Source organism: Calidithermus terrae, from assembly GCF_003574345.1.
Classification (GTDB): Bacteria; Deinococcota; Deinococci; order Deinococcales; family Thermaceae; genus Calidithermus; species Calidithermus chliarophilus.
Map to the genome: position 1 here is coordinate 1 of NZ_QXDL01000004.1, position 48,225 is coordinate 48,225.

The window sequence follows — 48,225 nt, forward strand, 5'->3', positions numbered from 1 at the left end:
GGAGGGGGGCCTCAAGCTCTTCGGGCTGGCCTGGAGCCGCGCGGCCAGCTCCAGGCGGCTCCAGGCCAGCCCGAAGAGCTTGAGGCCCCCCTCCACCCCCGCCTCGACCCGGGGCGCGGCCAGGGTGTCGGGGACTCGCACGCTGGCGACCTGGCCCCACAGCCGCAGGCGGTCGTCCGCGCCGCCCGGCGTGCGGGCTTCGTCCCATCCCGAGGGGGGTCGTCCGCTCGGTGTACCGGCGTCAGCCGGTCCCGAAGGGGATCGTCCGCCGGGTGTACCGGCGCCGCCCAGCCCCCAGCCCAGCGCGTAGGCGTACTCCCCGGACCCGGTCCACAGCCCGAAGAACTCTAAGCCGCCGCGGGCGAGCTCCAGGCCGGCGGCGGTGTAGCCCCCCGGCTGGGCGGAGCCCCAGGAGTACAGCGCCAGCGCCATCCAATCCCCGTCCCGCTCGGTCGACAGCCGCAGCTGGCCCAGCGCCCGCTCGGCGGCGCTCTCGGGCCCCTCCTGGCCCAGCGCGAAGCCGTAGCCCTGGCGCCAGGCCAGCGCGAACTGCAGCGAGAAGCGGGGAGCGGCCTGCTCCGCCAGCGCCGCCAGCCGGGCCTCGGCCAGCGCCCCCTGGGCCTGGCGCTCCTTGCGCTCGGCCTCCAGGCGGGCCTCCAGCGCCGCCAGGCGCTCGTGCTGCTCCTTGAGGCGGGCCTCGAGTTCCAGCACCTGCAGCCCGCGGTCCTCCGGCGCCGACGCCCTTTCGGCCTCGAGGCCCCCTCTCAGCCCGGCCAGCTCGGCCTTGAGGTCCTCGACCTCCCGGCGCAGCGCCGCGAAGCGCTCGGCCTCCAGCGCCCGCGCGTCCTGGGCGGCCTGCTCCAGCCCGGCCAGCCGCCCCTCCAGCGCCGCCAGGCGCTCGAGGGCCAGGTTGGACTGCAGCAGCGCCTGGCTGGCGGTGAGGCCGGCCCCCTCGGCCAGCGCGCGCAGCTCCTCCAGCGCCGCGGGGTCGAGGGCCTGGCGCGCCTCCAGCGCCGCCAGCCGCTCCAGCAGGGCCTGGGCCTCCTCGCGGCTGTAGGCGTTCCCCAGCCGCAGCCCCAGCCCCGCGAGCTCGGCCTGCAGCTCCTGCACCGCCATGAGCAGCGCCTCGAGGTCCTCGCGGGTGAGGGCGCTGGCCTCGAGCTGCTGCAGCAGCCGGTAGATCAGCAGCGCCGCCTCGTAGCGCGTGAGGGTGTGCTCGCCCGCGAAGCGCCCCCGGTCGTCGCCGAGCAGCAGGCCCCGCTCGCTCAGGCGGCGCACGGCCTCGGCGGCCCAGTGGCCGGCCGGCACGTCGCTGAAGGGCAGGGGGGCGTGGGGGGCCTGGGAGCTTTGTGCCAGCGCCAGCGCGGCCATCGGGCCCAGCGCCAGCGTGCGGATCCACCTCGCGGCTCTTCTCATGCGCGCCATTATCTCCTATTCAAGAAAGGCATATCATCAGAGCATGAGAAAGCGAGCGTCCTCCGCCGAGCCCCCCGCTGCCCTGCGCCACGCCCGGGTGGAGCGCGAGCTCTACTGCGGCGAGGGCTTCCGCGTGCTGGAGGTGGACCTGGCTGCGCGGGGAGTTCCGGGCCTTCAAACACCCGCGCCACGGCCGCGCCTACCGCGCGCGCCGCCTTGAGGTCGCCCCCCCGCCCAAGCCCCCCTCCCCCGCGCGGGCCCGCTGGGCCCTGCAGGAGGGGATCGAGGGCGCTGGCGGGGGAGCTGGGCCCGCGGGCGGCCCGGCTGGCCGGGGAGTGGCCCCGCCTGCAGCGCGAGCACGCGCTCATCGCCCTGGGCCGCCCCCGCGGGGAACGGGTGATCCGGCCCTACCTCGAGGCGGTGGCGGCGTGAGGGACCTGACGGCCTCGGTAAGGGCCCGGCTCCTCGACCTGGCGAGGCGGCAGGGGGAAGACTTCGGGCGGGTAGCGGTGCGGTTCGCGCTCGAGCGCCTGCTCTACCGGCTGGGCCAATCCCGCCACGTGAAGGACTTCTACGACCTGTGGGCGATCGCCCGGGGCCACCGGCTCGAGGCCGCGACTCGGTGTATCGGCCTCCCGCCGCCGGAGGCGGCGGCGTCCCGAAGGGGATCGTCCCCGCCTTCACCGGCGACGCCGGGAAGCGCCAGGCCTGGCGGGCCTTCTTAAGCCGCATCACCCAGGAGGAGCTGGGGCTCGAGGAGGCCGTCGAGACGGTCTGGGCCTTCCTGGGGCCGGTGGTCCGGGGCGAAGCCGGGGGAAGCTGGGATCCCCAGGGCCAGAGATGGGAGAAGTAGGAGAAATAGAATGCACGCCGTGACCACCGATCTGCTGTACACGCTCTCGCAGCAGGGCCTATGGGCGGGCGACTCACGCGCCCGCCTCGAGGAGGCCATCCTGCTGGCGCTCGCCGCGCGCGACTACGAGAGCGCCCGCACCCTGCTGCTGGCCCTCGAGCTGCTCAAGCCCCGCCGCCGCTTCGGGGTGGCGGTGGCCCTGGAGGCCGTGGGGATGGGCCTGCCCTTCCGGGAGGCGCTGGAGGTGGCGCTGCGGGAGGCCAGGCGCTACCTCGGCGGCCGCAGCCACCGCCGCTTCGCCTCCCGCCGCTTCCGCAAGCCCCTGGAGGCCTACCTGCAGGGCCTGGAGGGCCGCGTCGCCGCCGAGCAGCTGGCCAAGAGCCGCAAGGCCCTGAGCAAGATGACCACCGCCGAGATCCACATGGCCGAGCGGGTGCTGCTGCGCGCCCAGCGGCGCTGGAAGAGCCCCGAGACCGTCTACCAGGCCTTCGACGCCTTCCTGGTCGCCGTGCAGCTGGCCCACCGCCCCGCCAGGGCCTAGGGCCGGTCCCGGAGCGCTTCGTACGGGGTCGGGGCGACCGGGCAGTGTGGCCGCCCCGCCGAGAGTGAGGTATACTATCTATTGATAGGAGGTGTCGAGATGCCGATCGTCGGACTGTCAGAACGCAACAGGCTGGCCCGCACGGGCCAATTCAAGATCGGGGAGCGCACCGAGCGGGGCTTCCCCCGGGCGCTGGACCACTTCCGCATCGTGGGCGGCGCGGAGGCGGTGGAGGCGGTGTACGGCCCCAAGCCCAAGGCGGTCACGGTGTACCTGCCCCTCGACCTCGGCCCCGAGGTCTGGGACCCCTACTACAAGCGCTACGGCGCTTCGGGCCTGCAGTGCAAGGGCGACGGGCTGGTGGGCCGCGAGGTCGGGCCCGACGGCAGCCTCAAGGAGCGCGACTGCGCCCAGCGGGGCTGCCCCTTCGCCCAGCCCACCCTCAAGAACGGCAAGGAGCAGCCCCCGCTGTGCAAGCCGGTGGGGATCCTGGCCTTCCAGGTGGTGGGGGTGCCGGGGGCAGGGGTCTACCAGATCGCGGTCAAGGGCCTTTCGGCCCTCGCGCGGGTGGACTCCTACCTGCGGGCGCTGGAGGCGGCGGCGGGCGGCAGCCTGAAGGGGGTGCCCTTCGTGCTCAAGGTCGAGCAGGCCAAGGGCAAGGACGGCTTCCCCACCAGCCGCATCCTGGTGGCTGACGCCCCCGAGACCGCCGCGGTGCTGCAGGGCGCCCCCCGCTACCCCCGCACCGCCCCCGTCGAGCGGGTGCGCGGCTACGCGGTGCTCAGCGAGCGGGGGGAACTCATCGCCACCCCCGAGGTGCGCGTGGGGGAGGACCTGCAGGCGCGCGCGGCGCTGGCCGAGCGGCTGCACGCGGCGCTCGAGGAGGGGCTCATCCCCGCTGAGCACGTCCAGCGCTACCGCGAGATGGTGGCGGCGGTGGGCAACATGAGCGAGGCGGAGGCCGCCGAGAAGCTGGAGCGGCTGGAGGCCTGGCTGCAGAACCAGGGAAAGGCGGCATAGACCGTGCCGCACGGGGGGGCTTAGCCCCCCCTCTTCTTGCGATCCCATATCCCATGCGCGAGACCGAAGACCTCTTCCCCGCCCCCCTCCCCCTGCAGGAGCCGTACTTCCTCGAGGCCCTGCTGCGCCTGGGCGCCCACGCCCCCGCCCAGGCGCTGGCGAGGTACCGCGAGCGCGGCGAGTTGCACCGCCTGACCCTGGCCGTGCTGGAAGGGGCGCTGGCCGAGGGCGCGCGGCGGGGCCGGGCGGTGTCGGTCAACCTCTCCCCCGCCCAGCTCGGCCACCCCAGGCTGCGGGCCGACCTGCGGGCGCTGCTGCGGGCGGCCGGGGCCGGCGAGGGGGCGCTGGTGGTCGAGGTCACCGAGGAGGCCCTGGCGCCCGGCGGGCGGCCCCTCGAGAGGACGTTGGCCGGGCTGCGCGAGCTGGGCGTGCGGGTCTACCTCGACGACTTCGGCAGCGGCCACTCCAGCCTCGAGCGCCTGGCCTGGCTGCCCCTCGACGGGGTCAAGCTGCCCCGGGGCTTCCTGAGGCCGCCCGCGGCGGCGCAGCACCGGGTGGCGGCGGTGCTGCGGGGCCTGGTGCGGATGATGGAGGAGCTGGGCCTGCCGCTGGTGGCCGAGGGGATCGAGCGCCCCGAGCAGGCCGCCTTCGTGCGCGAGCTGGGCGTGCGGCTGGGCCAGGGCTTCCTCTTCGGCGCGAGCCCTGAGGCTCCGGGCACGGCGCCATGAGGTCGTCCAACACGCCGGGGGCGGGTAGACTCCCGCCCCCGGCGCTACGCCGTGCTGTGCCTCAGCGGGGATCCACCCTCAGCCTGGGGGAGCGCCGGCGTGGCGCCGGGGGTCGGGGTCGAGGCGAACGAAGCTCATAGCCACGCCACCCACCCCCTCTCCTGCGTGCACAGCGCCGGGACGAGCACCTCGACCCGCCCCGGCCCCTGGAGCAAGAAGCCGCCGGGCCCCTCGTCGCACTCGTAGCGCAGCACCGCGCCGGGCCGGAGGAAGTGGCTGAGGAAGCGGGCGAAGGCCCCGGGGTTAAGGTTGCGCCCCAGGGCGTCCTCGAGGAAGCTCACCCCGGTGTACGGCGGTACGCCGTCCCGAGAGGGGATCGTCCGCGCCCCGTCCTTCCCTACCCCCAGCACCCCCAGCGGCTCGTCCGGCAAGAACGCGGTATCGCCCGCCTCGGGGGCCGCCAGCAGCAGCAGGTCCTCCCCTAGCGTGCCCTCGCGGGCGGCCTCGATCAGCAGGTCGAGCGTGCCGCGGCGCTCGGGGATCGCCTGCGCGTGGATGAGGTGGTACTGGTAGTCCATTCCCATCGGTTACCTCCTATCGGTGTAAATCCTACCATCGCCGAGCGGGCGGGGGTTGCTCCGCCCGCTCCCTCGGGCTGTGGCTGGCGCGGCGCTAGAGGCTGCTAGGAAGCCCTTGAGGGCGTCGGCCAGGCGCTCGTAATCCCGTGTAAGGCGGCGAAAGCGGGCCGTCCAGGCGAAGCTGCGCTCGACCACCCGGCGTTTAGGCAGCAGGACGAAGCCTTTCTTAGCCTCCTGGGGCTTGACCACGCACAGCCCGATGCCTTCCCCGGCGGCGGCCTACTCGGCTTGCGGGCCGGTGTAGCCCTGATCCACAAAGGCGACTTCAACGTGTTCGCCCGTGACCTCTTGGACGGCTTTGGACAACTCGGCGACTTGCGCTCTTTCCTGCTCGTCGGCGGGGGTGACCACCAGCGCCAGTAGATGCCCCAGCGTATCTACGGCCATGTGCACCTTGCTCCCTTTGCGTTTCTTAGCCCCATCATGCCCAGCCCTTTCCCCGCTCTCGGGACCCAACTGCAACATACGACCGTCGTAGACCGCCGCACTCGGCTGCCCGTTCCTGCCCCCCATCACCCGTAGCATCTGCCGCAGGTCGTACTTCCGCTGGTGCTGGGCCGCGTCCAGGGGCTGCGAGGACGCCAGGGGGAAGACCCGCTGGCGGGTGATCTGGTGTGGCGGTACGCCAGGAACCCAGGGGCCCGAGCCCCCGCAGGTCGGCCGCTCCAAGGAGTTCAGAGTTCAGCCGCGACCGGGCGTACGGGCTGGTCGGCAAAGCCTGCGACGCCCTCCGGCCTAGCCCTGCAGCTCCCTCCGGAGGCTCGCCAGGCCCTGCGGCACCTCCCCGACCTCCTGCTGGTAGAGCCGACAGATCCCCCCGATGAGCCTCGCCGCCTGGCCACGGCCGCCCACCGCATGGCAGCTGCGTACCCGCATCTCGTTGACGAGCTCGTCGAAGGGGTCCAGCTGGGCGAGGCGATTGGCGACCTCGAGGCACTCGGCGTCGCGGCCGGCGCGGTGCAGCTCCGCGATGAGCTGACGGCCGAAGGCGGACACGGCGAGCTCGCACTCCGCGCGCAGACCCTGCGCCCACTCCGACTCGGCGGCGGGGAGGAAGGGGCCGCCGTACCGCGCCAGGGCGTGGGCGAACCGGCGCGCGTCCTTGGTCGCGATCGCCCGCCTGAGCTCGGCGTAGTCCCAACTGAGCACGGCACCGCGCCACTCAACCCAGTACCTCCCCGCGTCGTGCGGGATACGCAGCCCCGGGACGGCCTTCTCGAGGTCGTAGCGCACCTGGTGGAAGTAGTTGCGCGCCCGGGCGTGCGGCGTGTCCGGGAAGAGCGAGGCGAGGATCTCACCCAGGCGAGCCCCGGGCCGGTCCAGGAGGAAGCAGAGCACCTCGAGCGCGTGCCGGTACTTGGGCCGGGCCGGGGCGCCGTTCACCCGCAGCTCGGCGTGGCCGAGGGTCCGCAGCTCGACCTGGGTGGGCGCCTCTAGCCCCGCCCCGGCGGCGTCGGCACACAGGCTCTTCAGGTAGGGGTCATCCGCTCGGCTGCCGACGAGGAGGGCGGCTCTCGGGAGCAGGCGCAGCTCGAGCACCAAGGGGGAGCCCGAACCGAGCGAGTGGCGCACGTCCGTGGCCTTGGCCAGCGCCTCGAGGGCCCGGGCCTCTTCGCCAGCCCGCAGGTGCGCCTCGGCCAAGTGGAGCCAGGCCCACCCCGCCTCGCGCTGGAGGCCCAGCGCTTCGAAGGCCTGTAGCGCCCGCTGCAGGTCTTCAGGGCCGTCCGGGGCGTCCATCTGCACTTTCAGCGCGCCGCTCCTGAGGAGGTAGGAAGCCCGCATCTTGGCGTTGGCGGCGAGGGGCTGCGCCCGGGCGAGGCTGGCCTGGGCCCCGGCGTAGTCCCGCAAGCCCAACTGGGCTGTGCAGGCCCCGAGCAAGGCGTAGAACTCGGTCTCGGCTTCCTCGGCCTGCCGGGCCAGCCGCGCTGCTTCATGGAAGGCAAACAGCGCGGGGCCCCACCGGCCCTGCGCCCGGTGGCACACCCCGGCGACGTACTCGAGGACCGGAGCGCTCCCAGGCCGCGCCTCCAACTCCGGGCGTGCCAGGCGCAGCTCCTGCTCCGCCTGCTCGAACCGCCCGAGGTAGCTGAGGTGGAGGGCCCAGGTCAGGCGGATGTGCCCAGCCCGGCCCGGGTGCGCGCGCCGCAGGGCCTCGCCGAGGTAGTGCGCGGCCCGGGCATCCAGGCCGAGGGCCCCGCAGACCAGGCCGAGAAGGTGACCTATGGACGCCAGGAGCGCGCCGGTGTCGGAGGAGCGGTGGGCCACTCCCCAGGCCAGCTCCAGGGCCTCCGCGGCCTGGCCCAGTTCGCCATCGGCGAAGTGTACCGCCCCCCGTTCGCGCAGCCACAGGGCCCGGTCGAAGGCGTCGAGCTCGGCCTGCGGCACCTGCTCCAGCACCGCGGCCGCCAGCTTGGGCTGCCCGAGGAAGCGGTACACCGTGGCCAACTCGATGCCGGCTGCGCAACACCCCCGGGCCTGGGCCCGCAGCAGGAGTTCCTTGGCCTCCTGCAGCCTCCGCAGGTTGCATAAGCAGGCCCCCGCCATCCGGTCGTCCTGCGGGCTGGGTTGCGCCAGTCCCTGGTAATGCTCCAGACCGTCCGGGTACCGCTCGGTTAACACCAGCTCGTGCAAACTTATCGATCGCTGTCCTGGCGGGAACATAATACGATTATCCCCAAATCTCAAAACATTCACAATACGTACAGTTTCTATTTTTCACTTCGACGATCTCCCCTGCGACGAACCCGATGAACGCGGAGGCTTGCGATGAGTCTTTCCAGTCGGATTGTGGCTCTTCTGGCGGCTGTGGCCATCGGCCTGGGCATGGCCTGGGCCGACCCTAGCACGGTGGGCGGCGGCGGTCTGCGCGGCCCGTGGGGGGCGGTTACCCCGCCTGGTGTGGAGTCTGGGTGGGGCACCTACAGCCCCGCTTGAGGCTGGAGAGGAGGTGATCGTGATGGAGAAACCGGCCAAGACCTATGAGGCGCCCAAGCTGGTGCCGAAGTACGAGCCTCCGGTTCTGCTCGACCTCGAGCAGTTCGTGACGGTGGCGGGGTCGTGCAGCACCGGCGGCGGTAGCTGCTCGGGCTCGGGCTACACCCCCGGCGGCGGTTAATTGCCCCAGTGTTTAGCCCAGGTTGGCCCAGTGGGCCAACCTGGGGTTCTGGCTAGGTTGCTCGATGCTGAACGTGCGTAGTCCCGAGATCCAACAAGACGAGGGCGTGACGGTGGAGCTCTTTGCCAGCTTCCTGTCGGGCTTCGGCCGCAAGGTTTACCGGGTGGCCGAAGGGAAGGTGTTCCAGATACCCGCAGGGAGAGCCCACGCTCACGGAAACATCGACCTGCTCTACCCGGTCTCGGGCGAGATCTGGGTCGCGTACACGGACGCGAAGGGGCAGGTTTGCAAACAGCGCTTGGAGCCGGGAAAGGCTTACACGATTCCCCCCAACGTGCCGCACCAGGTCGAGATCCGCGGAGGGATCCTCGAGACGCTCTTCCCGACGACGGTTTATACCAAGACTATCCCCATGAGGTACCTCGAGGGGGGATTCTTCTGAACCGCAGGTCAAAGCAGGTGGCATGTATGGAACACACGCTCGACTTACTCAGGCAGCGGCCAACGCTCATCGAACACGCTGTGATCAACGAGGATGAGTCAGGGGCGATTACGGTGCTCAACCCGGTCACGGGCAAGGTCTTCGTCATCAACGACGTGGGCCGCCGGGTGCTCGAGCTGTCCGACGGGAACCGTTCGCTCGAACAGATCATCGTGGCGGTCTGTGAAGAGTTCGCCCAGGCCGACCCGGACCTGGTACGCCGCGACGTGCAGGACTTCGTCGCGGGCTGTCTGGCAGCCCAGCTGCTGCAGGCCTAGGCGGAGGTGCCCGTGGAGACCGTAGTCGCCGAGCGGGTGCAGCAGGGGTCGGACCGCTTCCGCCCGCTGGTGTACTGGTACTTGAGCAACCGCTGCAACCTCACCTGCAAGCACTGCTGGGTCAGCTCCTCGCCCCATGCCGACACCTCCGCCGACCTCACTACGGAGGAGATCCTGGCCACCGTGGCCCAGCTGAAGGAAATCGACGCCAGCCTGGTGATCCTCACCGGCGGCGAGCCCCTGCTCCGCAAGGATGCGCTCACCATCATCGGGCACATCCTCGAGCACGGCCTCGCGTTGAGCGTGGAGACCAACGCCATGCTCATCCGGGACGAACACGTGCGCCTCTTTCGCGACGCGCTGGATCGGGGGGTCTTTGTCTGGATCAGCGTCAGCCTGGACGGTGGGACCCGGGAGGCCCACGAGTGGATACGCGGCCGGGGCAGCTTCGACCCGACGGTCAAGGCCCTGTACCGCCTGCGCGCGGCGAATATCCCCTTCGGGGTGCAGTGCGTGGTCAACCGCCAGAACTTCCGGAGCATCCCCGATCTCTTCCGGCTGGCCAACAACCTGGACTTCCACCCCCAGGACAACATCCTGGCCTTCCCCATCGTCAACCCTGTCGGCCGGGGGAGCGAGTCGAAGGACGACCTCGCGCTCACACCGGTCGAGTACGAGCAGGTGTTCCAGCTCATCCTCGGCGGAATGCGCGACTACAAGGGCGGGGTGCTCATCAAGGTCCCCCCGGCGGCCATCCCTTCGCGCTATCTGCAGTACCTCATGCGCGACAATCGCGTCAAATTCCTGGTCTCGTGCAGCTTCCCGTTACTGGGCATCCTCCCCGACGGCACCCTCTCGGTCTGCGCACTCACCGGCGCGGACGGGGGGCTAGTGCTTGGGCACCTGCGCCAGGACTCCATCGCCGAAGTAGTGAAGAACAGCATCGAGCCGCTGCGTAAGGACTACGAGAACGCCACCCTTACCGGGGTTTGCGCTGACTGCGTCTTCCGGCACAGCTGCAAGGGGAGCTGCCGGGCCTACGCCTACTCCGAGTTCGGGAGTTTCATCGGCCCGCACCCGCTGTGCGCCGCGCTGGAGAAGGCGGGGATGTTCCCCGATGTCTACCGCAACTCGTACCACCAGCGCCTCCGCAGCCGGGCGGGCGCGGCCTGAGAGGGTTATGCGGCTCGACCCCGACCGTTACGGTGCCGTACGACAGTGGCTCGCCTTTGTCGACCCTCAGCACCCGGTGGTCCGTCGGCTGGTGGAGGAAGCGGGGGCCGGGACCGAGCCTGAGCCCGTCCGTGATCCGTCCCGCACCCTCGACCTGCTCCTGAGACGGCTACGGGCCATCCGCTGGGTGGGCACCCAGGGCTGGGAGCCCTTCGAAAAGGCCTGGGGCATGGGGGAGGGTAACTGCATCACCCTGTCTGCCCTTTTGGTGTCGGCCCTGCTGGCCTGCGGGCTGCGGCAGAGCTGCGTCTTGGTCAGCGGAGGGGGACTCCTGGGCCAGGCGCTGGTGGCGGTGAGCTCGGCCAAGGGCCTGCTGACCGCCCACGCCTGGGCGGTGGCGGTGCTGCCGGGCAGTCCCGCCCTGATCATCGACCCTGTACGGATGGTACCGGAGGAGCTCGGCGGCCCTGCGGCCTTCAGCGCCCGGCTGAAGCTGGCCGCGCCGGTGGACCAGATCTGGACGATGGTCTTCGGAGCGCGCGAATTCCACCTGTTCGCCCATCCGGCGGCCTGCCAAGCTCACCTCGCTGGCTTGGCGCAAGGGGGTTAAGCCGTGCGATACGTGGTGTTCGGCACATGTCCCTACCCGGTACTGCAGGTGCTGCCGAAGCTGTCAGTCGGCTGCGATCGCGGAGCGCTCTACCTCCGGGGCGAGGCGGGGGTGCTCGAGCAGGCCCAGGAGTGGGGGTTGGTAGAGCTGGCCCAAGCAGGGGGGGTGGCCCGGCCCACCGCCCGCCTGGGCCTGGTGGACCCCGGGGCCTCCCGGGACATCGCCGACCGAGTGCAGTCGGTCCTCACAGGCTACCTCGAGGTGCTTGGCGAGGCGGCGGCGGATCTGGAGACAGGCTACCGACGCACCCCCGCCTGCACGGAGCAGGGCTGGGCGTGGGACCGGGTCCAGCACCTCGTGGTCGGCGGGTGGCTGATGGACCTCGGCTTCGCTCGCGCCGCCGCGGCGGCCAGCCACCCCCGGGCCGGGGCGGAATGGCGTGTGGTGGGCTATGCAGGGCTCCCGTTACCCGCCACGCAGTGCGGGGTGCGCCTCCGGTGGGGTACAGCCGCCGTACTGGGTGAGTTCTGGGCCGAGGACCGGCTCAGGGTTCCCGGGCTGCCCCTCAACCTCGAGCCCCACGAGCTTGACGTGCTGGCCGCGGTCGCGCGGGCGGGAGAGGCGCCGGCCGGGGAGATCCCGCCGGGTGTGGCCGGGAAGCTGCGCTACCTGGGTCTGCTCAGGGCTCCCGGCGCCAGGCGGCTGAAGCCCGCGTTGCCGGTCTTCGACCCGCCGGAGTGTGAATCCCTGGAAGCCAGGGTGCTGGGCTGGGCCCAGGCGCTCTACCGGGCATGCCGTGATGCGCTGCCGCCCGATCCGGGCGCGGAGGGTGAGGTGCTGCGGCTGGCCTTCTTCCGGGGGCTGCTCACTGCGGCCTATGCGGCGGCTCAAGGGGTGGGCATCCTCCCCATAGGCAGGGGGGGCGTCCCGAAGGGTTGGGGGCTATGGCTATGGCTCGAGCCCAGCCCGCAACGGTTGCTCGGCCATGCCGGGGAGGCCGTATGAAGGGAGCAATCGTCACCGGGGGCAGCGGCAGCATCGGAGCCGCCGTCGTGCGGGCGCTGGCGAGCGCGGCATACCGGGTGCACGTCCTCGACAAGCAGCCCCTCCCGGCCGCCCTCGAGTCGCTCGCGGGGATCACCGCGGTCGACCTGCGCGACCCCGCGGCCTGCCAGGCAGCGGTGGAGTCAGCGTGCCGGGAGCTTGGGTCCCTGGAGACACTGGTGTACTGCGCGGGGGTGCTGGGGCCTACCTGCCCGCTCGAGGCCGCCCCCCTGGAGGAGCTCTATGAGGTCGTCGCCGTCAACCTTGCGGGGGCCGTGGCCTGCGTACACGCAGCAGTGCCGCACCTGAAGGCGAGCGGCGGGGGTTCCGTCGTCTTCGTTGCCTCGATCTCGGCCGAGGTGGGGTCGAGTGCTGCCCCAGTCTACGGCGCGGCCAAGGCAGGCCTAGTCGGCTTAGCCAAGGGTTTGGCCCGACAGCTCGGGCGCCACCGGATCCGGGTCAACTGTGTCAGCCCGGGTTCGGTGGCCAGCACCCGGCTGCTCACCAATGCCCGGGGTTACCCCCTGACCCGGGCTGAGAGCTTGGCCATCTCTGCCCGCCTGCCGCTCGCGCGGTTGACCTCTGCGGAGGAGGTAGCTCAGGGCGTGCTGTACCTGTGTGGCCCGGGCGGGTGTTCGATCACCGGCACGAACCTGGTCATCGACGCGGGAGAGTCCCTCTGCACGGACTGAGGAGGCTATGTCATGGTTGCGACGTCTGTCGGTTTGGTGTGCCCCGCCTGCCGGGGCGATCTCGACGCGGAGGAACTGAGCCTGCGCTGCGCGTGCTGCGGGGAGCGGTTCCCGTACTTACCGGGGGTGGAGATCCCCGACCTGACCTTCCCCAAGCAACTCGCCGGGGAGACGGTCCGTCACCGCCAGCACTTCGACGAATTATCAGGACAGTACGACGAAGCCATCGCCCGGCTGCTCGAGGGCAGCGAGCCGGTGTTCCGGCGGACCCTAGTACAGCAGCTCCGGCTCAAGCCCTACAACCGCGTGCTGGAGGTGGGCGTGGGGACAGGGAGCAACCTGCCACACCTCCTGGGCGCGGCGGAGGGGATCTCGGTAGAGGGGGTCGACCTCTCGCCGGGGATGGTCACGCTATGCGCGCAGCACCCGCTGGCCCGAGGACACGCTGTCAGGCTGGCGGTGGCCAACGCCGAGCACCTGCCCTACCCCGACGGGGCCTTCGACGCGGTCGTGCACTTCGGCTTCGTCAACGAGTTCGGCGACCCAGGGCGGGGCATCGCCGAGATGGCGCGGGTGGTCAAGCCCGGGGGCCGGGTGGTCATCAGCGACGACAGCATTCCCCGCCACCTGCGGGGCCTGCCCTGGGCTCGGGCCCTGATCACGGCCAACCCCTCCTTCGGCTGCGACCCGCCACTCACGCGGCTCCCGGCCGGCGTCACTGGCCTCGAGGTGCAGTGGTTCGCCAGCGTGTTCTATATCATTAGCTTCACCAAGGCCCCAGCCGGTCCTGGAGCAGGAGGGTAGCTGTGAACCTCTACGTCATCCGCGAGCTCACCAAACGCTACGAGGCGCGGGGGGTGCTGGCCAACGACGCGATCTCCCTCGACATCCGCCAGGGGGAGATCCTGGGGGTCTTCGGGCCCAACGGCGCCGGGAAGACCACCTTCGTGCGCCAGATCACCGCGCTGCTACGGCCCAGTTCGGGGCGCATCGAATTGCTGGGGCAGGACGTGGTGCGCCACCCGGCGGTGGTGCCGCGGTACGTAGGCTTTTTCGGCCAGCGGGCCCCCATCCTGCGCAACTACACGGTGGCCGAGGTGTTGGTCTATGCGGGGGTCCTCCGCGGGCTGCCCGCCGCGCGGGCCAGGCGCCAGGCCCACGCGCTGATCGACCGCTTCGAGCTCGGCGCCATCGCCGGCCGGAGGCTCGCGCAGCTCAGCGGGGGGCAGGCCCGCCTCCCGACCCTGTTGGCGACGTTCATGGGCGACCCGCGGGGGGTGGTGCTCGACGAACCGACCAATGAGCTGGACCCGGCCAACCGCAGCCGCCTGTGGCAGTTCCTCGACGAGCTGCGGGCCCAGCACGGGGTGACCGTGGTCCTCACCAGCCACAACCTGGCCGAGGCCGAGCGCTACGTCGAGCGGGCCGCGTTCATCGACCGCGGGCGGCTGGTCGCGCTGGGCACCCCCGGGGAACTCAAGCGGGCGGTGGCTAACCTGGTCCGCCTGGAGATCCGCATCAGGGAGCCCTTCCTCGCCTCCGTTGAGCCCCGGCTACGCGGGCTGCCCGGCAGCCGCAGCCCCAAGCCGGGGTTCTGGGAACTCACCGCCACCCCCGAGGAGGCCGACCGGCTGCTGGGCCGGGTCGTCGCCCTGGTCGGCCTGGAGGCCCTCGACGACTTCCGCCTGGTCACCCCCAGCATGGACGACGTTTACCTCCGGCTCACCTCCGGTGCCGCCGGCCCAGGAGTGCCCCATGCAGGCTGATCCTTCCCCCACCTTCCGCCTCGAGGCCCCTGCCCACGCCAGCGGGCCCCTCAAAGCCCTGCGCGACTTCGCCTGGCTGTTGCGGGCGGAGCTGTTCGTGCTGCGCGAGACCTGGTTCTGGTACTTCGTCCAGTCCTCCTTCGTCTCGGTCTCCTACTTCGTGTTCCTGTGGCTCCTGGTCGGGCGGCAGGCCCAGGCCGACGTGAGCTACCTGGTGGTGGGAAGCCTGGTGATGGGGCTGAGCTTCGGGGGGATGCTGTCGCTGGGCCAGCACCTGGGCTTCCTCAAGGAGGTGAGCGCCTTCGACTACTACGCGGCGCTGCCGATCTCCAAGGCCGCCTTCGTGGCCGCCGTGACCACCCGCGGCACGCTGCTGGCCCTGCCCGCGGCGGCGGTGACCGCGCTGCTGGCGGCCGCGTTCTTCGGCGTGAGCCTGCCGCCGGTGGCGGTGCCGATCCTGCTGCTCTCGGCCTACGCGATGTCCGGCTTCGGGGCGGTGATCGGCTTCTGGAGCCCCTCGGCCCAAGTCGCCAGCCTGCTGACCCAGATCCTCCAGACCGTCATCGTCTTCTTCGCCCCGGTCTACTACCCCCCCGCGGCCCTGCCCGACCCCCTCCGGGTGGTCGCCCACCTCTGGCCCACCACCCACGCGGCCACCGCCCTGCACGCCGCCATCTCGGGCCACACGGGCCCCGCGCTGTACGCACCGGTCTTGGTCCTGGCAGCGTTCTGCGCGGTGTCGCTGGTGCTGATCCCGCTGCGGCTGGACTGGCGCGCGCGACGTTGAGGCGGCGGGGAAGGGGCCAACCCCTGGCCCTCGGGTGCTGCCCCGCCCGCCGGGCGTGTTCGCGCCTTTCTCGGTCGGGGGGCCTTACCGGCGGACTGGGAGGATCCTCACCAGCTCAGCCCCACCGGGCCGGGCGGTGCCCCGCCGTCGCCTACCCGGCCGGGCCGGGTACCCTCGGTCCCGTGCCCTCCTCGACGTAGGTGAAGCCCGCGCCGAAGGCCTCACGCAGCTCCCGCTCCTGGTGGGCCAGCCCGGCGCGGTGGGGAGCGCCAGCGTCTCCCACGAGGTTTGGGTCGAAGCCTCACCCTGTTGACCCTTATGCACGATATTTACGCCGGTCGTAGCAACGACCAGGCTATGGCGCAGCTGCTGGCGCAGGAACAGGAGCAGGGCGAGGTCCTACGCGAGATCTCCGAAGAGCTGCGCCACGTCCACGAGGCCGGAAAAGCGCTGGTGGCTCGCTTGGACGCCCCCTGCCAGGGGGTCTGCGCCAAGGCCGTGCGCGAGGCCCCGCTGCGCGCGGAAGCATCGCCCACGGGTGCGGTGGTTGCGCGGCTCTATCCCGGGGACTTGGTGGAGGTGCTGCACGAGGAGGGCCGCTGGGTGCGGGTACGCTACTTCCATGCCCGAACGGCCTACCCCAAGGAGGGCTGGGTCAACAAGGATCACCTGCGCCGGGCGTGCTGACGGCATGCGGAGAGGGGGAGGAGCGGGCCGGAAATTCCCCGCACAAGGGTTGGTTGGAGGAAGCCTTAATCGATACTCGGGAGCAGGTATGAAGAACCACTATCCGGGAGTAGGTATGGGGATAAGCCGTCACGCGAGCCCGGCGGCGGCTGGAGTCGGGGCATAGCTGCAAGCGACGATCGACACCATGGAGCCTAGTATGGAGCCTAGTGAGTTCGCGGAATTCTACGACGACCTGCGCCGGATGCTGGCAGGGTTCGGGCTGGGGTGGATCGCCGACCAGGTGGAGGCCGCTCTCGCCCTGGAAACCGATAACCCTGAGCAAAGCCCGGAAGACCGGGCAGCTCGCCGCCTCGAGGCCCTCCTCGACGGCGTGGAGCGGGTGTTCGCCGAGGCCTACTCGGTGAGCGCCGCGGCGTTCGAGGGGCTCTCCTCCCTCGCAGGGTCCGAGATCGTCTCTGTGGCCTTCGTGGAAGGCTCGGGGGAGGGGCCGGACGCTGAGCGCGAGGTATACCGGGTAGACCATAGGATGGTCGACGGGCAGGGAGGACCGCTGGCCGAACTCCGGGAGGCGCTCGAGGAGCTGCGGGCTGAAATCTGGAGGGGCCGTGGCTAAGCCCAGCCTCAAGCGCCTGGAGGGCGCGATCACCCGCAATCTGGCCGCCCTCGGGCATACCGTCTCCGGCTTCTCCAGCGCCTCCGGCGGTGTCCTGCGCGACAACGACATGTACGAGGTCTACGTGTTCACGCTGCTGCTCAAGGCGGCTGAGGAGCAGGGGCTGTCCGTCGGTCTGGTAAACCTACACCCGAGAGGGGGCTCAGGGCTCGAGGCCCGCTTCCGGGCCTCACCCGGAGACCTCCATGCAGGTCCGGGCTGTACTTTCGGGGTCGTCACGCCGCTGCCGCCTCTCTGGAAACCTCTGGCAAGAGGGGCACCCCTTGACCTGTCGACCTACGTCAGGATGATCCCCCATTTTTTATGGCCTCCATGGCATTGGCTCGCCGAGGTGCACACCGGGGTCAAGGTGATGGGGCACTCGGGGGTCGCGCACGAGGCCGACCTGCTGGTGTTGCCTATGTGGGAGGCCCAGGCCGCTCGCATCCGTAAGCGGGCGCCCAGGTACTGGCGCGTCCACCTGGTCGGCGAGTGCAAGTTCTATGCCGACAAACTAGGGCTGCCCTTGGGAAGGGCCTTCGTCGGCCTGGCCTCCGAGATCCGGCGTGGCGACCTCGTCCTGCTCACCAACTCCGCACGCACCGACAGCATCGGCGCCCTCGTCGCCACAAGGCCGCGACTCGCGTATATCGATTCCCTCACGCCGACCAAGCCTGCGGAGAAGATGTTCAAGCAGATCGCGGGGAAGGTATGGGCAAGGCTCTGATCCGGCTTCCTCTCGAGGAGGCTCGGCCAGGTCCCAGGTGGGCCAGGCGTGCTGGCTCGGGAAGCGAGACAAAGCTGATGGGGGAATTGGCCTGGCTGCAACGAGGCCTTGCCGTGCCCTCCCAGACCACGAGAGTAGTGCCTCGAGGGGCAAAAAGGGACAAAGCAGCTCGCTTACTCGTACCCCTCACGAAAGGGGCACTACGCCGCCCCCTCTCCTAGGCCCCAGGCTGCAAGCTCTTGCGACCAGGTGCATAGGTGTACGGTGTACGAGACAAGTCTACTTGCTACCGGGGCTGCAAAGACGCCAGGGAGAAGACCCGCCGGCAGATGATCTGGCTGTACGCCCAAGGACCCAAGCCCCCACGGGTCAGCTGCTTCGCAGGGTTGAGCCGCAACTGGGTGTACAAGCTAGTCCCCCTTTTCGGCGTCGCGCAGCAGGCCGGGGAGGCCCTCCCTAGCGCCGGGCAAGGCGGCGGCCGGTCAAGCCTGCGCTCTACAGTCACAGAAGCTGTAAGGCAGGAGCCGTGAAACGAGGCTATCGCCGTCCGTAGCCTTGAGCATTTCGATTACCGATCGTATCGAAAGGGTAACAGCTCGAGCCCCCTCAGTCTTCCTCCATCGCCCAGCAAGCGACTCCGGGTTGCCACCTATGATCAGCCCCACCACTTGACCGGCGTCGTCCACGACCGGGGAACCCGAAGCCCCGCCCCCCACGTCTGCCTCATGGAAAATGAACGTAGGTATGTTCTCCAAGTGGGTAAGTCTTGGATTAGCCCCGGCCAGTTGGTGAATACCGGCATGGATTAAATGCTTAAGCGGCAGTATGGCAGGAAAGCGACGATCCCCGCGTGTCCATCCGCTAACCCTCCCCACAGATACCCGCGGGGAGAAATCGGCATCCGGCATGAGGATGCTGCTTGGTATGCTCCGCACGTATCGCTCGTTCTCGCGGCAGATTCGCTCCCGGAGCCGGTTGAGTTCACCAAGGATTCCGATCATCTGATCTACTGCTCCTATCCCCATGATCTCGAGTTCATCAAGGACGGATCCGCTGGCGAGCTCAAGGCGTGCCGCTGGCAATGCAAGGTTGCTGGTCAAGATCAGCCTTTTCACCTCGTCGATGGTCCGCCCACGGACCAACGCTTGCACGAAGCCGTGCGAGTGGCCCAACTCTCTAATAGTCTCCTCAAGGGAATAGTGCAGATCTGCAACCTCCTGGTCCAGGTTCCTGACTTGCGAGGTGGCAAGCCATTCGAGCGCTTTTTCACGCGATGTGGCTGCGGTAAGCTGTCTCCATACAAGTTCACCCCCTGCGCGCCTGAGCGCCACAGCTGTAAGCAGGTACTTCAACAAATAGCTATACCCGTGGTTGGCATACAACTCGCCAGGGAGCAGGCGCCGCTCCTGAGCAAGGATATCTGCGATTGGCTCATCGAGGAAGTCCGGACAGCCGTCGGGAAGCGGCACAAATTTGTGCGCTTGTAGTACGGACAGCTCACCCCGCAATCGATCATATTTTCTGCCGAAACGTTTCTGTTGTTCGAGAAAGCTCAATCGACGGTATATCTTCGTTTGACGCAAAGGAACCCGCCAACAAATTTCCTGCTGCAGATCTAAAGGATGAATATTTCTTTTGGTATACTCGGTGAACCCCGCAGTTACGAGGGTTTCGCCCTCTCTTACATCCCTCAATGAAATCCTTAAACTCCTATCACTTGGAGGCGTCACAGGCTTGTTCCCGTCGAAGATAGAAAGTATTGCGAAGTCGAACAGATAATGCTGCCTAGGTGCAGAGCCCACTTTCGCCAGATGGATTCCAGGGATATAGATCAGTCGTACATCGAACCACCTAGTGTAAGTCAGATTGTCGCAGATCGACAGGTCAGTTGCGCCGGCAGCTTTCTCAACGAAAACCAGGGTTTCGGCAGATAAGTTTGGTACGGGTATCGCGTCATTCCAGCTTTTGGCAGAGAAACCGGTCTCAAAACGATCGTGCGGTAACCCAGCTGTCTCACGGAGTAATTTCCAAACCACGTGATGGTTCGTCAATATAAGACCACTTTCTGCAAGAAAAAACCCGGTGCCCGCGGGTAGTCTGACAAGTGAACGCCACAAATTCTCGACAACTTTGTTCGGGATTGTCGGATCTCGAAGGGACTGCGTAATGGTTCTCATATGGCACACAGCCAATTAGTCGGCGCATCCTGGTGCAGATGCGCCGACGCCTTTCTTACACTTTACGTCGCCAAAAACGCGTGGGTCTAGCCATCCCACCCTGGCTTAGTCGCCGTCGCCTGGGGTAAAGCAGCACTCACCCAGGTAGAAGGATGAAGACCCTGGGAAGAGGCCACCCAGCAAATCTTCCATCTCAAAGTCCACGAACTCCACTTGACCAGCAGGGTTCGCGGGCATGGCGGCCAGCTCCTCTTGACTTAGCTTCGCCCGTACCTTGGGGTTGTGTAAAGCCTCCAACATTTGCTGAGTCACAATAGCTCCTCCTTTAGTGGTGCGTCCGTATCGTAGCTATGCAATGCCAGTTTGTCAAGATGGTTCCAGGTTTCATCTAAAACCGAGAGAGTTCTGTGGAACGGAAAACCTAAAATGGTGAGAAAGCAAGTCTGGTAGATTAAGGATCGTTCACTCGCGCAGCAGGATTAAAACTATATCAGGGGAGACGGGGGAATAGGCACTCTGCTAGTATTATCTCCAGCCCAGCCATCGATTCAGAACTTGTTCCGATCGTGAGAGGGCGGGCGCTTATGGTGTTGGCTACCTAGGCCAGGGAGTGAGGACACTTTGAAAAAGCTCGGGTTGTTCCGATACGCGATCGGTCTCACTTATAGGGCCGCGCCGGTTCACGTTATTGTCATGGTCGTGCTGATTCTGCTCCAAGGCGTTACCTTGCCCTTGAGCATCTACCTCAGCAAGTTAGCCATCGAGTCGGTAGGCACTGGCGGGTCGATTCTAACCTTAACGGCGTTATGGGCCCTGAGCATCGGGATAAATATCCTGGTCGAGCCGTTGACCTCCCTGTTGGCAGGAGCCATAAACGAAAAACTCACTGCTCACGTCGCCATGATGCTCATGCGCAAGGCCGATGAGTTCCCGGACCTTTCGCCTTTCGAAGACCCCGCGTTCTACAACGAGGTACAGCTATTGGGTCGACAAGCTACTCATCGGCCGCTTAACACCGTGACCACCTCCCTTTATTTCTCGCGAGATCTGGTCTCGGTGTTAGGTGTCCTCTCGCTGCTCGGCACGCTGGCGTGGTGGCTGCCCTTACTCTTACTTAGCTTCACGTACCCCCACGTTCTTAGGAGCATGAAGCTGCAGGAGATGTCCTGGAATACCCTCGTTGGTAGCCAAGCCGACAGCCGGGCTATGGACTACTTCCGCACCCAGATGCTCTCCGAGGCTCCCGCTAAGGAGGTTCGGCTCTTCGGTCTCGGGGCGTTCTTTATGTCTCGCTACCGCAACACGTTCGAAAGGCTCCACAGCCAGATGAACCGTGACCGCCGGCGGCAAGCGATTCAGCCTGTGCTGACTGCCATGCTGAGCCTTCTAGGGAATGTTAGTGCGTTCGTATGGGTAGTTAGGGAAAGCCAGACGGGTCGCCTTGGGGCGGGTGACCTTCTGGTCCTGGTACAGGCACTGTTCCAGCTGCAGCTGCGCCTGAGCGGGCTCACGACCCATGTAAGCCTGCTAAGCGGTCATCTCAAGTTCTTCGAGAGCCTGAAGGGCTTCATGGGCCGAACTCCAACTGTCAGGTCTGGACCGAGGGGTGCTGACTTCGGCCGGATAGAGTTCCGGAACGTGAGCTTCCGCTATCCTGACGGGCGTGAGGCCCTCCAGGATGTGAGCTTTGTAATTGAACCGGGCGCGAAGATCGCTCTTGTCGGCGAGAATGGGGCCGGCAAGAGCACCTTAATCAAGCTGCTGTGCCGCTTCTACGACCCGACGGAAGGGCAGATCCTGATAAATGGGACCGACTTGCGGGAATTGGCCCTTGACCAGTGGAGGGGGTTTATCTCAGCAGTTTTCCAGGATTTTGGTAAGTACTACCTGACGGTACGGGAAAATCTCGCCCTTGGAAACCTCGAGCTTGCTGGCAACGACGAAGAGCTTCTGGAAGCTGCGCGGCGGAGTGGTTTCCTCGATGTTGTCGACCGTCTTCCCCGGGGGCTGGACGCCATGCTCGGCAAGCCGTTTGGGGGTACGGAGCTATCCGGCGGCCAGTGGCAGAAATTGGCCATCACCCGCGCGTATATTAGACCCGCTAAGCTCTTGATCCTGGATGAACCCACCGCAGCCCTTGACCCTCGGGCGGAGTATGAGTTGTACCAGCAGTTCACGCACCTAGCGCAGGATAAAACAGTGGTGCTGGTTACGCACCGCCTAGCCTCGGTCCAGATGGCGGATCAGATCCTTGTGCTCCAGCGCGGTCGCCTAATAGAACAGGGCAGCCACCCCGAACTAATGCGCCAGATGGGCGAGTATGCCAAGCTCTACCGCATGCAGGCGGAGCAGTACAAGCTAGAGGGTGTAATGCAGATCGATTCATGAGACCGGCGCGGTGGGGGAGTAGGAGCAGCATGGCAAGGACTGGGGAGCACAACCCGGCCCAGGGTCTAGGGTTGAGCCAGCTGATGAATAGGCCAGTCCAACATGTTGCCAAGTGGCTTGCTGCACCGCCCGAGCAAGCCCGACGACTCGAGCCTAGTCTCGCCCATCGGCTGGGTGATACTTGGTGCCAGCGAACGAACTAGGGTATCTACTACCAATTAGCTTTCAATTAGCTTTGCCGCTCCCGTGCCGTTTCAGAGACTGTCCGAAAGCCCTTCTGGGCGATATGGTCGCTTACGGGCTCTAGGGAGAGCCGCTGCCCGACCGGTCCCTCGAGCGAGGAATGGGCGGTGCGAGGGCCGCCGATGCCGCGACCGTCGCCCTCTCACGGTCATCCCCCGCCGCCGGGTGGTGGGGCGTGCGCTCGCCCAGCTCGGCATCAACGTCGCCCATGTTGGGACCCTACTAATGCCTCACTCCGACCCACCCTTCAAACTCAACATAGCCCATAGCAGCTTCTAGAGAGGCGGGTCTAGCAGGAGTAAGCTGGGGACTTCTTCCGGATATGCCAAACGCAACGCGCTGTAACCGATACCCGCCAGTCCATTCATCAGTCCCAGCGTCTCCGCCGGAAACGGCAATCCACACCGGAGTCCGGAAATCAGACCTCTATTAACACCCTCAACGTATTGTTGAAGCTCTCGCCGGTAAGAAGCATCGGACCTGCTTGCCTCTAATAGCAACTCCACTACACCGGATGTGCCATGGCACAGGCTGTGATCCCGAACATAGGCAAACTCTGTCGCCTCCTGTACGGCTGCTCTGACTTCGGACTTGAATATGGGGTCAGCTATAGGCATCCGTAAGCGACTGAGGCCTATGCCTATTGATCCGTGGCACCATGCGGACATGAAGGAACGCCCCTTCCCGTCAACAAGCCGGGACTCGTCGGCCGACCCACGCAAGTCGAGCCAGTTGCCGCGTTCGGGGACGAAGAGGTGGCGCTCGTATTCCAGGGCTCGCTGAGCCAAGTGAGTGAAGCGCGGTTCTCCCGCCAGCACACCCAACTGGGACAGTGCCATGGCGATGCCGGATGTGCCGTGGGCAAGCCCTGCTAGCGCTACCGCAGTACCTCGCTCAGGCCATCCGACACCCACCCTTTGGGCGACGGCATGGCGTTCCAGATGCTCGCCACAGCGGACCATCGCCTCGAGAACCCTATCCGAGTACCGTACCCGCAACAGCGTCCTAAGCCCCATGATCGCGCCGGCTGAGCCCGCTACTAGATCGAAGTAGTCATCCTCCTCGAGGCATGCCAAAAGGGGCTGAACCATAGCTTCGGCTTCGTCTAGATAGGATTTATCGCTCCATAGGGTGGCTAAATGTGAGAAAGTGTAGATCAGCCCTCCCCACCCACTGAAACCACCGGTCAGGCGCAGGCGGGAACCATTCTTCCTCCACCATGTTCTTAGCCTGAGTGCTGCAGCTTGGGCAAGTTCTCGATGAACTGGATGGTAGCGAGACAAATACGCGAGGAAAAGTGTGATACCCGCTGCTCCGCTATAGAGGTCACAGGAGCATGGGGCCATGAACCACCCCCGGCTTGGTGCCAGCACGGTAGAAACCCATGTAGCTTCGCCCTGGTAATGATAGGCCAGATCAGCGATTCGAGAAGCCACGCCACTCGCTAACGCTATTGGATCCGCCACTTCCGGCCCGGTTGGCGAATACCCTACTTCCTTCGCACCCAGCTGGGCCATGGATGCCTTGAGCAGATACAGCTGCCTTCTGAGGTCGGTTTCCCCCATTGATTGAATCCTGCCCCGGGTCACATCCATCGCTGAAGCGTGGAAAAAGCCTTCGATTCTTCCGCCTCGGAGTGCCAACACGTCGCGAGAGTTCGGGTAAGTATAGAACAGTGGGATATCGTTGGCAGCGAGGTCATCGTACTCAAGTGGGGCCACCTCCGCCATTTCCGGCCTCAGCTGAACCAGCATCCATAGGTTGTCAAGGAAACAGTCAAGCATTAAAGCATCCCGCAGGTGGTCCGGATGGAAGGTATCGTTTGCGAGCTGTTGGTACGTCGCGGTGGATCTAAGAAGGACCCTTATGGGTACCTGCGCCAAGCCATCTAGCAAGCCGCCCGGTTTTAAGAACTGGGCTCTCTCTTTGCTGATCAATCGGTACGCCTCGGTGAACCCCTCAGTAAGATACCTGAGGTATTTTGCCGGCTCGACTCCCTCCGAAGGCTGATTCTTCCCTTTCAGGATGTGCTGTGGTTTCCGCACAATCTCGACGTCTGGTCCCGAGTTCTGCAGATGGACCGCCGTATAGGGAATCAACTGGTCATGCAAGGTACCGATGGCGGAAAGATCTACACCTCTGAAGTCGGTTTTTGAGAGTACTCGGTTTGGTAGAATCCCTGTACGCAAGACGGTATTTTCAAACGTCACCTCGTCGATGTCCGCAGCTCGTCTCGGTGACATGAGCGTTTCTAGGTCCACCAGCATCGGGAACTCACCGTGGGCGATGACGTTTTCAAAGTGCTGGTCCGTTGTTCCCAAAACGTATAACAACGCCAGCAGGCCGCCATAGCGGCGGTAGAAACGGTGGTGATCAGCCTCAGTAGTGCACGGGATGTGGTCTATCCACTCTACCCAGCCATAGCTTTGGCGGTCGATTAAGCGAAGGGGCCTTAGTGGAACAGAGAAACCTTGGGAATTCATCCATTCAGCAATTCGGTAGAAACCTGCCTCCGCTTGGATTGAGCGAGGCTTATAGATCACCGAACCCCGTTCGAAATGGAGATGCAACACCTGGCGCTGGCCCGCATGCAAGTCACCATGAGCCGAGATGCCCCTCAGTGATCCGAATTCCTGTTGCCCGAGGAGTTCGAGAACATCAGCGCTATCTTGCTCAAAGCGCTCCACAAACTCGGATATAAACGCTAATCGATTTCTGTGATGCTCAAGCAGGGATCGCACTAGCACTGGGTAGGACCGATAGAATTCCCACAACCTGTCTGGCGTGCATAATAAGCGCGTGAATTGTCTCAGAGTATCCTCTGGTGACGTGCTCTGAAAGTCACCCCTTAACCGAGACAGCTTCATTTCCAACAAAAGCGGACGAAGCACCATCTGCTTCAGCCTGCCTTTATAAATTGCCAGAACATCTTCAAGGTATGGCTCGAAATACGTATTTCTCAAGTCAATATGTAGCTTTCTACGTCCCAGCCACACGAAAGGATTGACAGCAATCCTGAGGAGGCTTTCTACTGTACCATCGGTGTCTGGAAGCACCGCATCTAAGCTAAGTGCTTCCAGATCCGATAACCACTCAAGTTGTTTGGACGACTTTCGTTTTGTTGCTCTGTTAATTGCATTAGCCCAGCGAATCTCTAGCAGCCTAGGGTATCGAGCTAAGGGAGAACTGGTTCTCCATTCTTCAATACGTGGATCTGGCATGGCTAGGGGGTCCGGGCTGAAAAGGTGAGAGTGGCTGTACAGCTCAGGGAGCCTTAGCGCCTTACGCCAAGGAAAATCAACCTGGTAAAACATATGCCAAGTATAAATCTTTTCTCAAAAAACGTATCCATACCTTGGGGGTTGGGTCCATGTATTCGGGGCTTGAAACGGCAGTAGGTTCCTCCTCATCTGAGAAGTGCCACGACCCCCAACCACCACGTTTTTACAAGGGTCAAGACTAGCTATAAGACAGTCCCCAGGGTAAGACGGTAGAGGTCTTGGTCGCGGCGGTTGAAGTGGGACTCGACCTCCTTGGGGCGGGGGTAGAAGGCGTGTTTGGGCAGATCCCGGAACCTGACTGGGCGGGTTTTCGCCGTGCCCCGGAAGTCTTCAAGCCGTTGACGTGGGCCTTATCGTCGTTGCCGTCGACGGGTCGGTCCTCCTCGTGCCTGAACCAGAAGCGCTTATCGTAACCCGCGTCCACCAGGCCGTCCAGGCGGCCCTCAGCGCCGGCCGCTACGCGACTACCCTCGTAACCCCTGAAGCTGTCGGAATAGATCACCGGCGCGGGTTCCGCCTGATCCCCCCGCCGCTGGCGGGCCTAGGCCTGGGCTTTGAGATCCTGGCCGGGGGCGACAGCCGGGCGGTGGTGCTCGGCCGCTGCCCCTGCCCGCCCCACGACGGCCTGCGCGAGCAGCTCCAGGAGTTCTTGCTCGTCGAACGCCTGCGGACGCTCTGACCAGGCACAGCCGCACGAAGGCAGGGGGGCTAGAGCCCCCCTGCCGCTCCTTTGCGGGGTCAATCCTCCTCGAGGGCCGCCAGGAGCCGCTCGAGCAGCGCATCCACCTCCCGCTGCTTCTGGGGGCTCAGGGTGACCTTCCGCAGGCGGCGGCTGGCCAGCGCCAGCCGCGTCGCCAGGTCGGCCTTGGGCCCGGGGGCGGGCGGCGAGGTGAGCTGGCGGGCGCGTTCCTTGATCTGCGTCAGCGTGAGGCCCTGCTCCAGCGCCTCCCGCAGCAACCGCGCACGCGCGTCAGGGTCCTTCACCCGAGCGATGGCGGTGGCCTTGGTGTACTCCAGCCTCCCCTGCTCGAGCACCTCCAGAATCTCCGGCGGCAGGGCCAGCAGCGGCAGCCGGTGCGACACGAATGAGCCGAGGGAGATTCGTCCCAGCGAGGAAAAAACCTCAAAAATTATACTCGATTCATTTTCTCCCACAACGTTGTGGGAGACCTTGCCGCGCTCGGCCTCGCGCAGCGTGCCGAGCAACGCCACCACCTCCGACTCCGCCAGCCCCAGCCGCAGGCCGAGCAGCCGCAGCACCCCGCGGGTCTCCTCCACCGGGTTGAGGTCCTCGCGCTGCAGGTTCTCCACCAGGTTGATCTCCGCCGCCTGCTGGTCGCTCAGCTCGCGCACGACCACCGGGACCTCCGCCAGCCCCGCCAACCGCGCCGCGCGCAGCCGCCGCTCCCCGTGCACGAGCTCGAAGCCCCCCTCCACCGGGCGCACCAGCAGGGGCTGGACCATCCCGTGTTGCCGCAGCGACTGGGCCAGCTCCTCCAGCGCGGTGGGGTCGAAGAAGCGGCGGGCCTGGAAGGGCGACAGGCGAATGGCCTCGAGCGGCAGCGAACGGTCGGCGGGGACGGCTGGCTCGAGGGCGGCCTTGCGCTGGGCCAGCTTCATGGCCTCCCGCAGGCTGGAGGCGTTGGGGTTGGGCTTGGCGCTCACGCGAGCACCTCGCGGATTTCCTGGGCGAGCGCTTCGACCTCCCGGGCCGCCGCCCGCCAGTTCCAGCCCCGGTAGAACTGCACCGGGACGCCCAGCTCGGCCGCCCCCACGAAGGCGGTGGAGCTGGTCCACTCGGTGGCGAACACCGGGATCTCCTCCTGGGTCATGGCCTCGCGCACCTTCAGCGGCATGGTGGTGCCGGTGACCACCCGGTTGATCAGCACCGCGTAGAGCAGGCCGGGGTTGCGGCGCATGGCCCGGCGAACGCTCACCGCGGTGGCCTCGACCATGCTCATGAGGTCGATGACCGAGGGCGTCACCGGGATGATGGCCAGGTCGGCGGCGACCAGCGCCGCCTCCATCAGCGGAGATCCCAGCGCGGGCGGCCCGTCGATCACCACCCAGCGGTAGCCGTCGAGCTCCCGCAGGCGCTCGAGTTGCCCCGGGTCGGTGACCGCCCGGAACTCCGCCGGGTAGGGCCTGTTCTCCGGGGCCCGCATGACCCAGCCCACTGCCGAGGCCTGCGGGTCGGCGTCGACCAGCAGCGTCGGGCCGTCCTGGGCGAGCTCCGCCGCCAGGTTGACCGCGGCCGTGGTCTTGCCCACCCCGCCCTTTTGGTTGACGATCGAGATGACGCTCAAGCTATACCCCCTATCATCACGCCTATCATAGGGGGCACACCCCGCGGGGGGACAACCCTCCGGCTACGCCGCGCGCCCCGCGACCCCCTCCCAGGCCTGCAGGGCCCGCTCCAGCGCCTCCAGCGCGTCCGGCTCCCCCAGCGCCCAGCGTGCCGCGTGCTGGAGCACGAAGAACTCCAGCACCATCCCCTCCACCAGCACGCCGGGCAGTTCCCCGTCGCGCGCGGCCTGCACCAGGCGGCGGTAGCGCTCGAAGTCCCGGGGTGGGGCCGGGGCCGCCCCAGCCCCCAGCAGCACCGGCTCGGGCTGCTCGCCACGCAGCATCGCGTCCACCGCCGCCGCCAGGTCCGGGTAGACCGCGAAGCGCCCCTTGCCCCGCACTTCCAGGGCCATCCCGAACACCGGCCGCCCCCGCCGGCGGCGGCTGTCGGGGTCCGGGCGGCCGATCAGGGGCCACAGCACCGGGTTCTCCAGCACGTCGCGCAGCACCCGGCCGTGCACCGTGACGATGCCCTTGATCCCCCGCTTGCCGATGGTCTCCACCACCGCCACATCCTCGGGGAAGCCCACCTCGTCACCTACGATGACCTGCGGGCCGTGGTTGGCCAGGGCCTCGAGGTAGGTGCGCGCCAGCATGGCCGGGAAGGTCTCCCCCGCCGCGTAGTCGGGCATGGGCACCTGCAGCCGCCGCGCCGCCCCCAGCACCGGGTGGGGCACCAGCCCCTCCCCGCCGATCTCGTTGGAGGTGTCGACCACCACCACCTTGGGGCCGAGGTCCGCGGCCAGCTGGCGCACCACGTCGCGCAGGAAGGTGGTCTTGCCCACCCCCGGCGGGCCGATCACCAGCACCCCGTCGGCCCGGCGCACGAAGGGCATCACCGCGTCGGCCACCCCCTCGACCACCCGCGCCAGGCGGATGGTCAGCCCGGCCAGGGTGCGGTAGCGGTCGCGGATGGCGCTGATGCGGTGCAGGGTGCCGCCGATGCCCGCGCGGCCGTCCTCGCGGAACTCCACCCCGTAGCGGCTGGAGAGCTTGGCCTGGATGTTGGCGAGGTCGTCGGGGCCGAAGCGTTGTGAGCCGTAGCGCGGAGGCGGCGCGCCGCACCAGTAGCCGGGAAGCCGTCCCACGTCGAGGGCGATCTCCTCGAGGTCGTCCTTGTAGGCACGGGCCTCGGCCGCGACCCACTCCGGCAGCACCTCGAGGATGCGCTCGAGTTGGTCGATGGGCACCATCAGGGCCGGGCGTCCTCCCGGTGTACGGGCCTCTCACCGGAAGCGTCCCGAACGTCCTCCGGCACGGTGGCCTTGCGGAGCTTGATCAGCTCGCTGGCGATGATCGCCAGCAGGATGGTCGACAGGCCCTGCACCACCCGGTCGCTCACGATCCAGGCCAGGCCGAAGAACATCGCACTGTAGTAGGTCACGGCGAACAGCTTGCCTTGCACGCGGCGTAGAATCTCCATCTTCCCTCCTATATCCGGCAGCGCAGCACCAGCTCCCCGGCGGCCAGGTAGGCCGTCGGGCGGCAGCGCCCCGCCTTCTCCCAGGTGCGGTTGAAGCGGTCGACCTCCACCGCCAGCCTCACGTAGTCCCGGGTCAGCGCGGTGGGCCGGGGGTCGAAGGCGTCCCCTGCCACCAGCGGCCCCTCCACCAGAACCCGCGAGTCCAGCAGCAGCCGGGGCGCGGTGCGCACCGCCTGCACCACCCGCACGAACAGCGGGCGCTCGGGGGCTAAGAAGGCCAGCGCCGCACCGTAGCTCGAGGGCTCGTTGACCTGGGACGCCTCCAGGAGCACGAGCACCTGCACCCCCCGCTGCACCGCGGCGCGGTGCAGGGCCTGGGCGACGGGCGGGCTGTAGAGCCCCGGCGCCACGTACACCACCTGGCGCTGGGCCTGGTCGATGAGCGCGGCCACCTGCTCCACGCTGGCCACCGCCTCCGTGCCCGGCTGCCGGGCCAGCGCCACGCCCAGCAGCAGCGCCAGCAGCGCCTGCGGGCGGCCCCTCACGCGCCTTCCCCCTCCTCCTGGGCCCACCCCCCGGCGGGGGCCTCGGCCGTGGAGCGGTAGCTGACGTACGCCTCCGCCTCCCACAGGGCGAGGTTGTGCCGCCCCCAGGGGCACTTGGCGGGCACCAGGTAGTGCAGGCCGCGGCGGTAGCGCACGAAGCCGTAACGCTGCAGCGCGGCGAGCTGCTCCGCGGGCAGCGGCACCAGGGTCAGCGCCTGGCTGAGGATGAAGCGGCTCACCCGGCCGGGGCGGCCCTCGGCCTGCACCGGGATCTTCTCCTGGGCCACCCGCCGCATCCAGTCCTCGAAGACCCGCTGCGCCTCGGCGGGGGAGAGGTCATGGGGACGATCCCCTTCGGGACGGGCTGACGCCCGTACACCGACCGGACGATCCCCTGTCAGGACAGCCTGCGGCTGTGCACCAAGGGGTAGCCCCCCTTCGGGGGCGGGTAAGCCCGCCGCGCCAGACGCCCCCTCCGCCGGGGCCCCGGAGGGCGCGGCGGCAGCGGCCTGCGGCAGGGGGGCGGGCTCTTCCGCCGCGCCCTCGAGGAAGCGCCGCGCCTCGCGGATCCAGCGCTCGCCGATGCCCCGCTGCAGGTGGGCGTTCCTCCAGGCCAGCATCGCCCGGTGCACCCAGGCGACGGGGTTGCCCTCGGACTCCGGGCGCTCAATGGGGTAGCTGCGCAGCCGGATGGGCGGGAAGCCGCGCACCACGGCGATCAGCTCGCCCAGCTCCATGCGCTGCAGCTCGTCGATGTTGATGAGGGCGGTGGTCTTCTCCTCCGCGCTCACCGAGCGCACGACCTTCTTGCGGAACTCGTCGGGCACCTGGCTCTCGCCCACCCGGTACTGCTCGATGGACACCTCGCCGAGCACCTCCGACCAGTACGCGGCGTCGTTCTGGGTGAAGGAGCCGGGCAGGATGAGGGTGGTGCCGATGTTGTTGTCCACCGTGGCGGCCCAGCCGATCTCGCCGTAGATGTTCATGGCCTGGCTGCGGTTCTGCAGCGCCATGTGCAGGCTGATGTTGCGGCTGCGCAGGGTGGCCAGGTCGTCGTTGAGGTTGGGCAGGAAGCCGAAGAGGGCGAACTCGTCGTAGTAGTAGTTGATGTGGATGGGCAGCGGCTTGCCCAGCCGCTCGGCCAGGGACAGCATGCGGGAGTCGAGGTAGCGCTTGAAGAACCGCAGGATGGCCCGCCCCGACGACCCCCGGATGTACGACTCCGGTAACACCAGGTGGATCATGCCCGGGGTGAGGAGCACCTGGTCCAAGTCCACCTCCCGCTCCCCCGGGGAGAAGGTCTCCACGGCCGAGTCCAGGCGGAAGATCGTGAGGTCCTCGACCAGGCGGTTGATCGCCCCGCTGAAGACCTTCTTGTCGGTCTCGAGGGTGGAGCGGATCTCGTCGGCGGCGGCCCGGCGCCCGGCGAACCACTGGCGCAGCGACTCCATGCCCAGGTTGGCCACGTTGTAGACCTCGCGGAAGTTCCGCAGCTCGCGCGGGCCCAGCGCCAGGCCGTGGACGATGCCCGCCAGCAGCAGGCGGGCGTTGGCGGTGTAGACCTTGGCCCCGGGGTCCTCGCCGGCCTCGAGGTCGGGCGGGTAGATCAGCCGGGCGATGTCGAGGGCCTGGTCGTAGCCTTTCACCTCGGCCAGCACCGGGATCTGGATGCCGTTGCCCCGCTCGAAGGGGTTGATGATCACCACCTGGCGTCCGAAAGCGCGGAAGTAGTCGCGCAGGTCTACGTAAGAGTCGTTGGGGTTGGGGTACTTGGTGTCCAGCACCACCGCGATGTTGCCCTCGGCGGCGTCGAGGGCGATGCGCGGGCGGAAGCTGCCCACCGTCTTGCCGCCGCCGGTGCCGGCGTAGGTGATCGAGTGCACGTCGTTGATGCGCTTGGTGGGGCGCAGGAAGTGGCGCTTCTTGGGGTTGTCGGGGTCGGTCCAGACCCCCAGGTAGCCGGTGAGGGTCAAGGGGGTCATGCCCTTGAGCGCCGCGTCGACGATCTGCTCGGGGCGGCGGCGCTCGACGAGGGGGGCGATGTCGTGCTCGTTGGCCCAGCGCTGGGTGAGGGTCTTGCGCGGCTGGAGTTTACGCCGCTTGAGGATAGGGGAGAGCCCCACCACCAGCGCCACGAACGCCAGGGTGATCTCGGCGTTGCCCAGCGTGCCGCGCTGCAACGCCTGAGCGCAGGTGGGCTGGTTGAGACAGCGCCAGTAAAACGCCCCCGTGCCCTCCGCCTTAAGGTAGGCGCCCCAGCCCGCCAGCTCCAGCCGCGCCCGGTTGGCCTCCATCTGCCGGAAGGTGACCCAGCCCAGCGCGCCCAGGCACGCCAGGGCCCACGCCACCCCCAGCAGCAGCCGCCGGGGGCTCAGCCGCGAGAAGACCACCGCCCCGCTCACGCGCCCCCCCTGCGCTTGAGCCAGCCGTAGACATAGAGCACGTCCCGCACGTACCGGCGGGTCTCGGGGAAGGGGGGAATGCCCCCGTACTTGCGCACCGCGGTGGGCCCGGCGTTGTAGGCCGCCAGGGCCCGCGGCCAGTCGCCGAAGGCCTCCCACAACGAGCGCAGGTAGTGGGCCGCGCCCCACAGGTTCCAGTCGGGGTCGTGCAGCCGGTCCGGCGGGATGCCCAGCCCCCGCGCGGTGGCCGGCATCAGCTGCCCCAGCCCCCGCGCGCCGTCGGGCGAGACGGCCTGCACGCAGTAGCGGCTCTCCACCCACACCAGCGCCCCCAGCAGCTCGGGCTCGAGGGCCTGGGCCCGGGCGTAACGCTCGGTCTTGGCCCACAGCTCCCCGGGGATGCGCCCGCAGGCCTGAGCCTGCGGGGCCAGCAGCGCCAGCCCCGCCCCGAGCCCCAGGCGCAGCAGTGCACAGCGCAACGACCACACCATCAGCGCCGAGTCTACGCTATACCAAAGGCCGATAGGATTTAATCATGAGAGCGGCGGCGGGTGAACCCGCCGCCGGCCTTAAAACCGTGCTGTGCCTCTTGGTGCGCGCCCGCGGCCTACTCCCTACTCGTGCAGGGGGATGGGCACCGCCTTGATGAACTCCGGCACCTCCGGCACCGCGTAGACCGCATGGGCCCCCGCGGGGGCCCCGGGGTCGCCGAAGATCCCGGCCACGACCGGCACCCGCGGGGGCTCGGCGGGCCAGGGGGTGAAGCCGTCGGTGAGGACGACCACCAGGTCCACCTTCGGGCGCAGCTCGAGGGCCGCCTCGATCCCCACGCGCATGTCGGTGCCCCCGCCGCCCAGCAGCACGACCTCGTGGGCGCGGCGGACCTTCTGGGCCTGGGCCGCGGCGGCGTCCACCGCGAGGGCCCACACCTCGGCGCCCGCCTTCCTCAGCAGCGCGTCCACCTCGACCAGGGCGTGGGCCAGCATGCGGTCGCTGACCGAGCCCGAGGTGTCGATGACCACCGCCACCCGCGGCCGCACGTCGTAGCTCCCCGGCATCAGCACCCGCCCGAAGGCCGCCTGGCGGCGGTAGGGCCGCTCGTGGGTCGCCCGGGCGCGCCCTTGCACCCGGCGCAACCCCTCGCGCACCCGGCCCTGCAGGACCCGCCGCCAGGGGACGACGGGGTTCACGACCCCCTCGGCCCAGCGCACCATCCCCGCGGGCAGGGTGCCGCGTGAGCGGTGGTGCTCGAGCACCCGCCGGGCCACCTCCTCGCGCAGCTGCGCGGCCTGCACCTCGCCCACCGCGGGGTGCTCGGCGTGGTCGCGGGGCAGCTCCCAGGGCCGCTCGAGGCCGTCCGCCCCCGAGCCATGGTCCCAGGCGGCCGCGGAGGGCCGGCCCGGTTCCGCCGCGCCAGGGGGAGGGGAGGCGCCGTCGCCCTCGCCCTCAGCGCCCACCCCGCCGTCGAGCCCGTCCCCCTCCCCCTGGAAGGGGTCCTCCTTGCCCTGCTCGAGCAGGGCGCGGTAGTACGCCTCCTCCAGCCCGCCGGGCTCCAGGCCCAGGCGCTCGGGGTAGATAACCCCCTCGGGGAGGGTGAAGCCCAGCTCCTGCGCCCCGTCGTTGATGGCGGCGTCGGTGGCCAGGTTCCACAGCCAGTGGGTCCGGCGGTCCACCTCCATCTCCCGCGCGCGGGCGTGGTGGGCCCGCAGCAGGTGCTCGAGCTCGTGCCACAGCACCCCCACGAGCTCGCGCTCGCTGAGCTTGTCCGCGAAGGAGGGGTTGGCGTACAAACGCCACCCCTCGTCGACCGCCATGGTGGGCACCGCCTCGGTCGAGACCAGCCTCAGGGCCCACAGCCCCGGCGTGAAGTAGGGGGCCTTGCTGCCCAAGCCCAGCCGCGCAACCTTGATCTTCTCCATACTTACCTCCTATCAGGAGAAATTGTACCATTAGATTTTGCGCGCGGCGCGGCCCGTTACGCTTCCGGGCGGCAGCCCCCAGGCGCTGGCGCGCTGGGTCGAGGAGCGCGCCCAGCAGGGCTAGCCGCCATACCCGAGCGCAACAGGCGCCAAATCCGGTGTCGGACTACTTGGGTGATCCAGGTTGCACGCCCGTGACGAGCGGCCGGGGCGCCGTATGAAACCTGAGCAGCCATGGGTTCGAAGCCTATCAGGCCTGCGGAAGACGGCAGGGAAGAGTAGGACAGGTGGGCGGTGTCGGACTACTCGGGTGGACTGGCACCCCACTGGCCTCGGGATCATCCCGGCGCTTGTAGCGCCGGCCCAGGGGCGTTGGGCCGGCGCAGAGGGGTAGCCCATAAGCCCATAGCCCATCCCCCACCCTCCGGGTGGTCCGATACCCCCGGACGCTGGACGAGGCCCCGGCTGAACGCGTAGGAACCCCACTCCGCCGTCCCCCAGCAATGACGCGACGACAAGCTATCGGACTACTCGGGTGGATGAGGCCGACAGGCTATCGGACTACTCGGGCGGGCAGGAGGGTAGAGGCGCCAGGAAAAGCGCATCATCACGCGGTTTTCCTGCTCCGGCCTCCACGCCGGGTGCCGCCCCCGAAGGCTATCGGACTACTCGGGTGGCCTGCGCCCCCAGACTCGGACTACTCGGGTGATCCCGGCCAACGCGGTGTCGGACTACTCGGGCGGACGTTATCGGACTACTCGGGCGGAATTGCCGTGACGGTTACCCACGCCGGAACCTCAGGGCTCGGACATCTTGGGTGAAAGCCTGCCCGGGCTATCGGACTACTCGGGCGGAACCATCGGACTACTTGGGCGGGAATTGCCATGGAACGCTGTGGTGACCAGCCGCCGCCGGGGCGGCTGTTGTTGTCAATCAAATTTCTAATTTCTTAAGAACAGAACCTTTAATAGACAACAATCAGCGCTCGCCGTTAAGATCTGACCATCATGAAGGAAGATCCGCGCCGGGATCTGCCCAGGCACATCGACGAGGGCAACCTCGCGCGCCTGGGCCTCATCAGCATCCAGGAGCGCATCCCGGAAGACTTGGTCGAGTGGAAGGTCGAGCTCAACCTCGGGGGCAACCGCGCACAGCTGCGGTGCGCGGCGGTCCCCACGTACGGGGGAGTGCCGCACGGGCTGGACAACGACGTCAGCCTGGCGCTGCTGACGATCTACCAGGCGGCCGGCAGCCCGGCCGACGGCACCTTCGTCACCACCGCCTACCAGATCCTCAAGACCATCGGGCTCGACACCAGCGGCCGCTACTACCGGGCCCTGCGCGAGAGCCTGATGCGGCTGACCCACACCACCTACACCGCCAGCCAGGCCTGGCACGCGGACGGGCGGTGGCAGAGCCGCACCTTCCGCTACCTCGACAACATCGAGTTCACCCACAAGGACGAGGGCGAGCTCGACAGCAGCTCGGTCATCGAGATCACGCTGGGCAAGGAGATCGTGCGGTCGGTGCGCGCGCGCTACATCAAGCCGCTCGACCTCGAGCTCCTCACCAGCCTCAAGCGCCCGCTGACCCGGGCGCTGTTCCGCCTCCTCGACGGGCAGCGCCTCCCCGCCGACCTCCCCGGCCCGGTGCGGGCCTTCCAGGTGAGGCTCCTCGAGTGGGCCGACGTCTGCAAGATCGTCGACAAAAGGCCGGAGAAGATCCGGCGCACGCTGAAGAACGCCCACGACGAGCTCATCGAGCGGGGCTACCTCGAGTGCGTCGAGTACGTCGGCAGCGGGAAGGCCCAGGTGATCGTCTACCACTTCGGGGACGTCCGGCCCCTGCCCGACCCGGCCGCGGTGGACCTGCTGGTGCGCAGCGGCCTGTCGCTGCCCACCGCCCAGCGCTACGCGCGCGAGTATGGCTACCCCCGCGTCAAGGAGCGGGTCGCGCTCTTCGAGGCCATCCTCGAGGGCGGCTACCGGCCGCGCAACCGCCAGGGCTTCCTGGTCGACGTCCTGAGGGACGAGCAGGGGAAGTACGCCAACCCCGGCGGCTTCGTCGCCGAGAACAAGAAGGCCGCGCGCCGCGCCCGGGGCGCCGGCGAGGCCCGGGCGTCGGCCGAGGCCGAGGGCGACTCTCTGGCCGAGTGGAAGGCGAAGTCGCCGGAGGAGCGGCTGAGCCACCTCAAGAGCCTGCTGGCGGTGGTGCTGCGCAAGGAGTTCAAGCCGCTCGAGTTCTCCTTCCTCTTCGAGCTCCTCGAGGCGGGCGAGGTCGACCGCGACTGGCTCTACGCGGAGGTCCTGGCCAACTCGACGCCCCGCAGGGCCTCCGAGCTGGCCCAGCGGCTGCGGGGGATGCTCGAGGGATAGGGGGGTTGCCACGGCGAGGGCGCGCGGCAGACCTGGTAGACCAGCAGGCCCCGCAGCGTGCCCGGCTGTATGGGGTTGTCCAGGCCCGGCGGCAGCGGCTCGAGGCGGTCCTCCCCGTTGGCGAACCCCGGGTCTTTCACCCGACTCTTCCGACGGTGTTCGCCCAAGTATCCAAACGCAGACGAGCATGCTGCCGCGCCCGGCGGCATGTCTGCGAGTCCAAGTATTCCGATGGTCCCAGCGGGCGCAGGGGCTCAGACCCCGCCGAGCCGCTCGAGCACCAGCGGGTCGTGGTAGCGCTCCAGCCCCAGCGACGCCCGCACCCCCGCCAGGGTGGGCCGGCGCTGGGCGGGGCCAGGCCGCAGCCAGCCGTAGGGCGTGGCCACGAGGTAGTCGCCCGCGCAGCGCAGCAGCGCGGCTGTGCCGTGATCGCGGTCGACCTCCAGCACCTCCCAGTCGCCCGCGGTCATCCCCCCCAGCAACTCGGGCGGAGGGGAGAACTGCGCCAGATAGTCCACCAGGCTGCACCCGGCGAAGGCCTGCCAGCGGCGCTGCGAGAGGCGCCGCCGGGCGCGGTGGAAGGCCTCGAGGCGCTCGGGGGCGGCCTGCAGGATCAGCGGGTGGCGCGGGGTGAAGTACGGCTCCTTGAGGCCCAGGCCGTCCCCCAGCCGGAGCACGAAGGGCTTCTCGCCGCGCACCCGCTTCCAGGCCAGCTCCGCCTCGCCCGAGCCCCCCAGGGGCTGGCGCAGATAGCCGCGCGGGTGCTGGCGGTAGCGGACGAGCACCGCGGCGGCCGCCCCGCAGGGGACGCCCTCCAGGGCGCGCTGCAGCGCGCCCTCGTCACGGCCATGGACCACGGTCACGGCCTCGCCTCAAGCCCCAGCCGCTCCCTGACCAGCCGCACCGGCAGCAGGTCGCTGTAACCGGCACCCTGGGCCTCGACCTCGGCCCGCAGCAGGCAGGGGTCGGCGGCCAGGCCGCGAAGGAACAACGCCCGGCGGATGGCCTCGGGCGTCCAGTCGGGGTGCTGCTCGAGCAGCTCCTCCACCAGGCGGCTCAGGCGGCGCCGGCTGGGCGCCAGGGCGGGGCTCTTCTCGGGGATTGGGATCGCACTGTGCCTCATATAATCTCCTATGATGAATACATATATCACAGAATTGCCGGGCGCGGCAGCCGGGGAGCGGTGCCACCCGGCTCGTACCAGGGCTAGGGAGAATGGGCGCGAAGCTCCGGGTTTTGATGCCAGCCCCAGCCTGTATTCGCCGGGGCCAGCCTTGAGGGCCAAGAGCGATCAGGGAGCTGGGGCGTGATCCGAGGGGTAGGCTGTCACCTGCTCAGCCTGTCGCTTTCACGAGGGGCAAGCCCGATGTGAATGATGTAGCGCTGGTTGCCCGATTTCCTGCGATACCGTTCGAACAGTTCCAACAGCTCGCGCTGGAGCGCTTTAGCGTCAGGAGGGTCTAGTAGCAGGGCATCGCTCCAGGTGTTGAGTACGGCGGGCACCCCATCGCCCAGAATATCCCAGGATCCCTTGCGGTCTTGGGACGGGTTGATAGTGAGCGTTCCGTCGAGCTCGAGCCTAATCTCCACCCCACGCTGGTGTAGAAGCTCCGGAGATGCCTGCTCTAGGGCCACCCAGAGCCTGTGGTTCCATACGCGTTCGGTGTGTTCGAAGTGCGCCATCGGAACCAGTTCTTGCGGCACTATGTACCGTTGTGCTCGGGCTTGATAGTACCTGATTGGCCTTCCCACACGCCGCTCGACCTTGACCACCTCGAGAAGCCCCAAGCGTAGAAACTTATCCGCCCAGTAGTGAAGGTTCGGGATCGGTGTAGAGAGCTCCCCGGCGACCTGCCTCAGGCTGCGTGGCCCCTTCATGAAGGGCGCGAGGTAGACCAACGCCTCGGGCCGGGTCAACAGCTCCGCCGCTTTCCGGTCGTTAACGACCATCTCCGACCTATTCAGAGATTGATCTTCCATTTTAACAAGGCTAACACATAGGATGCCTCCAGCTTCGTACAGCCCCTTGGGATCACTTTTTCAGGAAGCGAGGTGCAGGGTGAGCAGGCACTACGTGCCGACCAAGTACTTGAGCTACTCGACCTCCGAAACGGGCTCCCTCGTTATCTATAACACCCTCAATGGAGCGATCTGTGCGGTGCCGCCGGGGCAGGCCGCCTACGTCAAGGGGGCACTAAAGCGCAGCGCGCGGCACCGGGCTCCGCTAGAGGGCATTCTCCAGGACCTCAGCGAGGGCGGCTTCCTCATCCCCGAGGGCACAGACGAGAACGAGCTGCGCCACCTACAGTACCTGCGGAAGTACGATGATCACAGCTTGAGGCTCATCGTCATGCCCACGGAGGCGTGCAACTTCCGCTGCACCTACTGCTATGAATCGTTCGAGCGCGGCAAGATGCCGCCTGAACTGCGCGAGGGGATTAAGCGGTTCGTGGCGACCCAGAGCAGGCTGGAACAATTTGATCTCAGCTGGTTCGGGGGTGAGCCGCTTCTCGCCGCCGATGTGGTTGTCGAGCTGACCCAACATTTCCACATCTACTGCCAGAGCCACGGGATCCGCTTCAGCTCGAGCCTGACAACCAACGGTTCCCTCCTCACCCCCGACCTCGCCGAGCAACTGCTCCCCTATGGCTTGTCGTTTCTCCAGATCACCCTAGACGGGGTTGAAGAAGAGCATGACAAGCGACGCGTGCCGATTGACGGCGCGCCCTCGTTTAGGCGGATCATGGATAACCTCCGCTACCTCAAGTCCACGAGCTACCCCTTCGTGGTATCCCTGCGGCACAACTTTGATCCCGAAGGGCTACGGCGTTTGGAGGAATTCCTCCAGCTCCTCGCACAAGAGTTTGGTGGAGACCCTCGCTTCACCACCAGCTTCTACGCCATTGGCACCTGGGGCGGGGCGAATGACGACCGCCTCGAGGTGTGTGAGCAGGACTCGGCCTACCAAGCTGTCATGCGCGCCCGCCGGTTGGCGACCGAGGCGGGTCTGCGCAACACCTTTGTCCTGGAGAGCCTTCAGCCCAACGGAGTCGTGTGCTACGCGGCGAACCCGCGGTCGTTCGTGATCGGCTCGGACGGTCAAGTGTACAAGTGCACCGTGGAGCTAGACTACCATGACCGGAACATCGTCGGGCGGCTTCACCCGGATGGCTCGATGGACCTGGACTGGCGCAAGGTTGCCCTGTGGTGCGAAACCAACGGGCTGGAGGAGGGCAAGAAGTGCTCGACCTGCTTCTTCAGCCCGAGCTGCTACGGGGCGGCCTGTCCAAAGGACTGGATGGACAGTGGCGATTGCCACTGCCCGACCGAGAAGGTGACCATCCGGGAGACTCTCCAACTCATCCAGCTCGAGGCGACGATGCCCGAAGCCGATGGGGTCTCCGCTGGTCTGCAGTGTACGAGAGGCTGACCGCGCGGAATCATGTGCGGCTTCGGCTGATCGGGAGGAGGGAGGTGATGTGCGGAGGCTCATAGAAACATCACGGTGATCGAAATAAACCTCAGCGTCATCCGATCGGTCTCGGGTATCAAGCGTTCGAATGGAGGTAGACCATGCAGGCCAAACAGATCAGGTGGATCGTAAAACCCGTGCAGGCCTCTCGACCCGGCACCCGTCCCAACACCAACGTCAACTGCCTCTGCTAGGCAGCTCCGGTCCCGCCTAGCCGCTGCGGCTAGGCGGGACCGGAATGAACGACTATGTCCTCCTCACTCTGTGACAACCTGCTCGTTGGCGTATCGGGGGGCATACAGTGCGTCAACCTCCACAACTACCTATTCCACTTCCGAACGGTCCTGGCGAGGCAGGTTAAGGTGATCATGACGCCGTCCGCGGCCAAGATGGTGAGCCCGGCCGTGCTGGAACTTTATCTTGATGACAGGGTTTTCGTGGACTTCTGGGACCGGTCTACCGAGGTGAAGACCCCCCACATCCAGCTGACCCGGTGGGCCGACTTGTTTGTGGTAATTCCTGCCTGTGCAGACATCATCAGCAAGGCCGCGAATGGGATCGCCGACAATCTCCTGGCCGCGGCCATCGTCAGCTACCCTGGACCTGTGATTTTCGCGCCCTCAATGAACCCCTCGATGTGGCGCAGTCCCGCCGTACAGCGCAACCTAAGGACGCTGACAACGGACGGGCACTACGTCATCCCACCTGCCCCAGGGGTCGCCGTCGGTTCGGGCGAGTGGGAAACAGGCATGGCGGCACCAACACCGGAAGAGGTCGTGCGGCACCTGAGACACGTGCGGATGAGGCGCCTCAAGGAGGAGTACTGGGACGAAGCCACCCGCGAAAAGCCCAAGACCCCCTTCCAGAGGAAGCTTGAGCGGCTGCAACTCATGACCGAGGCGGCGGCCGAACCCCCGCTTGTGAATCCGACCCCGACCCCACCGTGACCGGAGAAGCCGATCCGTAGGAGCCTCCTGCTCACCGGACTGCAAGGTACGAACGTGCAAGCTACCCCACCGTATTCCAGCATCTTCCGCAACCCTGCGTTCCTGGCGTTCTGGGCGGCGCAGACTGTCTCTTCGGCAGGGGACGCTGTTCGCCGCATGACCCTGCTGCTGTGGGTCTTCGCCGAGAGCGGCCAGTCTGGCCTGGCTATCGCTGCGATTACCGTTGCAGAGACGGTACCCTACCTGTTGCTCAGCCCCCTGGCCGGGGTGTTCGTGGACCGCTTTAACCGGCGGGCCATCCTGGTCGGGGCCGACCTGGCCCGCGCTCTGCTCAGCCTGGCGCTGGTCTACGCGGTGGTCAGCCACAGCCTGTGGTTGGTCTACCCGGTCATACTACTAGCCACACTGTTCTCAGCTGTCGCGGAGGTGGCCGCCGGCACCGTGCTGCCCCGCGTCGTCGAAGACCGCCAGCTCGAGCAGGGCAACGGGTTGCTCGTCATCGGCCAGCAGGCCGCCCTCATCGCGGGCCCGGCCCTGGGCGCCGTGCTCTACACGACTGTGGGCCCAGGAGTGGCTTTCGTGGCGGACGCTGCCACCTTCTTGTTATCGGCGCTGCTCATCGGGCTAGCGCTGCCCCCCCACCGCCTTCAGCCCACAGAATCAGGGACTCCATCCCGGGGGCGGAGTTCATTGTGGGGCGATATCCGTGCGGGCCTCCGCTATCTTCTCGGTGCGCGCCTGATTCTGGCTAACTTCGCCATCACCTCCACAACCGCTCTGGCCGCGGGGATCAATGGCACCGTGATGATCTTCTTCATCACGAGAACCCTTGGCCACAACGCGCCTGACTTAGCTTGGCTCGCCGCCACCAACGGCGTCGCCCAGATGCTGGTGGGCGGCTACGTCGTCTGGCTGGCCCACCGGGCCCGGCTCGAGCGCCTGCTGGCCGCCAGTCTCGGCCTGATGGCCCTCGGGGCGACCCTGGTGGCCGCCGCGTGGAGCCTGCCCGTGCTGGTGCTGGGGGTGATCCTCACCTCCCTGGGCAACGCCCCCTTCAACATCGCCCGCGACACCCTGGACCAGCGCTACGTCCCCCCGTCCTACCTCGGGCGCGTGCGCAGCGCGGTAGACATGTCCACGACGGCCCTGTTCCTCGCGGCCTCGAGCCTGTCGGGCTATCTGGTCCCGCTGCTCGAGCCCCGCGCCCTGCTGTCGGCGTCCGCCACCATCTCGGTGATCGTGGCGCTGGCGGGCTGGCTCGTCCTGGTGCCCCTGCTGAAGAGAGCCAGCCCGCCTTCGGAAGGAAGCGTAGCGGCTCAGGGGCAGGAAGATCATGTCAGACAGCCATAACCCTAAGCCTGACGAATTCGCTTGGTTGGAAGACCTGTGCGATCCGCGGACAAGGCGCTTCCTCGAGGACGAGAACACCCGCGTCGAGAGGTTTCTCGCGGGGCACGTCGGGCTCTACCGTGCTGTCATAAGCGAGCTCATGGCCCTGAGGAGTGTGTTTACGGAGTCACCGGCCATGCCGGTTGGCAACTACCTCTATTACGACCGCACGGATTCGCCTGACGGATGGCCCGTTTTCTGCCGCCGCCGGGTGGGGACTTTGGAAGAGGAGGTGCTCGTAGACGTGGGAGAGTTGGCCTCCGAGCGTGGGAGCCTACATGCCATGGTCGGCTCGGTCAAGCCCAACGATGACCATAGCAAGATCGCACTGTCCATTGACCTTACTGGGCACGAGCGGTATACAGTGCTGGTTAGGGATCTCGAGAATGGCAGATTCTTGGAGGAAATACCCGACGTATACGCTGATTTCGAGTGGTCGCCGGACGGAAAGGGCCTCTATCTTCTGGGGCTGAGCGAGTCAGGGCGGCCCGAGCGCTTGCTGTTCCGGCCACTCGGGCCGCAGGGAGTAGGCCACCAGACCCTGCTGGTTGAACCAAACGAGCATTATGCGCTCACGCTCGCGCGTTCGCGCAGCCGGGCCTATCTTTTCGTGACCTCGGTCGGTGCCGAGGACACCGAGGTCCATTACCTCGAGCTGGACCGTCCGAATCGCCCGGTACAGCTGTTTTATCAGCGCAGAGAGAGGCTACGCTACTGGCTGGAGCACTGCCGGGATCGCTTCGCGGTGTTGACGAACCTCGACCGGACAGATCTCCGTGTGATGTTTGCTCCCTGCGAACCAACCCCGCCAGAGGGATGGATCGAGGCGCTTAGTCCAGCCGAGGGGGTCGTTTCAGGGATGGACGCCTTCGCCAGCCACCTGGTCATCTACGGCCACGAGAACGGGTGCGGGCGGATTTGGGTCCATGACCTGGCACAGGGAGAGACTTGGCCAATCCCAGCCCCTGAAGCCGGGGTGCCGGAAGGTCTCGGGGTGTTTTCTCCAGCCGAAAACGGTGACTACCACGCTCGCTGGTTCCGGTTCGAGTTCAGCTCCCTGGTCACACCGGAGGGACTTTGGGAGGTCGACCTGGAAACGCGATCGGTGCGGCTGGTCCATCGCCACAGCATCCCGGGCTACGACTCCGGGAACTACTGCGCGGAGCGAGTCTGGGCCGAGACCGACGACGGGAGCGCTATCCCGATCTCTCTGGTCTACCGCCACGGTTGCGCCGCGGGAACCGTACGCCCGTTGTATCTCTACGTCTACGGGGCATACGGCGCGGTCACCAGCCCTAGCTTCAGCCCCTTCCGCCTGCCTCTGCTGGACCGGGGTGTGGCCTTCGCTATTGGGCATATCCGCGGCGGGGGCGAGCGGGGCCAGGCCTGGCACGACGGGGGGAGGCGGCTGAACAAGCGCAATGCGGCCCTCGACGTGATTGCCTGCGCCCAACACCTTATCCGCGAGGGCTATGCCTGTCCCGATTCCTTGGTGCTCGCGGGTGTCAGCGCGGGTGGGGCGGCGGTGGGCGCCGCGCTCAACGCGCGGCCCGACCTGTTCCGGGCGGTGGTGGCTAGGGTGCCGTTCGTGGATGTTGTGGGCGGGATGCTCGACGAAACCAGCGCTCTCTCGGCCCTGGAGACCGCCGAATGGGGCGACCCAGACGCCCCAGACGAGCTCGCCTACATGTTCTCGTACTCGCCTTATCAGAACCTCAAGCCCGGCCGTTACCCCGCCATCCTGGCGGTGGGGGCCATGAACGACACGAGAGTGCCGTACTGGATGCCCGCGAAGTGGGTGGCCCGCATCCGAAGCTATCGCACCGGCCGCAACCGGCTCCTCCTGAAGACCCACCTGGATACGGGCCATCTGGGGGCGGGGAACCTGATCGACGAACTCGAGGACGCCGCCCTGGAGTGGGCCTTTGTGTTGGCCTGTGTCGGTCGAGACACCCACGGAGATATAGCCGAAAAGGCCACAACGCAGGCTTGTCCGTAGGGGCTCGGCGGGATCTGCGCCCGTTTCCCTCGACTGCTAGCCGCTGCCTTCCACCGGACGGGTGTGTGTTCCCCTGAGGCCCCTGCATGCACACGAAGGCGCGGGGCCCGCTCCGGCCCCGCGCCGCCCCTCCGCAAGACGATTTAGCCCTGGTGCCCGGGCACCTCTGCCGCAGGACGTACCCCCTCCGCGACGGCCCGGGCCAGGCCTGGGGGGCTTATGACGCGCCTCGGGACGGCAAGGCTCGAATGCGATGGGGCGGGGCCTACCCGAGGAGTAGCCGCCGCCGCCTGCCCGGTCTCGCCCCCGCGCGCCCTGTACCCCTGGCCGGGCCTCGGAGCGCGAGGTTTGCCGAAGGGGCGCATTGGTTGCCCCGGCGGGCGGTGTGAGGTCCGTTTCCCCCCCGGCTCCCGGCAGCGAGCTGGGGACCCGGACACGGGCCGTTCCCGTTTGCGCTCTCGCGCGACCATCCAGGCGGATCACGGCCCCATCCTAGCCGAGGCTGCCCGAGCAGTCAATATATATTTCCTCAATAGGACTTTGCGGGCACCACCCCGGCCAGCGGGCGGCGGGCCCCGATGTAGCGGCCCGCGTAGCGGCTCAGGGGCTCGACCACCACGCCCCCGCGGGCCTGGCTGGCGTGGGCCATCAGGCCGTCCCACAGCACCAGGCCCACGTGGTCCACCGGCCGACCCGGCGCGCGGAAGAACACCAGATCCCCCGGCAGCAGGTAGGCGGTGGTGACGGGCGGGAGGCGGGTGTACTGCTTGAGGGCGGTGCGCGGCAGCCGCCAGCCCAGGTGGGCGTAGACGCGCTGGACGAAGGCCGAGCAGTCGAGCCCCACGCGCGGGTCGGTGCCGCCCCAGCGGTAGGGCGTGCCGTAGTAGGCCTGCACCAGGCGGTAGAGCTGCTGGGGGTCCACCGGTAGACGATCCCCTGTCGGGAGGGCCTGCGGCCCTGCACCAGCCGGACGATCCCCTTCGGGACCGGCTGACGCCGGTACACCAAGGTGTACGGGCGCAGCCCGCCCCGGCTGGGCGGCCGCGAACGGGACAGCCGCCAGCAGCAGCACAGCGGCGGCCCGGGCCACGGCCGGGCTCACCGGCGCTCCCAGCCCTGGCCGTTGGCCCGCACCAGCCCGCGGGCCTCGAGCGCGCCCACGATGCCGCTGAGCTCGACGAGGCCGACCCCCAGCGCGCGCATGAGCTCGCCGCGGCTGCTCTGGCCCTCTTCGATGAGCTGGAGCGCCCGCCGGGCCTGTGGGGGCAGGCCCTCCAGCAGCGCCACCCCGTGCTCGATGGACTCGGCCACCTCGATGCGGGTGCGGGTAATCCGGCTGGTCTGCTGGAGGAAGCTCGCCGCGGCCAGGTCCCCCTCCCTCGCGGGCTCTCCCCGGCGCTCGGGGCCGTCGTGTGCCGGCACGGCGTGGCGCACGGGCTCGCGCCCGTCCCCGACAGGAGTGGCCCTGACCGCCGGCGGGGCCGCCTCGCGGGGGGGTTCTGCGGCGGGGCGGCCCCCGGCCGCCCCCTGCAGCCGCAGCAGCTCGCCGATGACCTTGCCCACCACCAGCGTCGAGACGGGCACGAACAGGCTTTGCAGGAAGACCTCCCAGCCGGCCATGCCGGGCACCCGGGCCATCGCCAGCAGGTTCCCCCCCCACACCAGCGCCAGCGCGGCCAACGCCCCGCCCACCGCCCAGCGTGCGCGCGGCACCAGGTTGGAGATCAGCGACAACAGAAACGCGGTCAGCTCGAGGCTTACCGCCAGCCCCAGCGCAAACCACCCGGGCAAGCCCCCCGAGGTCAGGGCGTACCACTGCGCCAGGTGGCCCGCGCTCACCACCAGCGCGGCCACGTAGGCCAGGAGCAAGGGGTAGACCATCCGTCCGGCGTAGCGCTCCATAGGAATCTCCTATTGATATTTTAGATACCATCAAGTCACCAAAATGAGTCCTCAATGAGAAGCACAAGCAAGAGGGTCTTTGCCGTCCAGCACAGCAAAGACCCTCTATGGGCGGCGCCGCCCGGGGGTGGCTCAGGGCTGCTCGAGGAGGGCCTCGATGTCCTTGAGCTCCTGCTCGAGCTGCCGCAGGCGCTCCCGCACCTCCTGGCGGCGGTCCTGCTCGAGGCGCGCCGTGCGGCGGTAGAGCCGCCGGATAGTGCGCTCGGCCTCCGACGCCTCGCGCCGCGGCGCCCCCAGCCGCGCCAGCTCCCGCTGCAGCGCCTCGCGCAGCTCCCGCAGGCTGAGCGCCTGCAGGCTCTGCGCCAGCGCCCACAACGCCTCCTCGCCCAGGGCCGGGTGCTCGGGGAACAGCCGCCGGGCGCGCTTGACCCAGCCGTTGAAGCTGCGGGCGCCCTCCCAGCTCAGCCGTCCCTCGCGCAGCGCGCGCTGCACCACCGGCAGCATCGCCCGGTAGCGGATGAGCCGGTCGCGCAGCTGCGCGGCGGGCAGGCCGAAGGCCTTGAGGTCGGCGTCGAGGGACTCCATCACCTCGCGGTAGCGCAGGCGCAGCCACTCCGGCTGTTCCTCCAGCGGCGCGGCGCCGGGGTCGAGCACGTAGCGCAGCAGGTCCATCCACTGCTCGAGGGAGAGCGCGGGGTCGTAGAGCTCGCGGTGGTACTCCCAGGTGGTCCGCACCACCGTCCAGAACAGCTCGAAGGGGTCGAGGGGCTGCTGCTGGTTGGCCGCCATCACCAGCTCCGCCTCGGCCGCCCCCCGGAAGGGCGTGCGGCTGAGCAGGCAGGGCACCTGCAGGCCCAGCTCGCGGGCCACCCGCAGGCGGCGGTGGCCCGAGATCACCCGCAGCCGCTGGCCCCCCTGGTCCTGCACCAGCAGCGGCACGATGACGCCGTAGCGGCGGACGCTGGCCTTGAGCGCCTCCAGTTCCTGGGGGTCGTAGCGGCGGCGGGCCTGCTCGGGGCTCTCCTCGAGGTCGTCCGGCGCCATCATCAGCACCGGGTCGGAGTTCCTCAGCAGCAGGGGCGCCGCGGTCCCGGGTAAGGGGTGGGTTTCGGTCTGCATCTCGCCTCCGAGCCCCCCGGCGCCCGGGCACGGCCCGCGCCAGGGGGGACGCCCCCAGCCTAGCCTCCGCGTCCCCCGCTGCGCCGCGCCAAGATGAGAACCGGCGGGGGCGGCGCGCCGGCCTTCGCGGCAGAATGGTCCCATGAAACCCTCGCTACCGCACACGACCGCAGCCCCCACCGTCCCCCTCGGCGAGCTCTCCCGCCTCAGCGGCTACAGCGAGCGCAGCCTGCGCCGGGCCGTCGAGCGGATCCGGGCGGCCGGGGGCGACCTCGAGGCAAAAGACGGGCGGGTCGGTGGCGCGGACCTGCCGCTGCTGCTGGCCGCGCTGCACGAGCTGGCCACCGAGTACCGGTCGGGGCAGGGGGGTCAGGCCACCCCGCCCATCCACGAGCACTTCGACGCGCTGCGCCAGCGCCGCGAGCGGGGCGAGGCGCCGGTCTTGCCGGAGCCCTACGCCGCGCTGCTGCAGGCTCCGGCAAAGCGTGGGCCCGCCAGGGAGGAACCGCCCGTGCCCCGCCAGGCGGAGGGGCCGGATGCCGGGGCCCCCCGGGACCCCCAGGACAACGCCCTGGCGCGGGAGCTGGCCCGCCTGAACGAGCGGCTGGGCGAGTTCGGGGATCGGCTGGGGCGCCTCGAGCTGCGCCTGAGTCACCTGGAGGGGCGCTTCGCGGCGGCCGAGCGGGGGTTGCGCAGTGTGGAGCTGTTGCCGGACGACGAGGAGGCCGAGGGCAGCCTCTACGCCCTGGTCACCGGCCTGCTCGGGGCCTTCAACGACCGGCTGGGCGCGGTGGAGCGCCAGGTGGCCCAGGCGACCGGCGACATGGCCTCGATCGCCCTCAAGCTGGCCGACAACGACAAGGAGCTGCGCGACCTGCTGCGGGACCTGCTCGCCCAGCTCAGCCCCCGCTAGGCGCGCCCCGCAACGTCGGCCCCGGCCGCAGGGCACCCAAAGGACTCGTCGGCTGCGGCCGGGGGTTCCTCTATGGAACCACAACAGTTTAACCCCGGGCCGCCGTTCCGGGCGCCGCAGATGAACCTGAACCGCCGCCCGCCGCGCCGACCCCGGGGGGTGCCCGAGATCCCC

General features: G+C 67.8%; 48 protein-coding genes and 1 pseudogene. 27 read left to right on the forward strand and 22 right to left on the reverse strand.

The genetic code is table 11. The features are described 5' to 3' along the window. Positions 1-1,416 (reverse strand): S-layer homology domain-containing protein (locus tag Mterra_RS22070; protein WP_176582495.1); only part of this gene is annotated, 1,416 nt, incomplete at its 3' end. 43 nt (positions 1,417-1,459) lie between these two features. On the opposite strand from Mterra_RS22070, the gene Mterra_RS22075 reads away from it, so the two are divergent. The 6 genes from Mterra_RS22075 (at position 1,460) to Mterra_RS01010 (ending at position 4,558) form a co-directional block, all read left to right on the forward strand. Then, on the forward strand, positions 1,460-1,636 hold the full coding sequence (locus tag Mterra_RS22075) for a hypothetical protein (RefSeq protein ID WP_170159500.1): 177 nt from the start codon (positions 1,460-1,462) through the stop codon (positions 1,634-1,636). Then, positions 1,633-1,848, forward strand: coding sequence for a hypothetical protein (locus tag Mterra_RS21695; RefSeq protein ID WP_147372479.1), 216 nt, complete (start codon positions 1,633-1,635; stop codon positions 1,846-1,848). The genes Mterra_RS22075 and Mterra_RS21695 overlap by 4 nt, the downstream gene beginning before the upstream one ends. Positions 1,849-2,038: 190 nt before the next feature. Then, positions 2,039-2,269, forward strand: a complete 231-nt coding sequence (locus Mterra_RS22080; RefSeq protein ID WP_170159501.1) for a hypothetical protein — start codon at positions 2,039-2,041, stop codon at positions 2,267-2,269. Between the two features lie 19 nt (positions 2,270-2,288). Then, entirely contained in the window at positions 2,289-2,810 is a 522-nt protein-coding gene (locus Mterra_RS01000; RefSeq protein WP_119313465.1) for a hypothetical protein, read from the forward strand. 99 nt (positions 2,811-2,909) lie between these two features. Continuing rightward, the gene (locus Mterra_RS01005) at positions 2,910-3,830 is read left to right on the forward strand and encodes a recombination directionality factor (RefSeq protein WP_119313466.1); all 921 of its coding nucleotides are present in this window, start codon (positions 2,910-2,912) and stop codon (positions 3,828-3,830) included. Between the two features lie 53 nt (positions 3,831-3,883). After that, on the forward strand, positions 3,884-4,558 hold the full coding sequence (locus Mterra_RS01010) for an EAL domain-containing protein (RefSeq protein ID WP_119313467.1): 675 nt from the start codon (positions 3,884-3,886) through the stop codon (positions 4,556-4,558). Between the two features lie 134 nt (positions 4,559-4,692). On the opposite strand, the gene Mterra_RS01015 is transcribed toward Mterra_RS01010, so the two are convergent. The 3 genes and pseudogenes from Mterra_RS01015 to Mterra_RS01030 all read right to left on the reverse strand — a co-directional run bounded on the left by Mterra_RS01015 (position 4,693) and on the right by Mterra_RS01030 (position 7,815). Beyond that, the gene (locus tag Mterra_RS01015) at positions 4,693-5,142 is read right to left on the reverse strand and encodes a hypothetical protein (RefSeq protein WP_147372480.1); all 450 of its coding nucleotides are present in this window, start codon (positions 5,140-5,142) and stop codon (positions 4,693-4,695) included. A 105-nt stretch (positions 5,143-5,247) separates the two neighbouring features. Next, a pseudogene (locus tag Mterra_RS22970) lies at positions 5,248-5,733 on the reverse strand (transposase); the annotation flags it as partial. A gap of 198 nt (positions 5,734-5,931) precedes the next feature. Next, positions 5,932-7,815, reverse strand: coding sequence for an AfsR/SARP family transcriptional regulator (locus tag Mterra_RS01030; RefSeq protein WP_147372482.1), 1,884 nt, complete (start codon positions 7,813-7,815; stop codon positions 5,932-5,934). A 337-nt stretch (positions 7,816-8,152) separates the two neighbouring features. On the opposite strand from Mterra_RS01030, the gene Mterra_RS22085 reads away from it, so the two are divergent. The 10 genes from Mterra_RS22085 to Mterra_RS01075 all read left to right on the forward strand — a co-directional run bounded on the left by Mterra_RS22085 (position 8,153) and on the right by Mterra_RS01075 (position 15,142). Further along, on the forward strand, positions 8,153-8,311 hold the full coding sequence (locus Mterra_RS22085) for a hypothetical protein (RefSeq protein ID WP_170159504.1): 159 nt from the start codon (positions 8,153-8,155) through the stop codon (positions 8,309-8,311). A 106-nt stretch (positions 8,312-8,417) separates the two neighbouring features. Continuing rightward, a complete protein-coding gene (locus tag Mterra_RS01035) occupies positions 8,418-8,753 on the forward strand; it encodes a hypothetical protein (protein WP_147372483.1) in 336 nt (111 codons plus the stop codon). A gap of 26 nt (positions 8,754-8,779) precedes the next feature. Beyond that, on the forward strand, positions 8,780-9,070 hold the full coding sequence (locus Mterra_RS01040) for a PqqD family protein (protein WP_119313472.1): 291 nt from the start codon (positions 8,780-8,782) through the stop codon (positions 9,068-9,070). A 12-nt stretch (positions 9,071-9,082) separates the two neighbouring features. Further along, the gene (locus tag Mterra_RS01045; RefSeq protein WP_170159505.1) at positions 9,083-10,243 is read left to right on the forward strand and encodes a radical SAM/SPASM domain-containing protein; all 1,161 of its coding nucleotides are present in this window, start codon (positions 9,083-9,085) and stop codon (positions 10,241-10,243) included. A 76-nt stretch (positions 10,244-10,319) separates the two neighbouring features. Continuing rightward, positions 10,320-10,853 carry a hypothetical protein gene (locus Mterra_RS01050; RefSeq protein WP_147372484.1) on the forward strand — a complete coding sequence of 178 codons (534 nt, stop codon included), beginning with the start codon at positions 10,320-10,322 and terminating at the stop codon, positions 10,851-10,853. A gap of 3 nt (positions 10,854-10,856) precedes the next feature. After that, positions 10,857-11,858, forward strand: coding sequence for a hypothetical protein (locus Mterra_RS22090; RefSeq protein WP_170159506.1), 1,002 nt, complete (start codon positions 10,857-10,859; stop codon positions 11,856-11,858). Continuing rightward, complete coding sequence (locus tag Mterra_RS01060; protein WP_170159507.1) at positions 11,855-12,589, forward strand: SDR family NAD(P)-dependent oxidoreductase; 735 nt, start codon at positions 11,855-11,857, stop codon at positions 12,587-12,589. Before Mterra_RS22090 ends, Mterra_RS01060 begins: the two co-directional genes overlap by 4 nt. A gap of 12 nt (positions 12,590-12,601) precedes the next feature. Then, positions 12,602-13,393 (forward strand): methyltransferase domain-containing protein, encoded by a 792-nt coding sequence (locus Mterra_RS01065; protein ID WP_119313474.1) that lies wholly within the window; start codon positions 12,602-12,604, stop codon positions 13,391-13,393. Positions 13,394-13,395: 2 nt separating this feature from the next. Further along, the gene (locus Mterra_RS01070) at positions 13,396-14,355 is read left to right on the forward strand and encodes an ABC transporter ATP-binding protein (RefSeq protein WP_119313475.1); all 960 of its coding nucleotides are present in this window, start codon (positions 13,396-13,398) and stop codon (positions 14,353-14,355) included. After that, on the forward strand, positions 14,345-15,142 hold the full coding sequence (locus tag Mterra_RS01075; protein WP_147371669.1) for an ABC transporter permease: 798 nt from the start codon (positions 14,345-14,347) through the stop codon (positions 15,140-15,142). Before Mterra_RS01070 ends, Mterra_RS01075 begins: the two co-directional genes overlap by 11 nt. A 151-nt stretch (positions 15,143-15,293) precedes the next feature. Here the strand turns inward: Mterra_RS01075 and Mterra_RS23365 are convergent, their stop codons facing one another. Beyond that, entirely contained in the window at positions 15,294-15,425 is a 132-nt protein-coding gene (locus tag Mterra_RS23365; RefSeq protein ID WP_275053880.1) for a hypothetical protein, read from the reverse strand. A 74-nt stretch (positions 15,426-15,499) separates the two neighbouring features. Between Mterra_RS23365 and Mterra_RS01080 the strand changes: the two genes are divergently transcribed. The 3 genes from Mterra_RS01080 to Mterra_RS01090 all read left to right on the forward strand — a co-directional run bounded on the left by Mterra_RS01080 (position 15,500) and on the right by Mterra_RS01090 (position 17,211). Further along, on the forward strand, positions 15,500-15,829 hold the full coding sequence (locus Mterra_RS01080; protein WP_160442795.1) for an SH3 domain-containing protein: 330 nt from the start codon (positions 15,500-15,502) through the stop codon (positions 15,827-15,829). Between the two features lie 199 nt (positions 15,830-16,028). After that, a complete protein-coding gene (locus Mterra_RS01085) occupies positions 16,029-16,445 on the forward strand; it encodes a hypothetical protein (RefSeq protein WP_147372485.1) in 417 nt (138 codons plus the stop codon). Next, positions 16,438-17,211, forward strand: a complete 774-nt coding sequence (locus Mterra_RS01090; RefSeq protein WP_119313478.1) for a hypothetical protein — start codon at positions 16,438-16,440, stop codon at positions 17,209-17,211. The genes Mterra_RS01085 and Mterra_RS01090 overlap by 8 nt, the downstream gene beginning before the upstream one ends. Positions 17,212-17,693: 482 nt before the next feature. Here Mterra_RS01090 and Mterra_RS01095 read toward each other — a convergent pair whose 3' ends face one another. Together Mterra_RS01095 and Mterra_RS23605 are read right to left on the reverse strand one after the other, a co-directional pair. Continuing rightward, entirely contained in the window at positions 17,694-19,388 is a 1,695-nt protein-coding gene (locus Mterra_RS01095) for a S46 family peptidase (protein ID WP_119313479.1), read from the reverse strand. 105 nt (positions 19,389-19,493) lie between these two features. Then, on the reverse strand, positions 19,494-19,688 hold the full coding sequence (locus Mterra_RS23605; protein WP_420836686.1) for a mersacidin/lichenicidin family type 2 lantibiotic: 195 nt from the start codon (positions 19,686-19,688) through the stop codon (positions 19,494-19,496). 321 nt (positions 19,689-20,009) lie between these two features. Here Mterra_RS23605 and Mterra_RS01105 point away from each other — a divergent pair, with 321 nt between their 5' ends. Then, complete coding sequence (locus Mterra_RS01105; protein WP_147372486.1) at positions 20,010-21,776, forward strand: ABC transporter ATP-binding protein; 1,767 nt, start codon at positions 20,010-20,012, stop codon at positions 21,774-21,776. A gap of 518 nt (positions 21,777-22,294) precedes the next feature. On the opposite strand, the gene Mterra_RS01110 is transcribed toward Mterra_RS01105, so the two are convergent. Further along, positions 22,295-25,333, reverse strand: coding sequence for a type 2 lanthipeptide synthetase LanM family protein (locus Mterra_RS01110; RefSeq protein ID WP_119313482.1), 3,039 nt, complete (start codon positions 25,331-25,333; stop codon positions 22,295-22,297). A 352-nt stretch (positions 25,334-25,685) separates the two neighbouring features. Between Mterra_RS01110 and Mterra_RS01115 the strand changes: the two genes are divergently transcribed. Beyond that, positions 25,686-25,979, forward strand: a complete 294-nt coding sequence (locus tag Mterra_RS01115; protein ID WP_147372487.1) for a hypothetical protein — start codon at positions 25,686-25,688, stop codon at positions 25,977-25,979. Between the two features lie 59 nt (positions 25,980-26,038). On the opposite strand, the gene Mterra_RS01120 is transcribed toward Mterra_RS01115, so the two are convergent. From Mterra_RS01120 to Mterra_RS01155, 8 genes are all read right to left on the reverse strand, one after another. Then, the gene (locus Mterra_RS01120; RefSeq protein ID WP_119313484.1) at positions 26,039-26,965 is read right to left on the reverse strand and encodes a ParB/RepB/Spo0J family partition protein; all 927 of its coding nucleotides are present in this window, start codon (positions 26,963-26,965) and stop codon (positions 26,039-26,041) included. Then, the gene (locus Mterra_RS01125; RefSeq protein WP_119313485.1) at positions 26,962-27,606 is read right to left on the reverse strand and encodes a ParA family protein; all 645 of its coding nucleotides are present in this window, start codon (positions 27,604-27,606) and stop codon (positions 26,962-26,964) included. The genes Mterra_RS01120 and Mterra_RS01125 overlap by 4 nt, the downstream gene beginning before the upstream one ends. Positions 27,607-27,669: 63 nt before the next feature. Beyond that, complete coding sequence (locus Mterra_RS01130) at positions 27,670-28,839, reverse strand: AAA family ATPase (protein WP_119313486.1); 1,170 nt, start codon at positions 28,837-28,839, stop codon at positions 27,670-27,672. Next, the gene (locus Mterra_RS01135) at positions 28,839-29,069 is read right to left on the reverse strand and encodes a hypothetical protein (RefSeq protein WP_119313487.1); all 231 of its coding nucleotides are present in this window, start codon (positions 29,067-29,069) and stop codon (positions 28,839-28,841) included. The genes Mterra_RS01130 and Mterra_RS01135 overlap by 1 nt, the downstream gene beginning before the upstream one ends. Before the next feature lie 8 nt (positions 29,070-29,077). Further along, positions 29,078-29,614, reverse strand: a complete 537-nt coding sequence (locus Mterra_RS22095) for a phospholipase D-like domain-containing protein (RefSeq protein ID WP_170159508.1) — start codon at positions 29,612-29,614, stop codon at positions 29,078-29,080. Then, positions 29,611-32,016, reverse strand: coding sequence for a type IV secretory system conjugative DNA transfer family protein (locus Mterra_RS01145; protein WP_119313488.1), 2,406 nt, complete (start codon positions 32,014-32,016; stop codon positions 29,611-29,613). The genes Mterra_RS22095 and Mterra_RS01145 overlap by 4 nt, the downstream gene beginning before the upstream one ends. Next, a complete protein-coding gene (locus Mterra_RS01150) occupies positions 32,013-32,507 on the reverse strand; it encodes a lytic transglycosylase domain-containing protein (protein WP_119313489.1) in 495 nt (164 codons plus the stop codon). The genes Mterra_RS01145 and Mterra_RS01150 overlap by 4 nt, the downstream gene beginning before the upstream one ends. Before the next feature lie 123 nt (positions 32,508-32,630). Then, a complete protein-coding gene (locus Mterra_RS01155; protein ID WP_119313490.1) occupies positions 32,631-33,935 on the reverse strand; it encodes a vWA domain-containing protein in 1,305 nt (434 codons plus the stop codon). Between the two features lie 1,007 nt (positions 33,936-34,942). Between Mterra_RS01155 and Mterra_RS01160 the strand changes: the two genes are divergently transcribed. Continuing rightward, on the forward strand, positions 34,943-36,310 hold the full coding sequence (locus tag Mterra_RS01160) for a replication initiator protein A (RefSeq protein ID WP_119313491.1): 1,368 nt from the start codon (positions 34,943-34,945) through the stop codon (positions 36,308-36,310). A 254-nt stretch (positions 36,311-36,564) separates the two neighbouring features. Here the strand turns inward: Mterra_RS01160 and Mterra_RS01165 are convergent, their stop codons facing one another. From Mterra_RS01165 to Mterra_RS01175, 3 genes are all read right to left on the reverse strand, one after another. After that, on the reverse strand, positions 36,565-37,173 hold the full coding sequence (locus Mterra_RS01165; RefSeq protein WP_119313492.1) for a hypothetical protein: 609 nt from the start codon (positions 37,171-37,173) through the stop codon (positions 36,565-36,567). Then, the gene (locus Mterra_RS01170) at positions 37,170-37,433 is read right to left on the reverse strand and encodes a hypothetical protein (RefSeq protein WP_119313493.1); all 264 of its coding nucleotides are present in this window, start codon (positions 37,431-37,433) and stop codon (positions 37,170-37,172) included. The genes Mterra_RS01165 and Mterra_RS01170 overlap by 4 nt, the downstream gene beginning before the upstream one ends. A gap of 203 nt (positions 37,434-37,636) precedes the next feature. Next, on the reverse strand, positions 37,637-38,290 hold the full coding sequence (locus Mterra_RS01175) for a hypothetical protein (RefSeq protein ID WP_147372488.1): 654 nt from the start codon (positions 38,288-38,290) through the stop codon (positions 37,637-37,639). A 94-nt stretch (positions 38,291-38,384) separates the two neighbouring features. Here Mterra_RS01175 and Mterra_RS01180 point away from each other — a divergent pair, with 94 nt between their 5' ends. The 4 genes from Mterra_RS01180 (at position 38,385) to Mterra_RS01195 (ending at position 44,117) form a co-directional block, all read left to right on the forward strand. Next, positions 38,385-39,740, forward strand: coding sequence for a radical SAM/SPASM domain-containing protein (locus Mterra_RS01180; protein WP_218022855.1), 1,356 nt, complete (start codon positions 38,385-38,387; stop codon positions 39,738-39,740). A gap of 290 nt (positions 39,741-40,030) precedes the next feature. Beyond that, complete coding sequence (locus Mterra_RS01185; protein ID WP_119279284.1) at positions 40,031-40,729, forward strand: flavoprotein; 699 nt, start codon at positions 40,031-40,033, stop codon at positions 40,727-40,729. Positions 40,730-40,783: 54 nt separating this feature from the next. Then, complete coding sequence (locus Mterra_RS01190) at positions 40,784-42,079, forward strand: MFS transporter (protein WP_169730730.1); 1,296 nt, start codon at positions 40,784-40,786, stop codon at positions 42,077-42,079. Then, positions 42,063-44,117 carry a prolyl oligopeptidase family serine peptidase gene (locus tag Mterra_RS01195; protein ID WP_084542472.1) on the forward strand — a complete coding sequence of 685 codons (2,055 nt, stop codon included), beginning with the start codon at positions 42,063-42,065 and terminating at the stop codon, positions 44,115-44,117. The genes Mterra_RS01190 and Mterra_RS01195 overlap by 17 nt, the downstream gene beginning before the upstream one ends. A 529-nt stretch (positions 44,118-44,646) precedes the next feature. Here the strand turns inward: Mterra_RS01195 and Mterra_RS01200 are convergent. From Mterra_RS01200 to Mterra_RS22785, 3 genes are all read right to left on the reverse strand, one after another. After that, on the reverse strand, positions 44,647-45,039 hold the full coding sequence (locus Mterra_RS01200) for a C40 family peptidase (protein ID WP_245971457.1): 393 nt from the start codon (positions 45,037-45,039) through the stop codon (positions 44,647-44,649). 176 nt (positions 45,040-45,215) lie between these two features. Beyond that, entirely contained in the window at positions 45,216-46,019 is an 804-nt protein-coding gene (locus tag Mterra_RS01205) for an ArsR family transcriptional regulator (protein ID WP_119313494.1), read from the reverse strand. A gap of 132 nt (positions 46,020-46,151) precedes the next feature. Beyond that, a complete protein-coding gene (locus Mterra_RS22785; protein ID WP_176582496.1) occupies positions 46,152-47,138 on the reverse strand; it encodes a ParB/RepB/Spo0J family partition protein in 987 nt (328 codons plus the stop codon). A 142-nt stretch (positions 47,139-47,280) separates the two neighbouring features. Here Mterra_RS22785 and Mterra_RS01215 point away from each other — a divergent pair, with 142 nt between their 5' ends. Next, entirely contained in the window at positions 47,281-48,051 is a 771-nt protein-coding gene (locus Mterra_RS01215) for a hypothetical protein (protein WP_119313496.1), read from the forward strand. The last annotated feature ends 174 nt before the right edge of the window (positions 48,052-48,225 follow it).

What these genes read in the sequence shown, in the direction of transcription:
- Mterra_RS23605 (WP_420836686.1), bottom strand. Translation starts at nt 19,688, where the DNA reads ATGTTGGAGGCTTTACACAACCCCAAGGTACGGGCGAAGCTAAGTCAA.
- Mterra_RS01010 (WP_119313467.1), top strand. Translation starts at nt 3,884, where the DNA reads ATGCGCGAGACCGAAGACCTCTTCCCCGCCCCCCTCCCCCTGCAGGAG.
- Mterra_RS22075 (WP_170159500.1), top strand. Translation starts at nt 1,460, where the DNA reads ATGAGAAAGCGAGCGTCCTCCGCCGAGCCCCCCGCTGCCCTGCGCCAC.
- Mterra_RS01150 (WP_119313489.1), bottom strand. Translation starts at nt 32,507, where the DNA reads ATGGTGTGGTCGTTGCGCTGTGCACTGCTGCGCCTGGGGCTCGGGGCG.
- Mterra_RS01130 (WP_119313486.1), bottom strand. Translation starts at nt 28,839, where the DNA reads ATGGTGCCCATCGACCAACTCGAGCGCATCCTCGAGGTGCTGCCGGAG.
- Mterra_RS01110 (WP_119313482.1), bottom strand. Translation starts at nt 25,333, where the DNA reads ATGTTTTACCAGGTTGATTTTCCTTGGCGTAAGGCGCTAAGGCTCCCT.
- Mterra_RS01085 (WP_147372485.1), top strand. Translation starts at nt 16,029, where the DNA reads ATGGAGCCTAGTGAGTTCGCGGAATTCTACGACGACCTGCGCCGGATG.
- Mterra_RS01080 (WP_160442795.1), top strand. Translation starts at nt 15,500, where the DNA reads ATGGCGCAGCTGCTGGCGCAGGAACAGGAGCAGGGCGAGGTCCTACGC.
- Mterra_RS01040 (WP_119313472.1), top strand. Translation starts at nt 8,780, where the DNA reads ATGGAACACACGCTCGACTTACTCAGGCAGCGGCCAACGCTCATCGAA.
- Mterra_RS01095 (WP_119313479.1), bottom strand. Translation starts at nt 19,388, where the DNA reads ATGAGAACCATTACGCAGTCCCTTCGAGATCCGACAATCCCGAACAAA.
- Mterra_RS01005 (WP_119313466.1), top strand. Translation starts at nt 2,910, where the DNA reads ATGCCGATCGTCGGACTGTCAGAACGCAACAGGCTGGCCCGCACGGGC.
- Mterra_RS01185 (WP_119279284.1), top strand. Translation starts at nt 40,031, where the DNA reads ATGTCCTCCTCACTCTGTGACAACCTGCTCGTTGGCGTATCGGGGGGC.
- Mterra_RS01135 (WP_119313487.1), bottom strand. Translation starts at nt 29,069, where the DNA reads ATGGAGATTCTACGCCGCGTGCAAGGCAAGCTGTTCGCCGTGACCTAC.
- Mterra_RS01065 (WP_119313474.1), top strand. Translation starts at nt 12,602, where the DNA reads ATGGTTGCGACGTCTGTCGGTTTGGTGTGCCCCGCCTGCCGGGGCGAT.
- Mterra_RS01175 (WP_147372488.1), bottom strand. Translation starts at nt 38,290, where the DNA reads ATGGAAGATCAATCTCTGAATAGGTCGGAGATGGTCGTTAACGACCGG.
- Mterra_RS01060 (WP_170159507.1), top strand. Translation starts at nt 11,855, where the DNA reads ATGAAGGGAGCAATCGTCACCGGGGGCAGCGGCAGCATCGGAGCCGCC.
- Mterra_RS01205 (WP_119313494.1), bottom strand. Translation starts at nt 46,019, where the DNA reads ATGGAGCGCTACGCCGGACGGATGGTCTACCCCTTGCTCCTGGCCTAC.
- Mterra_RS22085 (WP_170159504.1), top strand. Translation starts at nt 8,153, where the DNA reads ATGGAGAAACCGGCCAAGACCTATGAGGCGCCCAAGCTGGTGCCGAAG.
- Mterra_RS01160 (WP_119313491.1), top strand. Translation starts at nt 34,943, where the DNA reads ATGAAGGAAGATCCGCGCCGGGATCTGCCCAGGCACATCGACGAGGGC.
- Mterra_RS01195 (WP_084542472.1), top strand. Translation starts at nt 42,063, where the DNA reads ATGTCAGACAGCCATAACCCTAAGCCTGACGAATTCGCTTGGTTGGAA.
- Mterra_RS01075 (WP_147371669.1), top strand. Translation starts at nt 14,345, where the DNA reads ATGCAGGCTGATCCTTCCCCCACCTTCCGCCTCGAGGCCCCTGCCCAC.
- Mterra_RS22785 (WP_176582496.1), bottom strand. Translation starts at nt 47,138, where the DNA reads ATGCAGACCGAAACCCACCCCTTACCCGGGACCGCGGCGCCCCTGCTG.
- Mterra_RS01170 (WP_119313493.1), bottom strand. Translation starts at nt 37,433, where the DNA reads ATGAGGCACAGTGCGATCCCAATCCCCGAGAAGAGCCCCGCCCTGGCG.
- Mterra_RS01215 (WP_119313496.1), top strand. Translation starts at nt 47,281, where the DNA reads ATGAAACCCTCGCTACCGCACACGACCGCAGCCCCCACCGTCCCCCTC.
- Mterra_RS01015 (WP_147372480.1), bottom strand. Translation starts at nt 5,142, where the DNA reads ATGGGAATGGACTACCAGTACCACCTCATCCACGCGCAGGCGATCCCC.
- Mterra_RS01155 (WP_119313490.1), bottom strand. Translation starts at nt 33,935, where the DNA reads ATGGAGAAGATCAAGGTTGCGCGGCTGGGCTTGGGCAGCAAGGCCCCC.